50 protein-coding genes and 6 pseudogenes (2 of these 56 cut by a window edge) are annotated in these 56,798 nt (G+C 72.6%); 21 read left to right on the plus strand and 35 right to left on the minus strand.

The window, feature by feature from the left end; genetic code table 11:
• Positions 1-218, plus strand: partial view of a PfkB family carbohydrate kinase gene (locus tag O7602_RS20710; protein ID WP_281584279.1) — the 3' end only. 724 nt of this gene lie to the left of the window's left edge; only the last 218 of its 942 coding nucleotides appear in the window; its start codon lies beyond the left edge, outside the window; the stop codon is at positions 216-218.
• Between the two features lie 39 nt (positions 219-257).
• Here O7602_RS20710 and O7602_RS20715 read toward each other — a convergent pair whose 3' ends face one another.
• Positions 258-614 (minus strand): DUF3099 domain-containing protein, encoded by a 357-nt coding sequence (locus O7602_RS20715; protein ID WP_281584280.1) that lies wholly within the window; start codon positions 612-614, stop codon positions 258-260.
• Positions 615-713: 99 nt separating this feature from the next.
• On the opposite strand from O7602_RS20715, the gene O7602_RS20720 reads away from it, so the two are divergent.
• Both O7602_RS20720 and O7602_RS20725 read left to right on the plus strand, forming a co-directional pair.
• Complete coding sequence (locus tag O7602_RS20720) at positions 714-1,025, plus strand: hypothetical protein (RefSeq protein ID WP_281584281.1); 312 nt, start codon at positions 714-716, stop codon at positions 1,023-1,025.
• Positions 1,015-1,326, plus strand: coding sequence for a hypothetical protein (locus O7602_RS20725; protein WP_281584282.1), 312 nt, complete (start codon positions 1,015-1,017; stop codon positions 1,324-1,326). Before O7602_RS20720 ends, O7602_RS20725 begins: the two co-directional genes overlap by 11 nt.
• Before the next feature lie 56 nt (positions 1,327-1,382).
• On the opposite strand, the gene O7602_RS20730 is transcribed toward O7602_RS20725, so the two are convergent.
• Together O7602_RS20730 and O7602_RS20735 are read right to left on the minus strand one after the other, a co-directional pair.
• Entirely contained in the window at positions 1,383-2,609 is a 1,227-nt protein-coding gene (locus O7602_RS20730; protein WP_281584283.1) for a low temperature requirement protein A, read from the minus strand.
• A gap of 3 nt (positions 2,610-2,612) precedes the next feature.
• Positions 2,613-3,197 (minus strand): HhH-GPD-type base excision DNA repair protein, encoded by a 585-nt coding sequence (locus tag O7602_RS20735; protein ID WP_281584284.1) that lies wholly within the window; start codon positions 3,195-3,197, stop codon positions 2,613-2,615.
• A 144-nt stretch (positions 3,198-3,341) separates the two neighbouring features.
• On the opposite strand from O7602_RS20735, the gene O7602_RS20740 reads away from it, so the two are divergent.
• Positions 3,342-4,928 carry a DUF262 domain-containing protein gene (locus tag O7602_RS20740; RefSeq protein ID WP_281584285.1) on the plus strand — a complete coding sequence of 529 codons (1,587 nt, stop codon included), beginning with the start codon at positions 3,342-3,344 and terminating at the stop codon, positions 4,926-4,928.
• 1 nt (position 4,929) lies between these two features.
• Positions 4,930-6,126, plus strand: coding sequence for a HipA domain-containing protein (locus O7602_RS20745; protein WP_281584286.1), 1,197 nt, complete (start codon positions 4,930-4,932; stop codon positions 6,124-6,126).
• Positions 6,127-6,191: 65 nt separating this feature from the next.
• Here the strand turns inward: O7602_RS20745 and O7602_RS20750 are convergent, their stop codons facing one another.
• A complete protein-coding gene (locus O7602_RS20750; RefSeq protein WP_281584287.1) occupies positions 6,192-7,412 on the minus strand; it encodes a S8 family peptidase in 1,221 nt (406 codons plus the stop codon).
• Positions 7,413-7,594: 182 nt separating this feature from the next.
• Between O7602_RS20750 and O7602_RS20755 the strand changes: the two genes are divergently transcribed.
• Both O7602_RS20755 and dtd read left to right on the plus strand, forming a co-directional pair.
• Positions 7,595-9,079: a methyltransferase gene (locus O7602_RS20755; RefSeq protein ID WP_281584288.1), complete on the plus strand. Its 1,485-nt coding sequence runs from the start codon at positions 7,595-7,597 to the stop codon at positions 9,077-9,079.
• Positions 9,079-9,501: a D-aminoacyl-tRNA deacylase gene (gene dtd / locus O7602_RS20760; RefSeq protein ID WP_281584289.1), complete on the plus strand. Its 423-nt coding sequence runs from the start codon at positions 9,079-9,081 to the stop codon at positions 9,499-9,501. The genes O7602_RS20755 and dtd overlap by 1 nt, the downstream gene beginning before the upstream one ends.
• On the opposite strand, the gene O7602_RS20765 is transcribed toward dtd, so the two are convergent.
• Complete coding sequence (locus O7602_RS20765) at positions 9,498-10,286, minus strand: sporulation protein (RefSeq protein ID WP_281584290.1); 789 nt, start codon at positions 10,284-10,286, stop codon at positions 9,498-9,500. The two genes, dtd and O7602_RS20765, sit on opposite strands and share 4 nt — an antisense overlap.
• 222 nt (positions 10,287-10,508) lie before the next feature.
• Here O7602_RS20765 and sigB point away from each other — a divergent pair, with 222 nt between their 5' ends.
• Complete coding sequence (gene sigB, locus O7602_RS20770; RefSeq protein WP_281584291.1) at positions 10,509-11,495, plus strand: RNA polymerase sigma factor SigB; 987 nt, start codon at positions 10,509-10,511, stop codon at positions 11,493-11,495.
• Positions 11,496-11,592: 97 nt separating this feature from the next.
• Here the strand turns inward: sigB and O7602_RS20775 are convergent, their stop codons facing one another.
• The 3 genes from O7602_RS20775 to O7602_RS20785 are packed head-to-tail and all read right to left on the minus strand — an operon-like array spanning position 11,593 to position 16,257.
• The gene (locus O7602_RS20775) at positions 11,593-14,127 is read right to left on the minus strand and encodes a bifunctional GNAT family N-acetyltransferase/acetate--CoA ligase family protein (protein WP_281584292.1); all 2,535 of its coding nucleotides are present in this window, start codon (positions 14,125-14,127) and stop codon (positions 11,593-11,595) included.
• A 25-nt stretch (positions 14,128-14,152) separates the two neighbouring features.
• Complete coding sequence (locus tag O7602_RS20780; protein ID WP_281584293.1) at positions 14,153-15,334, minus strand: acetoin utilization protein AcuC; 1,182 nt, start codon at positions 15,332-15,334, stop codon at positions 14,153-14,155.
• Between the two features lie 47 nt (positions 15,335-15,381).
• Positions 15,382-16,257, minus strand: coding sequence for a sulfurtransferase (locus O7602_RS20785; RefSeq protein WP_281584294.1), 876 nt, complete (start codon positions 16,255-16,257; stop codon positions 15,382-15,384).
• Between the two features lie 82 nt (positions 16,258-16,339).
• Here O7602_RS20785 and O7602_RS20790 point away from each other — a divergent pair, with 82 nt between their 5' ends.
• Entirely contained in the window at positions 16,340-17,038 is a 699-nt protein-coding gene (locus O7602_RS20790) for a metal-dependent transcriptional regulator (RefSeq protein WP_281584295.1), read from the plus strand.
• Between the two features lie 34 nt (positions 17,039-17,072).
• Here the strand turns inward: O7602_RS20790 and O7602_RS20795 are convergent, their stop codons facing one another.
• Both O7602_RS20795 and O7602_RS20800 read right to left on the minus strand, forming a co-directional pair.
• Positions 17,073-17,621, minus strand: coding sequence for a hypothetical protein (locus O7602_RS20795; RefSeq protein ID WP_281584296.1), 549 nt, complete (start codon positions 17,619-17,621; stop codon positions 17,073-17,075).
• An 86-nt stretch (positions 17,622-17,707) separates the two neighbouring features.
• Positions 17,708-18,196, minus strand: a complete 489-nt coding sequence (locus O7602_RS20800; RefSeq protein WP_281584297.1) for a helix-turn-helix domain-containing protein — start codon at positions 18,194-18,196, stop codon at positions 17,708-17,710.
• A 75-nt stretch (positions 18,197-18,271) separates the two neighbouring features.
• Between O7602_RS20800 and O7602_RS20805 the strand changes: the two genes are divergently transcribed.
• Both O7602_RS20805 and O7602_RS20810 read left to right on the plus strand, forming a co-directional pair.
• The gene (locus tag O7602_RS20805; RefSeq protein ID WP_281584298.1) at positions 18,272-18,859 is read left to right on the plus strand and encodes a dihydrofolate reductase family protein; all 588 of its coding nucleotides are present in this window, start codon (positions 18,272-18,274) and stop codon (positions 18,857-18,859) included.
• Complete coding sequence (locus O7602_RS20810) at positions 18,853-19,665, plus strand: MBL fold metallo-hydrolase (RefSeq protein WP_281584299.1); 813 nt, start codon at positions 18,853-18,855, stop codon at positions 19,663-19,665. The genes O7602_RS20805 and O7602_RS20810 overlap by 7 nt, the downstream gene beginning before the upstream one ends.
• Here the strand turns inward: O7602_RS20810 and O7602_RS20815 are convergent.
• From O7602_RS20815 to O7602_RS20825, 3 genes are all read right to left on the minus strand, one after another.
• Complete coding sequence (locus O7602_RS20815; protein ID WP_281584300.1) at positions 19,662-19,892, minus strand: DUF5522 domain-containing protein; 231 nt, start codon at positions 19,890-19,892, stop codon at positions 19,662-19,664. The two genes, O7602_RS20810 and O7602_RS20815, sit on opposite strands and share 4 nt — an antisense overlap.
• 120 nt (positions 19,893-20,012) lie before the next feature.
• Positions 20,013-20,654 (minus strand): class I SAM-dependent methyltransferase, encoded by a 642-nt coding sequence (locus O7602_RS20820; RefSeq protein WP_281584301.1) that lies wholly within the window; start codon positions 20,652-20,654, stop codon positions 20,013-20,015.
• 11 nt (positions 20,655-20,665) lie between these two features.
• Positions 20,666-22,102: an alpha/beta hydrolase gene (locus tag O7602_RS20825; RefSeq protein ID WP_281584302.1), complete on the minus strand. Its 1,437-nt coding sequence runs from the start codon at positions 22,100-22,102 to the stop codon at positions 20,666-20,668.
• Between the two features lie 167 nt (positions 22,103-22,269).
• Between O7602_RS20825 and O7602_RS20830 the strand changes: the two genes are divergently transcribed.
• A complete protein-coding gene (locus O7602_RS20830; protein ID WP_281584303.1) occupies positions 22,270-22,803 on the plus strand; it encodes a hypothetical protein in 534 nt (177 codons plus the stop codon).
• A 4-nt stretch (positions 22,804-22,807) separates the two neighbouring features.
• Here O7602_RS20830 and O7602_RS20835 read toward each other — a convergent pair whose 3' ends face one another.
• From O7602_RS20835 to nrdR, 5 genes and pseudogenes are all read right to left on the minus strand, one after another.
• A complete protein-coding gene (locus O7602_RS20835; protein WP_281584304.1) occupies positions 22,808-23,743 on the minus strand; it encodes a DUF2332 domain-containing protein in 936 nt (311 codons plus the stop codon).
• 186 nt (positions 23,744-23,929) lie between these two features.
• Positions 23,930-26,356 (minus strand): annotated as a pseudogene (locus O7602_RS31015) (vitamin B12-dependent ribonucleotide reductase); the annotation flags it as partial.
• Between the two features lie 237 nt (positions 26,357-26,593).
• A pseudogene (locus O7602_RS31020) lies at positions 26,594-27,439 on the minus strand (LAGLIDADG family homing endonuclease); the annotation flags it as partial.
• Positions 27,428-27,912: pseudogene (locus tag O7602_RS31025) on the minus strand (vitamin B12-dependent ribonucleotide reductase); the annotation flags it as partial. The pseudogenes O7602_RS31025 and O7602_RS31020, both read right to left, overlap by 12 nt.
• 33 nt (positions 27,913-27,945) lie before the next feature.
• Positions 27,946-28,446, minus strand: a complete 501-nt coding sequence (nrdR, locus tag O7602_RS20845) for a transcriptional regulator NrdR (protein ID WP_281584306.1) — start codon at positions 28,444-28,446, stop codon at positions 27,946-27,948.
• A 344-nt stretch (positions 28,447-28,790) separates the two neighbouring features.
• Here nrdR and O7602_RS20850 point away from each other — a divergent pair, with 344 nt between their 5' ends.
• A complete protein-coding gene (locus O7602_RS20850; RefSeq protein ID WP_281584307.1) occupies positions 28,791-29,786 on the plus strand; it encodes an aminoglycoside phosphotransferase family protein in 996 nt (331 codons plus the stop codon).
• A gap of 142 nt (positions 29,787-29,928) precedes the next feature.
• The gene (gene lexA, locus O7602_RS20855; RefSeq protein ID WP_281584308.1) at positions 29,929-30,711 is read left to right on the plus strand and encodes a transcriptional repressor LexA; all 783 of its coding nucleotides are present in this window, start codon (positions 29,929-29,931) and stop codon (positions 30,709-30,711) included.
• Positions 30,712-30,765: 54 nt separating this feature from the next.
• Here the strand turns inward: lexA and O7602_RS20860 are convergent, their stop codons facing one another.
• Entirely contained in the window at positions 30,766-32,496 is a 1,731-nt protein-coding gene (locus O7602_RS20860) for a hypothetical protein (RefSeq protein WP_281584309.1), read from the minus strand.
• Positions 32,497-32,546: 50 nt separating this feature from the next.
• Positions 32,547-34,037, minus strand: coding sequence for a GTPase HflX (gene hflX / locus O7602_RS20865; RefSeq protein WP_281584310.1), 1,491 nt, complete (start codon positions 34,035-34,037; stop codon positions 32,547-32,549).
• A gap of 171 nt (positions 34,038-34,208) precedes the next feature.
• On the opposite strand from hflX, the gene O7602_RS20870 reads away from it, so the two are divergent.
• On the plus strand, positions 34,209-35,681 hold the full coding sequence (locus O7602_RS20870; RefSeq protein ID WP_281584311.1) for an NAD-dependent malic enzyme: 1,473 nt from the start codon (positions 34,209-34,211) through the stop codon (positions 35,679-35,681).
• 145 nt (positions 35,682-35,826) lie between these two features.
• On the opposite strand, the gene dapF is transcribed toward O7602_RS20870, so the two are convergent.
• The 3 genes from dapF to O7602_RS20885 are packed head-to-tail and all read right to left on the minus strand — an operon-like array spanning position 35,827 to position 38,301.
• A complete protein-coding gene (dapF, locus tag O7602_RS20875; protein WP_281584312.1) occupies positions 35,827-36,672 on the minus strand; it encodes a diaminopimelate epimerase in 846 nt (281 codons plus the stop codon).
• A gap of 7 nt (positions 36,673-36,679) precedes the next feature.
• The gene (miaA, locus tag O7602_RS20880; RefSeq protein WP_281584313.1) at positions 36,680-37,585 is read right to left on the minus strand and encodes a tRNA (adenosine(37)-N6)-dimethylallyltransferase MiaA; all 906 of its coding nucleotides are present in this window, start codon (positions 37,583-37,585) and stop codon (positions 36,680-36,682) included.
• On the minus strand, positions 37,582-38,301 hold the full coding sequence (locus O7602_RS20885) for a hypothetical protein (RefSeq protein ID WP_281584314.1): 720 nt from the start codon (positions 38,299-38,301) through the stop codon (positions 37,582-37,584). Before O7602_RS20885 ends, miaA begins: the two co-directional genes overlap by 4 nt.
• 200 nt (positions 38,302-38,501) lie before the next feature.
• On the opposite strand from O7602_RS20885, the gene O7602_RS20890 reads away from it, so the two are divergent.
• Together O7602_RS20890 and O7602_RS20895 are read left to right on the plus strand one after the other, a co-directional pair.
• Entirely contained in the window at positions 38,502-39,710 is a 1,209-nt protein-coding gene (locus O7602_RS20890) for a DUF349 domain-containing protein (RefSeq protein ID WP_281584315.1), read from the plus strand.
• A gap of 341 nt (positions 39,711-40,051) precedes the next feature.
• Positions 40,052-41,689 carry a cellulase family glycosylhydrolase gene (locus O7602_RS20895; protein WP_281584316.1) on the plus strand — a complete coding sequence of 546 codons (1,638 nt, stop codon included), beginning with the start codon at positions 40,052-40,054 and terminating at the stop codon, positions 41,687-41,689.
• 101 nt (positions 41,690-41,790) lie between these two features.
• On the opposite strand, the gene miaB is transcribed toward O7602_RS20895, so the two are convergent.
• The 3 genes from miaB to selD all read right to left on the minus strand — a co-directional run bounded on the left by miaB (position 41,791) and on the right by selD (position 45,074).
• Positions 41,791-43,290 carry a tRNA (N6-isopentenyl adenosine(37)-C2)-methylthiotransferase MiaB gene (gene miaB / locus O7602_RS20900; protein WP_281584317.1) on the minus strand — a complete coding sequence of 500 codons (1,500 nt, stop codon included), beginning with the start codon at positions 43,288-43,290 and terminating at the stop codon, positions 41,791-41,793.
• A 112-nt stretch (positions 43,291-43,402) separates the two neighbouring features.
• A complete protein-coding gene (locus tag O7602_RS20905; protein WP_281584318.1) occupies positions 43,403-43,882 on the minus strand; it encodes a hypothetical protein in 480 nt (159 codons plus the stop codon).
• 202 nt (positions 43,883-44,084) lie between these two features.
• Positions 44,085-45,074: a selenide, water dikinase SelD gene (gene selD, locus O7602_RS20910; protein ID WP_281584319.1), complete on the minus strand. Its 990-nt coding sequence runs from the start codon at positions 45,072-45,074 to the stop codon at positions 44,085-44,087.
• 206 nt (positions 45,075-45,280) lie between these two features.
• Here selD and O7602_RS20915 point away from each other — a divergent pair, with 206 nt between their 5' ends.
• From O7602_RS20915 to O7602_RS20930, 4 genes are all read left to right on the plus strand, one after another.
• Positions 45,281-46,036 (plus strand): amino acid ABC transporter ATP-binding protein, encoded by a 756-nt coding sequence (locus O7602_RS20915; protein ID WP_281584320.1) that lies wholly within the window; start codon positions 45,281-45,283, stop codon positions 46,034-46,036.
• Positions 46,037-46,086: 50 nt separating this feature from the next.
• Positions 46,087-47,019, plus strand: a complete 933-nt coding sequence (locus tag O7602_RS20920; RefSeq protein WP_281584321.1) for a glutamate ABC transporter substrate-binding protein — start codon at positions 46,087-46,089, stop codon at positions 47,017-47,019.
• Positions 47,020-47,098: 79 nt separating this feature from the next.
• Positions 47,099-47,755, plus strand: a complete 657-nt coding sequence (locus O7602_RS20925) for an amino acid ABC transporter permease (RefSeq protein WP_281584322.1) — start codon at positions 47,099-47,101, stop codon at positions 47,753-47,755.
• Complete coding sequence (locus tag O7602_RS20930; protein WP_281584323.1) at positions 47,752-48,630, plus strand: amino acid ABC transporter permease; 879 nt, start codon at positions 47,752-47,754, stop codon at positions 48,628-48,630. Before O7602_RS20925 ends, O7602_RS20930 begins: the two co-directional genes overlap by 4 nt.
• Positions 48,631-48,728: 98 nt before the next feature.
• Here O7602_RS20930 and O7602_RS20935 read toward each other — a convergent pair whose 3' ends face one another.
• The 9 genes and pseudogenes from O7602_RS20935 to O7602_RS20975 form a co-directional block, all read right to left on the minus strand.
• Positions 48,729-49,064 carry a hypothetical protein gene (locus O7602_RS20935; RefSeq protein ID WP_281584324.1) on the minus strand — a complete coding sequence of 112 codons (336 nt, stop codon included), beginning with the start codon at positions 49,062-49,064 and terminating at the stop codon, positions 48,729-48,731.
• Positions 49,065-49,185: 121 nt separating this feature from the next.
• A complete protein-coding gene (rny, locus tag O7602_RS20940) occupies positions 49,186-50,952 on the minus strand; it encodes a ribonuclease Y (protein WP_281584325.1) in 1,767 nt (588 codons plus the stop codon).
• A gap of 1,077 nt (positions 50,953-52,029) precedes the next feature.
• A complete protein-coding gene (locus O7602_RS20945; RefSeq protein WP_281584326.1) occupies positions 52,030-52,743 on the minus strand; it encodes a 3-keto-5-aminohexanoate cleavage protein in 714 nt (237 codons plus the stop codon).
• Between the two features lie 163 nt (positions 52,744-52,906).
• Positions 52,907-53,599 carry a regulatory protein RecX gene (locus O7602_RS20950; RefSeq protein ID WP_281584327.1) on the minus strand — a complete coding sequence of 231 codons (693 nt, stop codon included), beginning with the start codon at positions 53,597-53,599 and terminating at the stop codon, positions 52,907-52,909.
• Positions 53,600-53,610: 11 nt separating this feature from the next.
• Positions 53,611-54,045, minus strand: a pseudogene (locus O7602_RS20955) (DNA recombination/repair protein RecA); the annotation flags it as partial.
• Positions 54,046-54,333: 288 nt separating this feature from the next.
• Positions 54,334-55,146 (minus strand): annotated as a pseudogene (locus tag O7602_RS20960) (recombinase RecA); the annotation flags it as partial.
• Positions 55,138-55,752, minus strand: a pseudogene (recA, locus tag O7602_RS20965) (recombinase RecA); the annotation flags it as partial. The pseudogenes O7602_RS20960 and recA, both read right to left, overlap by 9 nt.
• 185 nt (positions 55,753-55,937) lie before the next feature.
• Positions 55,938-56,138, minus strand: coding sequence for a DUF3046 domain-containing protein (locus O7602_RS20970; RefSeq protein ID WP_091072521.1), 201 nt, complete (start codon positions 56,136-56,138; stop codon positions 55,938-55,940).
• 4 nt (positions 56,139-56,142) lie between these two features.
• Positions 56,143-56,798, minus strand: the final stretch of a protein-coding gene (locus O7602_RS20975; RefSeq protein ID WP_281584328.1) for an MFS transporter. Its footprint extends 685 nt past the window's final position; 656 of the gene's 1,341 nt are visible here — the last part of the coding sequence; the start codon falls outside the window, past its right edge; its stop codon occupies positions 56,143-56,145.

The raw sequence follows: 56,798 nt of genomic DNA on the forward strand, positions 1-56,798 counted from the left end.
GCGCGGCCGGGGCGGTCTGGGTGGAGCGCGGCGGTCGGGTGGAGGCGGCCCCGGCGCCCGGGGTGGCCGTGGTGGACGTGACCGGCGCGGGGGACGCGTTCGCCGCCGGGCTGCTCACCGCCTGGCTGGCCGGCGCCGGTCCGCGTGCCGCCCTGGCCCGCGCCGGCGACCTCGGCGCCCTGGCCGTGACCACGGTGGGCGCCCGACCCACGCCCTGAGCCGGCGGACCGGTCCGGGCGTCGACGCGGCCGGACCGGTCAGGGCTCGGCGTCGATGACCTTGTGCGCGCGTTCCTCGGTGGGCAGTGCCATCGGCGGGGTCTCGTCCCGGCCCCGGTGCTGGAAGCGGGTGGCCAGCCGGTGCTCCTCCTTGGGCGGGCGGTCGTTCGCGAGCAGCACCGCGAGCCACGGGATGAGCACCATGCCGAGGGCGCAGAGCGGCAGCCAGAGCCAGAGCAGCGGGGCCTTGACGCCGACCAGGATCGCGCCCGCCACCAGGCAGGCGACCCGGACGGCCATCATCAGCACGTAGCGCTTCTGCCGGCTGTTGAGCTGGTCGTCCTGGCTGCGCCGGGCGTCGGTGATCAGGATCGGCTGGTAGGCCTGACGCTTCACCACTGACCTCCTACGAGGGGATACGCCCCATCCTGTCACTACCCGCGGGCGATCGACCAAGATCCGGCCACGTGTTACGCCCGTGGTACGCTGCGCCCTGTGGCCAACCGGTTCAGCTTCACCGACGAGGCGCTGGCGAACCTGCGGGTCTACGACGTCACACCCGGGGAAGTCTGGGAGGCCCTGCACAGCCACCGCCGGGTCATCCGGCACCTCGGCGACGACGTCATGGTGGTCTACGCCACCGACCACCGCGGCCGGCGTCTCGCCGTGCTGCTGGCCGAGGCCGACGGCACCGACAACGACTGGGACATCCTCTCCGCCCGCGAACTGAGCGACGTCGAGGCCAAGCGCTACGACGACGCGGTGCGGAGGTCACGCCGACGAGGAGGCGGTCACCATGCACCGTGACGAGGCGACCAAGCGGTTCCACGCCGGTGGCGACGGGTTCGCCGACCTGATCGACGAGACGTCGCCGGCGCAGCTGCCCACCCCCGACACCGACGTGCCGATGGTCAGCCGGTCGGTACGCCTTCCGCTGGAGACGTACGACCGGGTCCGGGCCGCCGCCGACGCGCGCGGCATCGGCGTGACCACACTGATGCGGCAGTGGATCGAAGCCGGTCTGGCCGACCTGGACGACTCGGCCACCGTCTCGCTCGCGGACGTGCGCCGCGCGCTGGCCTCGCTGTCCCGCCCCAACGCCGCCTGAGCGCTCACGCCTCGCGCCCGGCCTGAACGCTCACGCCTCGGGCCCGGCCTGAGCGCTCACGCCTCGGGCCCGGCCTCGTCGATGGCCTCCCGCCCCACCGGCGAGGCGGAGGACTCCGGCGGCCGTCCCCGGGCGCGCCGCGCGTCCGCGAGGACGACGAGCGCCAGCACGCCGGCCACCATGCCGAGCGCCAGCAGGGCCGGCCCGACGGTCAGCACGGGCGCGAGCAGCAGCAGCGCCACCAGCGCGACCACTCGGGAGCGGGAGACCCGGCCGAAGATCTCGTACTCGAAGCGGGAGCGGGCGACCAGGAACACCGCCGGGCCGCCCACCACGAAGACCAGCCGGCCCGGATCGGCCGCCACGAACGGGTGGGCGATGACCAACTCGTAGCCGACCGCGGCGCTCAGCACGCCGAGCACCATGAACAGGTGGGTCTGTGCGGCCGACTCGGCCAGCCGCCCCGGCGCGCCGGCCAGCCGCAACGCCTCCGCGAGCAGGTATCCGGCCCGGTGGAAGTAGAGCCGCCAGAGCAACGCGGTGACACCGAACGCGAGCGCGAACGCGGCGGCCGACCGGGCGGAGAACCGCTCCCCGCTGTAGGACACGCCGATCACCAGGATCGACTCGCCGAGCGCGATGAGGAAGATCTGCTGGTAACGCTCGGCCAGGTGCTCCCCGGCAAGCAGCCAGCTCCGGATGCGGGACGCCCCGAGCCGGGGCAGCGGCCAGCCCAGGAACGCGCCCAGATAGTCCACCGCCAGCGCGACCACCCACAGCGGCAGGCGCAGGTCGGGCACCAGCGCGCCGGCCAGCCAGAGCGGTGTGGTCGCCACCGCCCAGCCGACCAGCCGCACCGGCACCGTCCACCGCGGGTGCCCACGCAACGCCGCCGCCAACACCAGCGGACGCCCGACCATCATCACCACGTACGCGAGCGCGAACGCCAGCGCCCGTTCCTCAAGCGCGCGGGGAAGCGTCACCCCGAGCACCAGGCTGCCGAACATGACGCCGACCACGACCGCCTGGATGATCACGCGCTCCGGCTCGTACCGGCTGGTCACCCAGGTGGTGATGGTCCAGACGTGCCAGAGCACCAGGAAGAGCAGCAGAGTCCGCCCGACGTCGGCCGCCATGTGCCCACCGTCGACGTCGGCCACCATGCGCTGCGACACCCGGGTCAGCGCGAAGACGAAGACCAGGTCGAAGAAGAGCTCCAGGAAGGTGGCCCGGTTGGGGCTGGACATGGTGCGCAGCAGCCCCCCGCCCCGCTGCTCGCTCACGCCTCAGCCCTTCGCGGCCTTCGCCTCCGCCTTCGCCCGCTGCTTGAACTCGCGTACCCGGCGCAGCGACTCCGGGTCGGTCACGTCCGCCACCGACCGGTACGCCTCCGCGTCGCCGTAGTCGCCGGCCGCCTCGCGCCAGCCCGCCGGGGTGACCCCGAACCGCTTGCCGAGCAACGCGACGAAGATCTGCGCCTTCTGCCGACCGAAGCCCGGCAGCTCGGCGACCCGGCGCAACAGCTCCCGGCCGTCGGTCACGTCCGACCAGAGCCGGGCCGGGTCGCCGTCGTAGCGTTCCACGAGCGCCCGGCAGACCTCCTGCGTCCGGGCCGCCATCGCCTTGGGGAAGCGGTGCAGCGCCGGCGGCCCGGCGAACAGCTCCACAAGCGCCTCCGGGTCGTACCCGGCCAGTTCCCGGGCGTCCGGCTCGTGGCCGAGCCGCTGCGCCAGCACGTACGGCGAGGAGAACGCCTTCTCCATCGGCACCTGCTGGTCCAGCACCATGCCGAGGAGCAGCGCCAGCGTGTTCCGGTGGAGGAAGTCATTCGCGGCGGGATCGATAGGCAAGGACAACGTCATGACAGACATGGTCCCGCAACAGACCCCGCCGACCATGCGGGTTCGACGAGACACGCACTCGCCCCTGCCCGCGCCGCGGCGACACCGAGCGCATGGACGGGTCGGAAGGACCGGAACGGTTACCCTCGGTGCGTCGTCCCAACGGAGGTTGCCGTGCCGAGTCTGGAGAGACCCCGCGTCGAGTACCGCACACCGGAAGACCTGGTCCGGGACGTCAGGGCGGGACTGGTGCGGATCCCACCCTTCCAGCGCTCGTTCAAGTGGGAGGGCACGGACATCGTCCGGCTCTTCGACAGCCTGCTGCGCGGTTTCCCGATCGGTAATCTGCTCCTCTGGCAACGTCCGGCACCGGCCCAACGGCTTCAGGTCGGGCCGCTGGACGTCCAGGCGCCAGAAACCGCCTCGGCGCTCTGGGTCGTTGACGGCCAGCAGCGCATCGTGTCTCTTGTCGGAGCGCTGACCAGGGCGGATAGCGCTGTCGACCCCCGCTTCCGAGTGCATCTCGACCTCGACACCGGCGAATTCCACACCGCGGGCGCACGTCAGCGCACGCCACGGCCCTGGATCCCGGTGAGTTTCCTGCTGGACACTGCGGTCCTGCTGCGCTGGATGCGGGACAACTCCGGCTGGCTCTCCGAGGCTCAGCTCGCGCTGGCCGACCAGGCCGCCAAGGCGATCCGCGAATATCAGATCCCGACCTATGTCGTGCATTCGGCAGATGAGAACGCCCTGCTCGAGATCTTCACGCGCATGAACACCACCGGCAAACGATTGACCAAGTCCGAGGTGTTCCAGGCGTTGCACGCCGGTGCCGTTGGCGGCGAGTTGAGCACCCTGCACGATCTCGGCCGGGTGCCCGCCACTCAGGGTTTCGGCGCGCTCGACGATCGGCTGACCCTGCGCTGTGTCCTCGCCTACCGGGGTGGAGACATCTTCCGCGAGGACTTCCGCCAGGAGTTCGGGCCGCAGGACGACCCGGCCGAGACGCTGCGGGACGTGGCCGCGCGGCTGCGTGAGGCGGTCGACTTCCTTCGCGGCCCCTGCGGCATCCCGCACATCAGGCTGCTGCCCTACTCCCACGTGCTGCCGATCCTGGTTCGCTTCATCCGTCTGCACGGGGTGCCGACCGGCCGACCGGCGACCCTGCTCCGCAGGTGGGTGTGGCGCAGCGCGGTCGCCGGCAGCCGGGCCCGCGGTGTGGGCGTCGCCGACGTACGCAACCAGGTGGAGGCGGTCGACGCGGCCGACCCGCAGACCGCGGCGATGAGCGTGCTCCGGCAGGTGCAGCAGTTCCCGGACTTCGTCGCGGAGCTGGACAAGGTCCACTTCAATCACGCGATGACGAAGCTCAACACGTTGGGGCTTCTCTCCGCCGAGCCGCGCGACCCGGCGAGCGGAGAAATTCTCAACGTGACCCGCCTGCTCGATCACGGAAGCCCGCTGCGTCCGTTTCTCCCCGACGACGGACCTGCCAGGCAGACGATCGCCAACCGACTCGTCCTGCCAGCCGGGGAGCGTCTGACGGCGGACCTCATGGCGACCGTCTCACCGACGGTCGCGGCCAGTCATCTGATCGACGAGGCCGCGCAGGAGCGCCTGGCGCGCGCGGACTGGGATGGCTTCCTCCACCTTCGGGGAGGCGTGTGCGAGCGGACCATCACCGACCACGTCAACCGGATGGCCGAGTGGGGCGCGCGGGACGGGCGGGCCACGGCCGACATCCTCCGGCAGGTCGCCTGAGATGGCCGAGGTCACCGCGCAGGTGCGGCTGCACGGCCGTCGGGTCGGCGAGCTGAGTTTCCGACAGGGAGGCTCGGAGTTCAGCTACGACGACGACCTCGCCTCGCCTCGCCATCAGGTGCTGGGGCAGATCTTCGAGGACGATCCGCGGGCGATCCGACGGGCCCGCGTCGGCCTGCCCGCCTGGTTCGCGAACCTGCTACCGGAAGGGGCGCTCCGCCGCCAGATCGTCCGGGAGCTGGGAGGTGGGAACGTCGGCGACTTCACCCTGCTGCTGCGCGTGGGCGGCGACCTACCGGGCGCGGTGACGGTGCACGCCGACACCGAGCCCGAGGATGATGTCCTCCCGGACACGCCAGGGGAGGCCGATCATCCGCTCCGGCACTCCCTGGCGGGCGTGCAGCTGAAGTATTCGATCTCCGCGGAGCGATTGGCCGTTCCGGTCAGCGGGCAGGGCGGGTGGTGGATCGTGAAACTGCCCGACCACGGGCTGCGGGACCTGCCGGTCAACGAATACCTCACCATGAGCTGGCTACGGTCGGCTGATTTCCCGGTGCCACCGGTGCGCCTGATCCGCGCCGACGAGGTCAAGGGCCTCTCCGACGGCATGGTGGATCCGAACGATCTCGTCTACCTCATCCAGCGGTTCGACCGGTCCTCCGCCGGACGGATCCACGCCGAGGACTTCGCCCAGGTCGCCGACATCGAACCGATGTTCAAGTACAGCGAGTCGGGCACCTCGTACGACACCCTGGCCGCGGTCATCCTTCAACTGACCGGCGAGGAGGGCTATCTCGACTTCGTCCGCCGGCTCGCCGCGATGCTTGTGGTCGGGAACACCGACGGGCACCTGAAGAACTGGGGACTGGTCTATCCGGACGGCCGGACGCCACGGCTCGCCCCGGTCTACGACTTCCACTCACTCTCGGTGTATTCGCGCTACCGGTGGTCGCCCTTGGCGCTCAGTCTCGGCAGCGAGACGGTTCCGGCGCTGATCGACCACGAGCACTTCCGCCGGTTGGCGGAGATCGTCGGCGGAGATCCGGAAGCCACGTCGGAGGCGATCTCCCAGACGGTCAGCCAACTGCGGGACGCCTGGCACGGTGGGCTGGCGGACGAGGCTCGGAGCCGATTTCCCGCCCTGGCCGACCACTACTCCCAACGGCTTGAGACGTTGCCGATCTGCCGTTCCCGGTAGCGGGTTCGGCGCGGCCCGGTGGACTCCGCTGGGGGTCCACCGGGCCGCGCGGCCTGCGGAAAGCGTCAGTTCACCACGAAGAGCAGCCGGTTCGGCGAGCCGGAGCCCGGGTTGGTCACCTTGCCGGTGGTGGCGTTGCTGGTCAGGTAGCTGGCGACCTGCGCCGGGGAGTAGGACGGGTTCGCGGACAGCACCAGCGCCGCCGCGCCGGCCACGTGCGGCGAGGCCATCGAGGTCCCGCTGATCGTGTTGGTCGCGCTGTCGCTGGTCCGCCAAGCCGAGGTGATCGACGAGCCCGGGGCGAAGATGTCCACGCAGGAGCCGTAGTTCGAGTACGAGGCACGCGCGTCGGTGCTGGTGGTGGCGCCCACCGTGATCGCCGAGGCGACCCGCGACGGCGAGGAGTTGCAGGCGTTGGCGCTGGAGTTGCCGGCCGCCAGCGCGTAGGTGATGCCGGAGCTGATCGAGTTGGCCACCGCGTTGTCGAGCGAGGTGCTGACACCGCCACCGAGGCTCATGTTGGCCACGGCCGGCTTGACCGCGTTCGAGGTGACCCAGTTGACGCCGTTGACCACGCCGGCGGTGGTGCCGCTGCCGGAGCAGTTGAGCACCTTCACCGCGATCAGGCGTACGCCCTTGGCCACGCCGTACGTGCTGCCGCCGACAGTGCCGGCGACGTGCGTGCCGTGGCCGTTGCAGTCGGTGTTGTTGCTGTCCACCGTGTTGGTGCCCCAGGTGGCCCGGCCGCCGAACTGGCTGTGCGTGGTCCGGATGCCGGTGTCGATGATGTAGGCCCGCACGTTGGTGGCGGTGTTCGGGTAGGTGTAGGTGCTGTTGAGCGGCAGGTTGCGCTGGTCGATCCGGTCCAGCCCCCAGGTGGCGCCGGTCTGGGTGCCCTGCACTGTCATCCGCCGGTCCTGCTCGACGTACGCGACGGCCGGGTCGGCGGCGAGCCGACGTGCCTGTCCGGCGCTCATCTTTGCGCTGTAGCCGGTGAGCGCGGCGCTCCACACCGCGCCGACGCTGCCGCCGTACCGCTTGGTCAGGCCGGCCGCCCGGTCCGGCACGGCGGTGCGGGCGGTACGGCTGTTCGCGGCGCCGACCGCGTCGCCCTTGAGCACGACCAGGTAGCTGCCGCTGACGGCGTCGGCCGCGCCGGCGTACCGGATCTGGCCGGTCGGCGCGGCGAGGGCCGGGGTGGATGCGGCGGCGGTGAGGGCCGCGGCGGCGGCCGTGACGGCGAGCGCGCGCAGCGCACGACGCCGGGGAACGGACACGTCGGGCATGTTCTGGCTCCCTACCGGGCGGGCCGGTTCGTGGCCGGCGGTCCACCCATCGACAGATGTTGACGGGAATGCTAACCACACATCGATGTCCGTGAAAGAGATAGTTGCCGGGTAATACCGTCCGTGCACCGGATCCGGCGGGTGCGCGCCGCATCGGGACGCGGGCGGGGCAGGATGGCCCCGTGGACCGTCACGACATGCTGCTCTCCCCCGCCGGGGTCAACGCGCTGCGCACCGCGCTGACGCAGGCCCGCTTCACCGCCAACGGCATCGCCGGGCGGCTCGGCTCGCAGGCCACCGGTGGGGTCGCCCGCAACGACCACCGCGCCGCCCTGCGCGCCACCGAGGACCGCGACCGGCTGGCCACGCTGATCCGGGTGTTCATTTGCGACCAGACCGAGCCCGAGCCGGTGGTGGCCGCGGCGCTGGCCCCGCTGACCGTGGCGGAGGCGCTCGCCGGGGGCATCGTCGAGCGGCACGGCGACGGCCTGCGGGCCGGCGTGGACCTGGAGCCGTACGGCGACGACTGGTGGGTGCTCGCCGACGTCCCGGCCAGCGCCCGCCCCGGCCGACCGTTGCACGCCGAGCACGTGCTCGGCATCGGCGGGGCCACCCAGACGCTGATCGGCGCCGCCGTGCGCCGCCCGGTGGAGACCGCGCTCGACCTCGGCACCGGCTCCGGCGTGCAGGCGCTGCACCTGGGCACCCACGCCCGCCGGGTCACCGCCACCGACGTCTCCGAGCGGGCGCTGCGCTTCGCCGCCACCACCGCCGCGCTCAACGGGCAGGACTGGGAACTGCTCCGCGGCGACCTGGTCGCCCCGGTGGCCGGGCGCCGCTTCGACCTGGTGGTCAGCAACCCGCCGTTCGTGGTCGGCCCCGGCACCACCACGCACGTCTACCGGGACTCCGGGCGGGTCGGCGACGCGATCGGCGCCGAGTTGGCCGCCGCCGCCCCGCACCTGCTCACCGACGGCGGCACCATGCAGTACCTGGCGAACTGGGTGCACGTCACAGGCGAGGACTGGGGCGAGCGGGTCGCCGGCTGGTTCGCCGGCACCGGCCTAGACGCCTGGGTCATCCAGCGCGAGGTGGCCGACCCGATGGCGTACGTGAACCTGTGGCTGACCGACGTCGGGGAGAGCGCCGACCCGCAGCGGATGGAGGCGTGGCTGGACTGGTTCGACGCGCACAAGGTGGAGGCGATCGGGTTCGGCATCGTGTCGCTGCGCCGGGCCGGCCACGAACAGCCGATCATCCGGGTCGAGGACCTGCGCCAGCGGGTGGAACCGCCGCTCGGCGACCGGATCGGCGAATGGTTCGACAGGCAGGACTGGCTGCGCGCCCGGGACACCGACGGGCTGCTCGCCGCCCGCTACCGCGCCGCCGACGGGCTCCAGCTACGCCAGGAGGCCACCATGGGCGACGACGGCTGGGCGGTGGACCGGCAGGTCCTCGCCATGCCCCGCGGGCTGCGCTGGTCCGAGGAGATCGACCCGCTGGTGCTCGCCCTGGTCGGTGGCGCCGACGGCCGGCTGCCGCTGCGCGACCAGCTCGCCCTGCTCGCCGCCGCGCACGACGTGACCCCGGACGAGCTGGCCGAGGCGGCCGGCCCGATCGTGGCCCACCTGGTCGAACGCGGCCTCGTCGAGCCGGTGGTCGACTGATGCGGGCGCTTGTGCAGACCGTCGGCCGGGCCGCCGTCACGGTCGACGGGGCGGTGGTCGGCGAGATCGCCGACGGGCTGCTGGTGCTGCTCGGCGTCACCCACACCGACACCCCGCAGGTGGCCGCCACCATGGCCCGCAAGCTGCACGAACTGCGCATCCTCGACGACGAGCGCAGCGCCGCCGACACCGGCGCGCCGCTGCTGGTGGTCAGCCAGTTCACGCTCTACGGCGACGCCCGTAAGGGCCGGCGACCGAGCTGGACCGCCGCCGCTCCCGCGCCGGTCGCCGAACCCCTGGTGGAGGCCGTGGTGCAGGAGCTGCGCGCCCGCGGCGCGAAGGTGGAGACCGGCCGTTTCCGCACCCACATGCTCGTGGAGAGCGTCAACGTCGGCCCCCGTACCCTCCTGCTGGATCTCTAGAAGAACACGCCGCGGCGGGACAGCGACTGGCGCAGCCAACCGTCGAGCTGGGCGGCCCAGTCGGTACGGTCCGCCGTGGCGTGGTCCACCGTGAACCGGCCGAACGCGTCCCGGCCCTCGGTGAACAGGCCACCCCGCTTGTCCAGCTCCAGCACCACGTGCACCTGCCGCGGGTCGGTGACGAAGGTGACCTCCAACTGGTTCATGGCGCCGGCGTACTGCGGCGCCGGATAGAACTCGATCTCCTGGTAGAACGGCAACTGCTGGTGTACGCCGTGGATGTGACCCCGCTCGACATCCGCGCGCGCGAAGCGGAAGCCCAGCCGCAGCAGCGCCTCCAGCAACCGCTCGTGGGCCGGCAGCGGGTGCACCGCCACCGCATCCAGGTCACCGGAGTCCACCGCCCGGGCCACCTCCAGCTCGGTGCGCAGGCCCATCGTCATGCCGTGCAGGTGCTGGCCGTACAGGTCGGTGAGCGGGGTCTCCCAGGGCACCTGGAAGCGGAACGGCACGTCGTACCGCTGCCCCTGCGCCAGCCGGAACGCGCCGGTCACCTGGACCCGGCCGAACTCCTGGTTGGTGTGGTACTCCGAGTCGCCGCTCTCCACCTCGACCCGGGTCATCAGGCCGAGCGAGACCCAGCTCACATCCACCGGGTGGTCGCCGCCGACCACCTGGATCCGGCCCTCCAGCTGCCCACCGGGGCGGCAGTTCGGGTTGGCCAGCACCGTCTCCACCGACGGTCCGCCCACACCCATCGCCTGCATCAACCGCTTGAGGACCACCACGTTCTCCGATCGCCGTTTCCGTCCGCGGCCCCACCGGGCCGGTCGCTGGCACGGTAAGCGGGCCGGACAAACGACAACGGGAAATCCGCGCGGATTCGTGTCGGGTCCCCGATCGCCTCACCCCCGTCTCACGCCCCGACCGCCAAGCTGTTTGTCACCGGCCCACCGCGTCGTCGACACGGGGCCGGGACGGCACGTAGGACACGGGGAGAGACAGAGATGACGCAGCAGATGATCGAGCACCAGGACTTGGACGTCACCCTCACCGACCTCGACGCCACCGACGAGCGCGGCGTCTCCACCGACCTGGTCCGGGCGTACCTCAACGGCATCGGCCGCACCAAGCTGCTCACCGCGGCGCAGGAGGTCGAGCTGAGCAAGCGGATCGAGGCCGGCCTCTTCGCCGAGGAGAAGCTCTCCGCCTGCACCCCGGTCTCCGCCGAGTTGCGCGCCGACCTGACGCTGATCGCGGCCGAGGGACGCGCCGCCAAGGACCACCTGCTGGAGGCGAACCTGCGGCTCGTGGTGAGCATCGCCAAGCGCTACACCGGGCGGGGCATGGCCTTCCTCGACCTGATCCAGGAGGGCAACCTCGGCCTGATCCGCGCCGTCGAGAAGTTCGACTACACCAAGGGCTACAAGTTCTCCACGTACGCCACCTGGTGGATCCGCCAGGCCATCACCCGCGCCATGGCCGACCAGGCCCGCACCATCCGCATCCCGGTGCACATGGTCGAGCAGGTCAACCGGATGGTCCGGGTCCGCCGCGAGCTGTCGGTGACGCTGGGCCGCGAGCCCACCGTCGGCGAGGTCGCCCGGGCGCTTGAGATCCCCGAATACCAGGTGATCGAGCTGATCTCGTACGACCGGGAGCCGGTCAGCCTCGACCAGGCGGTCGGCGAGGACGGGGAGAGCGCGCTCGGGGACTTCGTCGCCGCGGTGGACCCGCGTACCGAGCCCGGCGACGCCGCCACCAACGGCGAGCTGCGCAACGAGGTGCGCATCGTGCTGGCCACCCTCTCCCAGCGGGAGCAGGCGGTGATCCGGCTGCGTTTCGGCCTCGACGACGGCCGTCAGCGCACCCTCGACGAGGTGGGCCGCGAGTTCGGGCTGTCCCGTGAGCGGATCCGGCAGATCGAGAAGATCACGCTGCTCAAGCTGCGCGACCCGGAGCGGGCCAACCGCCTGGAGGCGTACGCCTGCTGACCCGCTGCCCCCGATCCGGCCCCGGCGTCTCGCCGGGGCCGGATCGTGTTAAGCGGGGGCCCTTCCTATACCGGAGGCGTTAAAAGGGGCCCCCGCCTTACAAGCGGCGGGGGCCGGTGTCGGGGCGTGGGGAAGCCGCGCCGGCGCCGACGGTGGCGTGCAGCACCGAGACGCCGTCCGGGCGGGCCAGCACCGGGTTGAGCGTCAGCGACCGCACCCGGGGCTGCTCGTCGGCCAACCGACCCACCCGCATCAACAGGTCGACGAGCGCCGCCCGATCGACCGGCGCGGCGCCCCGGTGTCCCCGCAGCAGCGGCGCGGCGCGCGGCTCGTCGACCAGCTCGGCCGCGTCCCGGTCGGTCAACGGCACCGCCCGCCACGCCCGGTCGCCGAGCAGCTCGGTCGCCACCCCACCCAGCCCGAACCCGACCACCGGCCCGAACGCCGGATCCTCCACCAGCTCCACCACGCACGCCACCCCGGGCGCGACCATCGGCTGCACCAACACCTCCGCCCCGAACACCGGGGCCACCTCCTGGTACGCGCGGCGCAGCGCGGCGGCGTCGGCCAGGTCGAGCCGGACCGCGCCCAGATCGAGCCGGTGCCGCAGCCCCGGGGCCGCCGCCTTGAGCGCCACCGGCCAGCCGAGCCGCTCCCCCGCCGCCACCGCCTCGTCGGCCGAGCCGGCCGGCACCGACTCCACCACGTCGATCCCGTACGCGCCCAGCAGCGCCGCCGGATCCGCCCCGTCCGGGCCGAGCGCCGCCTGCCCCGCCGACCGGTCCACGCCGGCCAGCTCGGGCAGCGCCCCTGGCGGCCGGCGCAGCCAGTCCGCGTACCGGGTGACCCGGGCCAGCGCCCGCACCGCCTCCTCCACGCTCGGATACGCCGGCACCCCGGCCGGCACCCGACCGGCGAGGAACGTCGCCACCACTGGCTTGCCGGCGGCCGGCAGCGCCGCCGCGAAATCCGCCTCCGGGTCGGTGAGCTGGCCGGGCAGCGGCGGGGCGAAGACCGCCACCACGGCGTCCACCCGCTCGTCGGCCGCCGCGGCGGCAAGCGCGGCGGCGTACGCGGCGGCCCCGGCGCTCGGCCCCACGTCGTGCGGGTAGCCGTCCGCCACCACCAGCCCCTGGGCGGCGCACGCGGTCGCGGCCAGCCCGGTCAACGCCGACGAGTTGCCCACCACGGCGGCCCGCCGCCCCGCCGGCAGCGGCTGGTGCGCCAGCAGCACCCCCACGTCGAGCAGCTCGGCCACGGTGTCCACCCGGATCACCCCGGACTGGGCGAACAACGCGCTGACCGCGGCGGCGTCGAGCGCCGGCGCGTCGCCCACGCCCGGTGGCCGGGCCAGCGACGCCAGCGCCACCACCGGCTTGTCCCGGCCGATCCGGCGGGCCAACCGGGCGAACTTGCGCGGGTTGCCGAACGTCTCCAGATAGAGCGTGATCACGTCGGTGCCCGGGTCGTCCTGCCAGTACTGCAACAGGTCGTTGCCGGACACGTCGGCCCGGTTGCCGGCCGACACGAAGCTGGACAGCCCGAGCCCGCGCCGGGACGCCTCGGCCAGCAACGCCACCCCGAACGCGCCGGACTGGCTGAACACGCCGACCCGGCCCGCCGCCGGCAGCACCGGGGCGAGCGTGGCGTTGAGGCGTACCGCCGGGTCGGTGTTGGCGACGCCGAGGCAGTTGGGGCCGACCACCCGCATGCCGGCCAGGTGCGCGGCCCGCACCAGCGCCCGCTGCGCCGCCGCGCCGGCCGGACCGGACTCGGCGAACCCGGCCGACACCACCACCAGCCCGTGCGCGCCGGCCCGGGCCGCGTCCTGGACCACCTCGGTCACCGCCTCCGGCGCGACCGCCACCACGGCCAGGTCCACGTCCTGGCCGGCGTCGACCGCCGACGGGTACGCCGGCAGCCCGGCCACGGTCGCCGCGCTCGGATGCACCGGCACGACCGCGCCGCCGAACCCGCCGTCGCGCAGGTGCCCGAGCAGCGCCGCGCCGACGCCCTGGCCGGTGGTGCTGGCCCCGTAGACGGCGACGCCGCGCGGCGCGAGCAGCCGGGCGATCGACCGCGCCTCGGTGCGGTGCTCCCGGCCCCGCTGCACCTCGAGCGTCGCCTCGGTCGCCGCGATCGGGAAGCTCAGGTGCACCACACCGTCGGCGTACTGGCGCTGGACCTGGTAACCGAAGTCGGCGAAGACCCGCAGCATCGTCCCGTTGGCCGGCAACACCTCGGCGACGAAGTGCGCGATCCCGTGCCGGCCGGCCGCGTCCGCCAGGTGCTCCAGCAGCACCGAGCCGATGCCCCGGCCCTGGTAGGCGTCCTCCACCACGAACGCCACCTCGGCCTCCGGCGAGGCCGGACCGAGCCGCTCGTACCGGCCGACGGCCACGATCCGCTCGCCGGCCAGCACCACGAACGCCTCCCGGTCGCGGTGGTCCACGGTGACGAACCGCTTCAGGTCCCGCTCCGGGATCCGCGGGTACGGCGAGAAGTAGCGCAGGTAACGGGTGCGCTCGGAGAACCGGGCGTGCATCGCCACGATCGCCGTCGCGTCGTCGGCGCGGATCTGCCGCAACTGCACCGTCGTGCCGTCGCTGAGCAGCACGTCCACCGTCGTCACCGGTCGGTCCTCCCCCACCGCCGGCTCAGTCGCGCGGATCGTGCGGGTCGAGCCCGAGCAGCGGGAAGACGGCCCGGCGGGTCGCCGCGACCGCCCGGTCCACCGCGTTCGGCTCGCCGCTGGGCTGCCACGGCTGAAATTCCGGGTCCACGTCGTCGGTCATCCGCAGCGGAACCTGGTGCCCCGGCCGCCGCCGCCCGGCCAGCTCCCGCCAGCCCGGCGGGGTGAGCGCGGCCGGGTCGAGCGGCTCGCCGGTGGCCACCGCCAGCAGATGCGTCCACGCCCGGGGCACCACCTCGACGAGCGCGTACCCGCCGCCACCGGTGGCCACCCAGCGGCCGTCGCACAACTCGTCGGCGAGCGCCCGCAACGCCCGGTAGGTGGCCCGCTGCCCGTCCACCGACAGGTGCAGGTCGGCCAGCGGGTCGGCGCGGTGCCCGTCCGCCCCGCACTGGGTGACGAGCACCTGCGGCCGGAAGGCGCGCAGCACCGACGGCACCACCGCGTGGAACGCCCGCTGCCAGCCGGCGTCACCGACCCCCGGCGGCAGTGGCAGGTTCACCGCGGTGCCCTCCGCGCCCGGCCCGCCGGTCTCGTCCGGGAACCCGGTGCCGGGGAAGAGCGCCAGCGGGGTCTCGTGCAGGCTGACCGTGAGCACCCGTGGATCCCGGTAGAAGACCTCCTGCACCCCGTCGCCGTGGTGCACGTCCACGTCCACGTACGCGATCCGCTCCGCGCCCAGGTCGAGCAGGCGGGCGATGGCCACCGCCGGGTCGTTGTAGACGCAGAAACCGGACGCCCGGGCCGGCATGGCGTGGTGCAGGCCGCCGGCCACGTTCACCGCGCGCCGGGCCTCGCCCCGCCACACCGCCTCGGCGGCGGCCACGCTCGCGCCGACGATCAACGCGCTGGACTCGTGCATCCCGTCGAAGACCGGATTGTCCGAGGTGCCCAGCCCGAAGCCGGCGAAGAGCGGGTCACGCGGCGCGGTCCGGACCGCGGCCAGGTAGGCCGGGTCGTGCACCCGGGTCAGCAGCGCGTCGTCGGCCGGCTCCGGCTTGACCAGGCGCACCCCGGGCCGGTCGAACACGCCCAGCTCCCGGGCCAGCGCCATGGTCAGCTCGACCCGGACCGGGTCGAGGGGATGGTCGCCCATGTCGTAGGCGAGGAGAGACTCGTCCCACACCACCACCGTGTCGTCGGCCATGCGGCCATCGTCGCACGTGAGCCGGGAGGCGCCGATGAGCCGCGCGCTCACTGTCCGGCGGCGCCACCGGTCGCCACCGGACGGTCCGGGTCGGCCACCCACTCGCTCCACGAGCCGACGTACAGGGCGGCGTCCGGGCGGCCGGCCAGGTGCAGCGCCAGGACCGCCTGCGCCGCGGTCACCCCGGAGCCGCAGTACGCCCCGACCGGCGCGTCCCCGGCCACCCCGGCCGCGCCGAAGCGCTCCCGCAGCGCCTCGGCGGCGGGGAACCGCCCCTGCGTCACGTACCCCGGGGCGGGCAGGTTGACCGCGCCCGGGACGTGCCCGGCGACCGGGTCGACCGGCTCGGTCTCGCCCCGGTAGCGCGGGGCGGCCCGCACGTCCAGCAGCACCCCGGCGTCGGCGGCGGCGAGCCGGGCGGCCCCGGCGGCGTCGAGCACCGGAAGCGCGCCCGGCGTGACCGTCACGTCGCCGGGCACGGGCTCGGGCGTCGCGGTGTCCACCGGCAGGCCGGCGGCCGTCCACGCCGGCCACCCGCCGTGCAGCACCCGCACCGCCCGGTGACCGGCCCAGCGCAGCGTCCACCAGGCCCGCGCGGCGGACATGCCGTCGCCGCCGTCGTACATCACCACGGGGTGACCGGCGCGGACGCCGGCGGCCCGCAGCGCGGCCTGCAACGACGCCGGGTCGGGCAGCGGGTGCCGACCGGCGGCGCCGGGCGGGCCGCACAGCTCGGTGTCCAGGTCGACGAAGACCGCGCCGGGCAGGTGGCCGGCGGCGTAGTCGTCGCGGCCGGGCGGCCCGGCGAGCCGCCAGCGGACGTCGAGCAGCACGGGCGGGTCGGCCCGGTCCAACTCGGCGGCGAGCCGGTCCGGCTCGACAAGCAGCTCTACGGTTGCGGACGTCGGTACAGGCTCGGCCACCCTGCCCCTCCCCGTCGTGGTGTTGGCAGCTCACGGCAACTTCGTGAGACACTGGAGATTCCGGTTCGTTCCTCGCTTACGGGTGATAAAGATAAACGCTCACTCACTGGTCGATACGACCGAGATGTACCTGCGCACCATCCTCGAGTTGGAGGAGGAGGGTGTGCCGCCGCTGCGTGCCCGCATCGCCGAGCGGCTGCGGCAGAGCGGGCCCACCGTCAGTCAGACCGTCGCCCGGATGGAGCGGGACGGCCTGCTCACCGTCGAGGGCGACCGGCACCTGACCCTCACCCCGCTGGGCCGCAACTCCGCGGTGTCGGTGATGCGCAAGCACCGGCTGGCCGAGCTGCTGCTGGTCAACGTGATCGGGATGCCCTACGAGGAGGCCCACGAGGAGGCCTGCCGCTGGGAGCACGTGATGAGCGACGCGGTGGAGAAGCGGGTCTACGACCTGCTCAACCGCCCGTCCCGCTCGCCGTACGGCAACCCGATCCCGGGCCTGGAGGAGCTGGGCGACCCGGGTCAGCCCGCGGCCGAGACGGTCGAGGGCGAGCGCAACCTGGCCTTCCCCGGCCTGTCCGGGCCGGTGGTGGTGCGGCGGATCTGTGAGAGCGTGCAGACCGACTCGGACGTGCTCCGGCAGCTGCACGCGGCGGGCGTCGACCCGGGCGCGACGGTCACCGTGGCGCAGGAGCGCGACGGGGTGTCCATCGACCGCTCCGGCGACCGGGTGCGGCTGCCCCGCGAGGTGGCCTCCCGGGTCTTCGTCGCGGCTCGCTGACGTCGCGGCCCGCTGATCGGGCCCACCGGCCGCCTCAGAGCTGGCCGGTGTCGATCACCTGGGCCAGCGCGACAAGCTTTCCGGTCGCCTTCTCGACCTCGGCCGTGGCGGTGCCCTCCGGGCTGGTCCAGCGGAGGCTGGCGAGCCGATCCCCGGCGGCCAGCCAACCCACCTCGGCGACCGGACCGGCCGTCTTGGTCTTCGGCGCCGTCCGCCGGTAGGCGATCCTGCCGAGCTTGGCCACCTTCACCGCCCCGCGCGGCTGCACGTCGGCGGTGAACGTCGCCGCGTCGATCGAGGTGTCGGTCACGGCGAGTGTCAGTTCCGGCAGCGCCGCGTCCCGGGCGCGGACCACGCAGGTGTGCGTGTCGCCGCGTTCGGTGGCGGCGGCCACGTCGAACGCGCCGCCGGTGTGCTCGGCGATCACCGCGAAGTCGAGCAGCCGGCACGCACCACCGGAGGAGGCGGCGACGGCCGGGGCGGCCGGCGGCGGGGGCGCCGGCACGGCCACCGGGGAGGCGTCGTCGGCGCAGCCGGTGGCGAGCAGGACGGCCGAGGTGGCCAGCCAGGTTCGGGCGCGCACGGGGAGACCTCCGCGATCGGCGGCGGGGCCGGCCCGCCGGAGTTCCGTCGGACACCGTACGGCCCGTCCGGCGGGGACGGAAGCCCTCAGGTCCCCTCCCGCGCGGCTTCATGGGCGGCGGTCAGGCGTTCGAGCGGGCTCGGGCCGTCGTGGTGCCGCGGTGGGGCGTCGAGGTGGCGTACCCGGAGTTCGTCCATGAGTTCCGCGACGAACGCCGGGCCGGCGTCCCGCATGAGCCGCTGCCGGGTCCGGAGTTCCTCGGTGCCGGGGCACCAGTCGAGGCCCCAGTTGCCGAGCGCGTAGAGGACGGGCACGGTCTGGATGCCGGCTTCGGTGAGGCTGTAACGGGCGCGTTGCCCCCGCGCCGCGGTGCCACGGGTGAGGATGCCCGCCTCGACGAGTCGGACGAGACGGTCGGCGAGGATGTTCGACGCGATGCCCTCGATCGACCCGGTGAGCAGGGCCCGGAAGTAGCGGCGGTCGCCGAAGATGACGTCGCGGAGCACGAGCAGCGCCCATCGGTCTCCGAGCACCTCGACGGCCGCGTTGATCGGACACCCGGACCGTGGTTTCACGACGCCTCCTTGACAGCGACCCTCACCCCCACAATAGTGATTGCAGATTGCAATCACTAGAGGGAGGAGGGGTTGATGGGCCGCTTCCTGTACTGGATGAACGTGTCCCTCGACCTGCGGATCGAGCAGGTCCCCGGCGACGACGGCGCGGGCGAGTGGCTGCGCATCGACGAGGAGCTGCACCGGGAGTTCAACGCGCGGGCGGGCAAGCTCGCCGGCATGGTCCAGGGCCGGGTGATCTACGAGACGATGGAGGAATACTGGCCACGGGCGCGCGCGGACACGTCGCTGCCGGACGTCATGCGCGAGTACGGCGAGATCTGGACCTCCGCCCCCAAGGTGCTCGTCTCCCGCACCCGCGCGACCGCCGACCACGGCACCCGGGTCATCGGCGGGGACGACGCGATCGAGCAGTTGGCCGCGCTGCGGGCGGAGACCGACGGCACCCTCGGGGTGGGCGGCGCGACGCTCGCCACGCAACTGCTCCGGGCCGGCCTGCTCGACGAGTTGCTGCTCTTCACCCACCCGGCGATCCTGGGCTTCGGCCGTCCGCTGTTCGACGACTGGGACCGGCCGGTCGACCTCGACCTGATCGAGCAGCGTTCCTTCCCGCAGGGCGTCACCATGCACCACTACGCCATCCGCGGCGCGAACCCGTGCTGAGCGAGGTCGCCGACGGCGTGCTGGTGCACCGGAGCGAATTCCTCCAGACCAACACCACAGTCGTGCGGGGCCGCGCCGGCGTGCTGCTCGTCGACCCCGGGTTGCAGGACCACGAACTGGCCTGCCTCGCGGACGACCTGTCCGCCTCGGGCCGGACCGTCGTGGCGGGCTTCTCCACGCATCCGGACTGGGACCACCTGCTCTGGCACGCGCGCCTCGGCGACGCGCCCCGGTACGGCACGGCCCGCTGCGTGGCCACGGTCCGGGAGCAGCTGTCCGAACCGGACATCAAGGCGCAGATCACCGAGCACCTGGCCGAGACGGAGATCGCCGGGCGCGTCCCGCTGGACGGGTACGGCCTGCTCACCGCCCTGCCCGCCGGGGCGACGCGGATTCCGTGGGACGGCCCCGAGGCCCGGATCATCGAGCACCGGGCGCATGCGCCCGGCCACGCGGCGCTGTTCGTCGCGGAGTGCGGGGTCCTCGTCGCCGGCGACATGCTCTCCGACGTCCTGGTCCCGATGCTCGACCCGGACGCCGCCGACCCGATCGGGGACTACCTTGCGGCGTTGCGGCTGCTGGAGGGCGTGGCGGTCGACGTCGACGTGGTCGTCCCCGGCCACGGGTCGGTCGGCGATGCCGGTCAGGCGTACGAACGGATCGAGCGGGACCGGGCGTACGTGCTCGCCCTGCGCGACGGCCGCGAGCCCGACGACAGGCGGATCGGCCCGTCGGCCGCGCCCGGCTGGGAGTGGGTGGACGACCTGCACCGCGGGCAGGTCCAGCGCCTGGCCGCCGCACGTTAGGCCACGTACGGGCAGTGCCGGCAGCCGCGCCCGCAGCACGTGCCACGCCGGGCCAGGAACCCGGCGCTGAGCACGAACAGCCCGGTCTCCGGGTCGAGGTAGCCGGCCTCCCCGGCGGCCAGCGCGGCGGCGTGCGCGGCCAGGATCCGGGCCCGCCCCTGATGCTCCGGCGGCAGCCGCGACGGGTGCGGCTCGGTCAGCGGCCGGTCCGCCAGCTCATCCCCCACCGCTGAAGTGTAAGGAGGGGCCCCCGCTTAACGTTTTCTGCATGGGCGGGGCCCCCGCTTAACAGCGGCGAACGCCGGTCTCCGGGCGTCGGCGCGGGGCCCGGGCACGGACGGGAAGGGTCAGCCGGTCGGGCGCTCGGCCAGCAGGAACGCCTGGGGCTGACGCTCGGCGCCGACCGGCTCGCGGACCAGCGTGGCCCGCACCGGCAACCCGGCGGCGGCGAGCTGCGCGGCGAGTCGCTCCGGCGGCAGCCAGTGCACGTCGAAGGCGACGCAGTGCCCGTACGCCTGCTCCCGCCGGTCGAGCCGGTCACCGGCCTTTACGGCGAGCAGCAGGTGGCCGCCCGGCGCGAGCACCCGGCGGAAGCCGGCGAACACCTCGGGCAGCAGCTCCGGCGGCAGGTGGATGACCGAGTACCAGGAGACCAGCCCGGCCAGCGACGCGTCCGGCGCGGTCAGCTCCGACATCGAGCCGACGTCGAAGCGCAGCTCCGGATGGGCTCGGCGGGCCACCGCCACCATGCCCGGCGAGAGGTCCACGCCGGCGATGTCGAGGCCGAGGCGACGCAGGTGGGCGGTGACGCGACCGGTGCCGGAACCGACCTCCAACACCGGCCGGCCCGGCCCGACCGTCTCGGCGAACGCGGTGAGCACGGCCCGGTCCAGCGGTGGCTCCACCACCTCCGGCAACAGCCGCGCGTAGTCGACAGCCACGGTGTCGTAGGCGGTGCGGGTCTCGGTGAGCCAGCTCGGTTCGGTCACGCCGGACCACTCTAGGGTGGGCCCCCGTCGGAGCGGATCCGCTCCAGGTACGTCACGAACTCGGCGGGCCGCTCGAACAGCGACCGGTGCCCGGCGCGCGGGATCACCAGGTGGTCCTTGCGCGGGGCCTGAAGTTGGGCGTACCACTGGTCGAACAGGCGCAGCCGGCCCGGCACCTCCTGCGCGCCGTCGACGAACCGGGCCGGCACGGCGAGCTGTCGCACGTCGCGCCGGAAGTCGAGATCCTGCAACCGGGGGTAGAGCACGTCCCAGCCGTCGAGGAAGCCGAACACGTGCACCTTCTCCAGTGGACTGTATTCCGGCACGCCCAGGTTGCCGACGGTCCCGGTCTCGTCCTCGCCCGCGCCGGCCCGGTCGACCGGGAACGCACCGGCCTCGTTGGTGAGCAACGCCTCGTACGCCCACACGTCGCGGTAGGGCGGCGGGCCCTGGGCGGCCATCCGGTCGGCGAGCGCCGTCCGGCCGGTGCGGCGGGCCCAGGCGACGGTGTCGGCGTACTGGCTGCGGTCGGCCTCACGCAGGCTGACCACCTGCCCGACGCCCACGTAGGAGGCGAACAGCTCGGGGTGCCGTTGCACGGCGAGCAGGCCCACGGTGGTGCCGCCGGAATGGGCGACCAGGTGGATCCGATCGCGGCCGAACCGCTCCCGCAGGTGGCGGGCGACCGCGACCAGGTCGTCGACCTCGTCGTCGAGCCGCCAGTCGGCGGGGGCGCGGAACGCCGACCAGGAGTGCGGGGCGCCGGCCCGGTCCCAGACCGCGACCACGAAGTGCCGTTCCAGGGCGGACAGGTGACGGCGGACCGCGCCGATCTCCGAACCGCCGGGCGGTCCGGGCACCACCAGCAGCACGGGCGCGCTCATGTCCGTACCCCGGATCAGCAGGCCCAGCTCGCGCCCACCGGAGTCGACGGTGTCGAACCGGGCGATCCCGCCGGGGATCGGGTCGGTGCGGCCCGGCACCGCCGCACCCACGCTGACCAGCACGAGCAGCGCGGCGAGCAGGCCGATGCCCACCCGGCCCGACCACCGGGGCACCGGCCGGCGCGGGGGCACGCCGTCGAGGCGGCGGGCAAGGCCGGCGCCGTAAGCGGCGCCGACGAGCATCGGCAGCAACGCGAGCAGCCCGTGTACGCCCCGGCCGGCGAGCAGCGCCGCGACGCCGAGACCGGTGAGGTGGGGACGGTCGACGGTGGGCCCGCGCAGGCGGAGCCGGACCAGCTCGACGGCGAGCGCGAAGAACACCGGCCCGACGAGCATGGCCCAGCGGGAGCGGCTCGACCAGCCGGCGACCAGCCCGACGGCGAGGCTCACCGCGACGGAGGCGAGCGCCGTGCCGACCGTGCCGGGGCCGCGCGGGGTCCACCAGCCGGCCAGCACGCCCCAGAGCAGCGGCAGCGCCGCCGCGAGGAGACTCCGAACCCGCATCTCGACCTCCTTCCACCGAGACCGTCCACCTTATCCGCGACAGCCACGCGGGGTGGTCCCCCCGGCACGAAGAGTGCGGACGTCTACGGGTCGGGACACGTCCCCCCATGAGATCCGGGGGTAGCGACGCGTTGCTACGGTCCCCCGCGACCGTCCAAGGAGGACAGATGACGAGATCGGCCGCAATGCTCGTGGTCACCGGTGCGCTCCTGGCCACCGCCGGCTGTGCCGCGGACGAGACAGCGCAGCCGGATGAGCTTCGCGACCCCTGCGCGTTGCTCCCGACCGACCTGCTGGCCCGCCTCGCGCCCGGCGCGCAGCCCAGCGCCGCGGCGAACCTCGGTGACCGCAGCGGCTCGCGGGAGTGCGCGGTCGACCTGACCAGCGGCACCTCGATGCGCGGCGACCTCGCCGTCACCGTGGCCGTCGACGCCGGCGGCATGTACGACGACAGGTGGCGACGGGACCGGTGCGCGCGGATCGCCACCGACCTGACCGACGCCGGGCCGGGGGACGCCTCCTGCGTGGCGGTGAAGGCGTGGGACGGCGGGGAAACCCGGTTCGACGGCTGGGCCTGGCGGGGCGACCACTACGAGGTACGCGTGGCGTACCAGGTGGTCAAGCCGCAGACGCTGCCCGCCGGTGCGGAGGCCGACCTGCGCGGGGTGCTCGCCTCGGCGGTCGACTCGCTGCCGGCCTGAACCGTCAGCCGAACCAGGTGACCGCCTGCCCGTGGCCCCGGGTCCAGGCGAGGGGACGGCCGTCCAGCGCGAGCACGTTGTGGAACCCGCCGCCCGGCGGCGCGGGCAGCTCCGCGTGCGGCAGGACGGCCGGATCCTCGTTGGCGAGCCAGTGCCCGGGCAGCGTCCGCACCAGCTCGGTGAAGGCCGCCCGGCGCTCCACCGGCACCTGGTAGAGCACCGAGCTGTGGAACACCACGAGCGTCGCGCCGGCCGGGGCGCGCGCCGCCAGCGCCGGCAGGTCGTCGACCAGGTCGCCCCGGACCAGCAGCGGCGGGTCGGCCGCCGCGACCGCCGCGGCGGCCCGCAGCCGGTCCCGGCGGTGCGTGTGCTCCGGCCAGATCAGCGCGTCCAGCCAGGCCAGGTCGGCCGGGTCGGTGACGTCGAGCGGGTGCACGTCCAGCCCGGCCCGCCACACCACCTCCGGCCGCCGGTCCGGCGGGGCGGCGCCGCTCAGCGCGCAGTCGAGCACCGGCTCGCCGTCTCCGACCCGCCGGTCGCCGTAGCGGTAGGCGTACCGGTCGGGATAGAGACACAGGCCGGCTGACGCGCCCACCTCCAGCAACGCCAGCGGTTGCGGCAACGCGGCCAGCGCCGGGAGCAGCGCCGCGCAGCGCCCGGCCTCGTTCGTCTGCGTCGCTCGGACCCGCATCTGCGCCGCGACGTCCGGCCAGTGCGCCACCACGTGCGCACGGAATGCCGCCGGGTCGTCCACCGGGCCGCCGCGCAGCCGGACCACCCCGAAGAGCAGGTTCGGCTGGCGTTTGGCCGCCGGCAGCGTGTCGAGCAACGCGAGCAGCTCCGGGTCGCGCGCCACCACCTGCGACAACCTGTCGTACGCCGGGGAGACGTCGCGCGCCTCGCGGTCGGCGAACGCCTGATAGATGTCGGCCGTGCTCATCCCCCGAGCATCGCAGCCCGCGCCGGCCCGCGCTGGCCCGCGCGGTGGGCTTCGCCGCCAGGTCCGGGAAATCGCCGGGTCGAGGGCGGGTGGATGCCGCCGTTTCCCCGAGATGGAGTGGATCACGAAACGCCGCGAGCGCGGCAGGGGGACCCTGCCGCGCTCGCGGGACGTGCGGTGGAACTGTCAGCTACAGCCGCTTGTGGAGCCGCAGCCCTCGCAGACGTAGCAGCTGCCGGCCGGCCGCATCTTGGTGCCGCAGGTGAAGCAGAGCGGCGCGTCGGCGGCCTTGCCGATCACCGCCTCCAGCAGCTCGGTGCTGGAGCCCACCGTCGGTGCGGGCTTCACGGCGGCGACGTCGGCCAGCTCCTGCGCCGGCTGGGCCACCGGGCCGGTCGTCGGCTCGGGCGCCTCGACCGGGGCGGAGGCGGCCATCGCGGTGAGGTCCGCACCGCTCGCCTCCGCCTCCGCCTCGGCCCGGAGCTGGGCGGCCCGCTCCTTGGCGGTGAAGATGCCCAGTTCCGCGCGGCGCTCGTACGGCAGGAAGTCAAGCGCCAGGCGACGGAAGATGTAGTCCATCACCGAGGCGGCCATCCGCACGTCCGGGTCGTCGGTCATGCCGGCCGGCTCGAAGCGCATGTTGGTGAACTTGCTGACGTACGTCTCCAGCGGGACGCCGTACTGGAGACCGATGGAGATGGCCACCGAGAAGGCGTCCATCACGCCGGCCAGGGTCGAGCCCTGCTTCGACATCTTCAGGAAGACCTCGCCGAGGCCGTCGTCCGGGTAGGACGAGGCGGTGAGGTAACCCTCCGCGCCGCCGACCGAGAAGGAGACCGTCTGCGACGGGCGCTTCTTCGGCAACCGCTTGCGCACCGGGCGGTACTCGACGACCTTCTCCACGACCTTCTCGGCGACGGCGGCCTCGACCGCGGCCTCGACGGCCGCCTCGACGACTGCCTTGTTCGGCTTCGCCACCGACAGCGGCTGGCCCACCTTGCAGTTGTCCCGGTAGATCGCCAGCGCCTTCAGGCCGAGCTTCCAGCCCTCGAAGTAGATCTTCTCGACGTCCTCGACGGTCGCCTGCTCCGGCATGTTGACCGTCTTGGAGATGGCGCCGGAGATGAACGGCTGGACCGCCGCCATCATCCGCACGTGCCCCATCGGCGCGATGGACCGCTCACCCATGGCGCAGTCGAAGACCGGGTAGTGCTCCGGCTTCAGGCCGGGGGCGTCCACCACGTGCCCGTGGTCGGCGATGTGCTCGACGATCGCCTCGACCTGCTCCTCGGGGTAGCCGAGGCTGCGCAGGGCGCGCGGCACGGTCTGGTTGACGATCTGCATCGAGCCGCCGCCGACGAGCTTCTTGAACTTCACCAGCGCCAGGTCCGGCTCGACACCGGTGGTGTCGCAGTCCATCATCAGGCCGATGGTGCCGGTCGGGGCGAGCACGCTCGCCTGCGAGTTGCGCCAGCCGTTCTTGTCGCCGAGCTTGTTGCCCAGGGTCCACTGCTTGGTCGCCTCGCGCTGCACGGCGGTGCCCACGGTGCCGGTCGGCCGGATGCTGTCGTTGGCGGCGGCGTGCTTGCGCATGACCCGCTTGTGCGGCTCGGCGTTGCGGGCGTAGCCGTCGTACGGGCCGACAATGCCGGCCAGCTCCGCGGAGCGGCGGTAGGCGGTGCCGGTCATCAGCGAGGTGATCGCCGCCGACACCTCCCGCCCCTGCTCCGAGTCGTACGGCAGGCCGGAGGCCATCAGCAGGGCGCCCAGGTTGGCGTACCCGATGCCGAGCTGCCGGTAGGCGCGGCTGGTCTCGCCGATCTTCTCGGTCGGGAAGTCGGCGAAGCAGATCGAGATGTCCATCGCGGTGATGACGAGCTCGACCGACCGGACGAACTTCTCCACCTCGAAGCCGCCGTCGGCGCGGAGGAACTTCATCAGGTTCAGCGACGCCAGGTTGCACGAGGAGTTGTCCAGGTGCAGGTATTCCGAGCACGGGTTCGACGCGGTGATCCGCCCGGTCTCCGGGCAGGTGTGCCAGTCGTTGATCGTGTCGTCGTACTGGAGGCCCGGGTCGGCGCACTCCCAGGCGGCCGTCGAGATGCTCCGGAACAGGTTCTTGGCGTCGACCGTCTCGATGACCTGGCCGTCGAGCCGGCCGCGCAGGTCGAAGCCGCCGCCGTTCTCCACCGCGGTCATGAACTCGTCGGAGACGCGGACCGAGTTGTTGGCGTTCTGGTACTGCACGCTGACGATGTCGGCGCCGCCCAGGTCCATGTCGAAGCCGGCGTCCCGCAGCGCGCGGATCTTGTCCTCCTCGCGCGCCTTGGTGACCACGAACTCCTGGATGTCCGGGTGGTCCACGTCGAGGATGACCATCTTCGCCGCGCGCCGGGTGGCGCCGCCGGACTTGATGGTGCCGGCGGAGGCGTCCGCGCCGCGCATGAAGCTGACCGGGCCGGAGGCATTGCCGCCGGAGGAGAGCAGCTCCCGGGAGGAGCGGATCCGGGACAGGTTGACGCCGGAGCCGGAGCCGCCCTTGAAGATCAGCCCCTCCTCCTTGTACCAGTCGAGGATCGAGTCCATCGAGTCGTCGACGGCCAGGATGAAACAGTTGTGCACCCGGAGGTTGCCGGCCAGGAACTCGCCGCTCTCCGTCTGGATGTCGTAGACCTCCATCGCGCCGATCGGCTCGATGCGGTCGATCTCCAACCGCTTGACGCCATTGGCCGGCCGGCCCGCCTTCGCGAAGCTCTGTTCGAGCTTGGCCATCTTCTCCGCGCCGATGAACCCGATGTGGGTGGCGAACAGGTCCCGGTCGCCGTCGTTCTGGATCCGGACCGTCCAGCAGTCGTTGCGGTCCGGACGCGGGTCCCGCTTGCGCGAGACGCGGGAGAAGATCCCAAACCGCAACAGCAGGCTCTGTACGCCACGGATCAGCTTCTCCGAGACCATGTCCACCGCGACGAGCGTCGAACTCTCCCGGGCCGACACGTAACCCTCGGCCTGGAAGATGCTGCGCAGGTAACCGGCGACGACCGGCAGCGGCGCGGTGAACAGCCGCTCCGGCACGCTCATGTCGACGCCGCGGGTGAGCAGGTCCCACTTGTCCACGAACGGGCGCAGGTGCTCGCCGTAGAGGCGGGTACGCCGGCAGTCCAGCTGGTCGCTCTGCGTCTGCACGGTGCGCTCGTGCCGGTGGGCGTCGGCGAAGACCTCGTCGAGGGTGCCGGTGACCCAGTCCAGCTCGTCGTCGTTGACGGTCATCGCCTCAATGGTCAGCGACCGGTTCGTGCCCTTGTCGTACTGGCCGACGAACCCGTCCGACTGTAGCCAGCCGGCCAGCGCGGCCTCGCGGATCTCCAGTAGGTCGATCTCGCTCTCGCCGTAGGCGTACGTGCGGTGCCACTCGAGCTGATCGCCAGGGTTGAGGGTGCCGGCCTCCACCCAGGCGCCGGTGCCGGCGCCGGTGCTCTTCCAGACCACGTGGTCCGGGGTGACGTCGAGGGTGTAACCCGCCTTGGTGTGCAGTCGGAGAACCTCGCGCACCCCGTTGGCCTTGACGGCGACGATGCTGGTCAGACCGTTCGCGTCGTACACCTTGGTGCCGACGGCCCCGTCCTCGACAAGCTTCCCGATCGGGACCAGCCCGGCCGGCGTGCTGACCAGCGAGTCGTACGGGAGGCAGGCGCTCACCTGCTGCGGCGACGGCGTGCCGACGTTGAACCAGACCGGCGAGTTGAAGCTGAACACCTGGTGCAGCAGCATCCAGGTCAGCTCGTGCGCGAACACCTCGGCGTCGGCCGGGGAGGCGAAGTAGCCGTACTCCTCACCGGCGGTGCGGTAGGTGTCGACCACCCGGTCGATGAGCTGCTTGAGCGACCACTCCCGTTCCGGGGTCCCCACCGCGCCCCGGAAGTACTTGGTGGTCACGATGTTGGCCGCGTTGACCGACCAGGACTCGGGGAACTCCACCCCGCGCTGCTCGAAGTTGATCGAGCCGTCCCGCCAGTTCGTCATCACGACGTCGCGGCGCTCCCAGGCGACCTCGTCGTAGGGGTGCACCCCCTCGGTCGTCCAGACGCGCTCGATCTTCAGCCCCGCCCCGGCCTTGTTCCGTGACTTGCTTGTCGTCACGCCCTCGCCCCCTCGTCGGCACGGTCACCCACCGTGCCTGCTCACACTGTCGGAAATCAGAAATGTCAGCTGATCGCGCCGGCGGCGTCGGCCGCCGGCGCGTCGGCGCCGTCCCGGGCGCGCGCGGCGGCCCGCAGCGTCTCGATCTCGTGCTCGAAGTCGGCGAGCGAGTCGAAGGACCGGTAGACGCTGGCGAACCGCAGGTAGGCCACCTCGTCGAGATCACGCAACGGGCCGAGGATGGCCAGCCCCACGTCGTGGCTGGGGATCTCGGCCGCCCCCTTGGCGCGTACGGTCTCCTCGACCTTCTGTGCCAGCAGCGCGATCGAGTCGTCGTCGACCGGTCGGCCCTGACACGCCTTGCGCACCCCGCCGATGATCTTCGTGCGGCTGAACGGCTCGGTCACCCCGCTGCGCTTGACCACCGCGAGCACCGCCTCCTCGACGGTGGTGAACCGCTTGCCGCACTCCGGGCAGGATCGCCGTCGTCGGATGAGCTGGCCGTCGTCGGCCTCCCGCGAGTCGACCACCCGGGAGTCGGCGTGCCGGCAGTACGGACATCGCATCGCCCGACCTCCTTTGATCGACCACGGGCACCACCACCGGCTCCCGGGCACGCGTCGACACGGCGGAGCCATCCTTCGATGGCTGTCGCCGGGTGCGCGAGATGGGAGTGCGTTCGGTAGTCGAACCCAACCTGTAGGCAACTTACGCCCGTGTCACTACTACATCTAGGGGTTGACCGTATGCCGTCCCCCAAGCGAGGTCAAGTTGGCCGGAGTGTCCGGCGCGTCACCCGTCGACGATCCCAACGCGCCCCGACCACCCCCGGTCACGGCACATCGGGATGGAACACCCGTTCGACCGAAATCGCCTCGCCCGACGGCGTCCACCGGGCTAGGTTGCCGGCGTGAGCGCAGACGTGATCGACATCAAGTGGGACGCGCCGGGGTGGCGCGAGTCCGCCTCGCACTGGGTGGCGGAGCAGCTCGGCCGGCACGGCCGGCGGGTCACCGGGCCGGTGCAGGAGCGCGTACGCCCGTGGTCCCTGGTGTGGCGCGTGCCCACCGGCGACGGCGACGCCTGGTTCAAGGCCAACAGCGACGGCACCCGCTACGAGGCGGGCGTGCTGGCCGCGCTGTCCCGGCTGGCGCCCGGCCGGGTGCCGGACCCGCTGGCGGTGGACGCGGGCCGGGGCTGGTCCCTGCTGCCGGACGGCGGCCCCACCCTCCGCGACGTGCTGGCCGTCGAGCCCGATCCGGGCCGCTGGGAGCGGATCCTCCCGGTCTACGCCGACCTGCAGCGGGCGAGCGCCGCGCACGCCGGTGAGCTGCTCGCCCTCGGCCTGCCCGACCACCGGCCGGAGGCACTGCCGGGGCTCTTCACCGGCCTGCTGGGCGACTCCGACGCGCTGCTGCTCGGCCGGGACGGCGGGCTCACGCCGGAGTTCCTCGCCCGGCTGCGCGCCCACGCCGACCGGTACGCGCGGGACTGCCGGCGGCTCGCCGACCTCGGGGTCGAGCCCACCGTGCAGCACGACGACCTGCACGACGGCAACGTCTTCGTCGCCGCCGACGGCCCACGCTTCTTCGACTGGGGGGACGCCTCCCTCGCCCACCCGTTCGGCACCCTGCTGGTGACACTGCGCTCGGTCGCGCACGCCTTCGAGCTGCCCGCCGGTGACCCGGTGCTGCTCCGCGTGCGGGACGCGTACCTGGAGGCGTGGACCGACAGGCACGACCGGGCCGTCCTGCGGGAGGCGGCGGCCCTGGCGACGACCGTGACCACGGTCAGCCGTTCGCTGTCCTGGCGACGGGCCCTGCCGCCGGCCGACCCGGCCCGCGCCGAGTACGCCGCCGCCGTCCCGGGCTGGCTGGAGGAGCTGTTCGCACCGGCTCCGCTCTGACTCTCGCCGCGCCCGACTCGCGGGGCGACACGCCGACGTCAGGTCGTACAGATGTTTGAAAAAGGCCGATCTTACCGTTACGGTCGGACCATATGCACCACGAGCCGACGAGGCACCCAGCGCCGACCAGGGAGGGACGGACGTGACCGAGGACCGGGCCAGCCGGCAGAAGAACCCGCAGCCGATCGACGGGGCGGGTCCGCCGGCGTCCCGTCGCCCCCGCACCGCCCGTAGCCGCGCCGTCCAGCCCGCGGTGCGCCCGGTCACCCCGGTGGTCAGCAGCTTCCCCGACCCGGCGACGGTCGATCTCACCGCCCGGCAGCGCCGGATCCTGGATTTCATCCGCACCTGGGTCGAGCGCCACGGCTACCCGCCGAGCGTGCGCGAGATCGGCGAGGCCGTCGGCCTGGTCTCCCCGTCCAGCGTCGCCTACCAACTCAAGGAGCTGGAGAAGAAGGGCTTCCTGCGCCGCGACCCGAACCGACCGCGCGCGGTCGATGTCCGGGCCCCGAGCGACGTCGACGACGAGGCCGCCCGGGCGCAGCGTCCCGCCCCGGCCTACGTGCCGATGCTGGGCCGGATCGCCGCCGGCGGGCCGATCCTCGCCGAGCAGGCCGTGGAGGACATCTTCCCCCTCCCCCGCGAGCTGGTCGGCGAGGGCGAGGTCTTCATGCTCCAGGTCAAGGGCGACTCGATGCTCGACGCGGCGATCTGCGACGGCGACTGGGTGGTCGTGCGGCAGCAGCCCAATGCCGAGGTCGGCGACATCGTGGCGGCCATGCTCGACGGCGAGGCGACCGTGAAGACCTACCGGCGCCGCGACGGGCACGTCTGGCTGATGCCGCAGAACCCGGCCTTCGACCCGATCCCCGGCGACGACGCCACCATCATGGGCCGCGTGGTCGCGGTGCTGCGCCGGATCTGACCCACCGACTTTCGTGAGGGGTGACCGCGGCGGCCACCCCTCACGAAAGTCGTCTCAGTAGCGGTCGCCCCGGTGCTCCCGGCCGCCGGAGACCGGACCGTACCCTCCGTGGCCGTCGTCGCGGCGGGCGCCGCGCGGGTCCCGTGGGCCCGGCTCCCGGCGCGGCGGCTCGGCCCGGCCGCCGTCACTCCGCCGGCCCCCGCCGCCGGGCTGCCCGTGGCCGGCGCTCCCCGGGCCGCCGCCACGGCCGCCCGGACGGGCACCGCCCGGACCGCCGCCTCCGTAGACACCGCCCTGACCGGCCCGCTCCCCGGCGCCACCGCCCGGACCGGCGCCACCGCCGTAGACCCCGCCGCCCTGGGGGCGCCCGCTCTGGGGGGCGCCACCACCATGGGGGCGCCCACCGCCCTGGGGGCGCCCACCCTGGGCGCCGCCGCCGCCCTGCGGACGGCTGCCGCCCTGCGCCCCACCGTGGGGCGCGCCGCCATAGACCGCGCCTCCCTGGGGCCGGCCACCGCCGTAGACCCCGCCGGCCGCCGGCCGGTTGCCGTTCGCGGCGCCACCGTAGACGCCGCCGCGCGGCGGTGCGCCTGGCCGGTTGCCGGGCGCGGGGCCGCCGCCCACCGGGAATTCACCGCTCCGCTCGGGCGCGTCGGCCGCGGCGACGGGCGCCGGCTTGCGCCGGGCCCGCAGGATGCCGAACACGCCGGCGCCGACCAGGAGCGCGCCGAGCACCCCGACCGCGGCGATCAGGTACGTGATCTCGTCGAGCGAGAGCCCTTCCAGCCAGGACTTCTGTGCGGCCGGCTTGGTGTCGGGGTTGCCGCCGTTGGGCAACGCCTCCGCCCCGGTGGTCGACGGCGTGTAGCCGAGGATGTCGATCGGGTCCGCGTCGTCGAGCGAGCCGCCGTCGGAGACGGTGACGAACGACTTGCCGTCCGGGGTGTAGGAGATGGCCTCGCCGAACGGGTCGGCGAGCGGGGTGATCCGGGGCTTGCCGCCGGTCAGCGCCTTGACGATGTCGCCGCCGGCCACGTCGAACTCGAACGCGTCCGCGTACGTGCGGATCACGACCTTGCCGCCGTCGGGTGCGCGACCGGCGCCGGTGACGAGCGCCCGGCCGGGCGAGCCGAGCTTGTTCTCCGTGTTGGTCCTGGGCAGCGTGAACTCGCCGACCTTCTTCATCGGAACCGGCTCGAGGTCGGCGCCGGCCTTCAGCTTCACCGTCGGCGTGAAGATCTCCGACGTGCCGGAGAGGTCCTTGGTGATCACCAGCGGCATGCCGTCGTCGCCGACGAGCAGCGCCTCGGCGTCGTGCGGCTCCTTGCCCGGATAGCTGAGCCGGTGCAGGACCGGCTCCTTCGACCCGCTCAGCGGCATCGTCCAGACCGCGACGCGCTCCCGCCGGGTCTTCTTCTCGATGTTGTCGCCGGTGTCGGCGATCCAGAGCGTCTTGCCGTCCGGCCCGAGCGCCAGGTCCTCGGTGTCGAGGGGTCCGTCACCGGAGTATCGGACCTCCTTGTCGACCTTGCACTTGGTGGTCAGGTAGAAGACCCGCTTGCGGCTGGGATCGTCGGAGCCGTCGTTGATGACGACGTAGCCGTCGCTGGTGGCGACCAGGCCGGACAGCTCGCGAAGGCGGTCGTCGGAGACCGTGCACTTCTTCTTGGGAGCCGCAGCCAGGACCGGGGCCGCGCCGGGCGCCGCCAGTGCCGGCCCGGCCGGCGCCACGACCGCGCCGACCAGGCCGAGCGCGAGCGTGACCGAGGAGACAACGTGCCGCATGGGGCTCAGTGTCGCACGACCCCAGTTTCCGGCGGGTGACGCCGGACGGCTCACCGCCCGACGCCCACCCGTTCCTCGCTCGTGAGGCGGTCCCCGGCGCGGTAGGGGGCCAGCTCGGCGGCGAGCGCCTGGCTCACCCGCACGTGCAGCAGCGTGCCCTCGGGCAGGTGTGCGGTGCTGAGCACCTCACCCTGTCGGTGCGCCCGGGCCACCAGGTCACCCCGGTCGTACGGGAGCACCGCGCGGACCTCGACGGCGGGCCGCGGCAGCAGCCGTTCGATCGCCGCGCGCAGCTCGTCGATCCCGCGCCCGCGGTGCGCGGAGACGAACACCGCCTCCGGCCAGAGCCGCTTGAGCCGCAGCATCGTCTCCTCGTCGGTGGCGTCGGTCTTGTTGACCACGAGCAACTCCGGCAGCCGGTCGGCGCTCACCTCGGCGAGCACCTCGCGGACCGCGCGGACCTGTTCCTCCGGGTCCGGGTGGGTGCCGTCGACCACGTGCACCACCAGGTCGGCGTCGCCGACCTCCTCCAGCGTCGAGCGGAACGCCTCGACGATCTGGTGCGGCAGGTGCCGGACGAACCCGACCGTGTCGGAGAGCGTGTAGAGCCGACCGTCCGAGGTGGTGGCCCGACGGGTGGTCGGGTCCAGCGTGGCGAACAGCGCGTCCTCCACCAGCACGCCCGCCCCGGTGAGACGGTTGAGCAGGCTGGACTTGCCGGCGTTGGTGTAGCCGGCGATGGCCACCGCGGGCACCGCGTTGCGGGAGCGCCGGGCGCGCTTCGTCTGTCGTACCGTGGTCATGCCCTTGATCTCGCGGCGCAGCCGCGCGATGCGGTGCCGGATCCGGCGCCTGTCGGTCTCCAGCTTGGTCTCACCGGGACCACGCACGCCCACGCCGCCGCCGGCGCCGCCACCGCGACCGCTGCCACCGGTCTGCCGGGAGAGCGTCTCGCCCCACCCGCGCAGGCGCGGCAGCAGGTATTCGAGCTGGGCCAGCTCGACCTGCGCCCGGCCCTCCTTGCTCTTGGCGTGCTGGGCGAAGATGTCGAGGATCAGGGCGGTGCGGTCGACCACCTTGACCTTGGTGCGCTGTTCGAGGTTGCGTAGTTGCGACGGGGAGAGCTCACCGTCGCAGATCACCGTGTCGGCGCCGGTGGAGAGCACCACTGCGCCCAGGTCGTCGACCTTGCCGCGACCGATGTAGGTGGCCGGGTCCGGCCGGTTGCGGCGCTGGATCAGCCCTTCGAGCACCTGCGAGCCGGCCGTCTCGGCCAGTGCCGCGAGCTCGGTCAGGCTGTTTTCCGCGTCCGACTGGTCACCCTCGGTCCAGACGCCCACCAGGACCACCCGCTCCAGCCGGAGCTGGCGGTATTCGACCTCGGTGACGTCTGTCAGCTCGGTGGAGAGGCCGGGGACCCGCCGCAGCGCCTGCCGCTCCGACAGCTCGTAGTCACCGGTGGTGGTGTCGAGCTCGTCGTCCTCGAAGGGTTGGAAGGTCTCCTGCTCGCGCAAACTGCGTCTCCTGTCCGTTATGTGCATCGCCGGGAATTTTCGGCGCGTGACAGCAATCCTGACATGTGGCAACGCCTGGCGCACCCGGGTTATGCCCGTGGCGCTACCCACCGGTAGCGGGCCCGGATGCCGGTCGGGCCGGCCGGGCGGGTAGAAATGCCAGTCGAGCCGCTCAGCGTCGACGGAGGAGTAATTTTCGTGGCCATCACCCGACTGCCGAGTGCCGGATTCTCGATCACGATCCGGATCGCGGTGCCCGCAGACGCCTCCTCCATCGGCCGGCTCACCACCGCGGCGGGCGAGGCCGGCGCCATCGTGACCGCGCTGGACGTGGTCGACTCCGACCCGACGAACGTGATCGTCGACCTCACCTGCGACACCGCCGACGCCACCCACGCCGACCAGGTCGTCGACGCGCTCACCGGGCTCGACGGGGTGGACGTGCGCAAGGTCTCCGACCGCACGTTCCTACTGCACCTCGGCGGCAAGATCGAGGTGAGTTCCAAGGTCGCGCTCCGCAACCGTGACGAGCTGTCGCGGGCGTACACCCCGGGGGTGGCCCGGGTCTGCATGGCGATCGCGGAGAACCCGGCGGACGCCCGCCGGCTCACCATCAAGCGCAACACGGTGGCCGTGGTCAGCGACGGCTCGGCCGTGCTCGGCCTGGGCAACCTCGGGCCGGCCGCCTCGCTGCCGGTGATGGAGGGCAAGGCGGCGCTGTTCAAGCGCTTCGGCGGGGTGGACGCCTGGCCGGTGGTGCTTGACACCCAGGACACCGACGAGATCGTGGCGATCGTCAAGGCCATCGCGCCCGCGTACGGCGGGATCAACCTGGAGGACATCGCCGCGCCGCGCTGCTTCGAGATCGAGGCCCGGCTGCGCGAGGCGCTGAACATCCCGGTCTTCCACGACGACCAGCACGGCACCGCGATCTGCGTGCTCGCCGCGCTGACCAACGCGCTGCGCGTGGTGGGCAAGCAGCTCGCGGACGTCCGGGTCGTGGTCTCCGGCGCCGGCGCCGCCGGCACCGCGATCATGAAGCTGCTGCTGCGCCAGGGCGTGGGCGACATCATCGCGTACGACCGGCAGGGGGCCCTGCACCGCGGCCTGCCCGACCTCAACCCGGCCTGGCAGTGGCTGGCGGAGAACACCAACAAGGAGAGCTACGCCGGTGACCTGGCCGGGGCGGTACGCGGCGCGGACGTGTTCATCGGGGTGAGCGCCCCGAACCTGCTCACCGGTGACGACGTGGCCGCGATGGCGAAGGACGCGATCGTCTTCGCGCTCGCCAACCCGGACCCGGAGGTGGACCCGCGGGAGGCGCGCAAGCACGCCGCCGTGGTGGCCACCGGCCGCTCGGACCAGCCGAACCAGATCAACAACGTGCTCGCCTTCCCGGGCGTGTTCCGCGGCATGCTCGACGCGCACGCCGAGGAGTTCACCGAGGAGATGGCGATCGCGGCGGCCCGGGCGATCGCCGACGTGGTCGGCGAGGAGAAGATCAACCCGACGGTGATCGTGCCCAGCGTCTTCGACGCGCGGGTGGCCCCCGCGGTGGCCGCCGCGGTGCGCGCCGCCGCCCAGAACCCGGCCGTGACGCCGCCGCCGGCCGCCGACCCGGGCCCGTCCGACCTCCCCGAGATCGCTGCCAACGCCAGCGCCACCCCCTGACACCGACCGCCGCGCTGTCCGCTGCGAGATCTTGGATGGAAACGGCCCTCATGGGGGCCCGAACCTTCCAAGATCTCCAGCAGCGACCCTCCGGAGGTCGGCAAGGCGGACGGAAGGCCGCCCACCGCGGCGGGGCGGGCGAGGGCTACGGGTGCATGGCTGTGGGGATCAGGGTGCCGGTCGCCACCAGGACGGCGGGGCCGGCGAGCCAGCAGGAGTCGGTGGTCACCGTGACCATGAGTCGGCCGCCCGGGACGTCCACCGCCACGATGCCGGTTTCCCGACCGGCGTCGCGCAACGCCACCGCGCCGACCGCGCACGCGCCGGTGCCGCAGGAGAGCGTCTCGGCCGAGCCGCGCTCGTAGACCCGCATCAGCACGTGCCCGTCGGTGCCGTCGACCGGCCCCCCGGGCGTGGTGAACTCGACGTTCACCCCGGTCGGGAACGCCGCCGCCTCCACCTCCGGGGCCCGGGTGAGGTCCAGACCGGCCAGGTCCAGCGCGGCGGGCAGCGCGCACACCAGGTGCGGGTTGCCCACGTCCACCGCCGTGCCGGTCAGGGTCAGGCCACCCAGGGTGGCGGTGGCCGCCTCGTGGAGGCGGGGGCGGCGCATCTCGACCGCCACGTCCGGCCCCTCGACGCGGGCCCGCACCAGGCCGGCGCGGGTCGCGATCGGCAGCGTCCCGTCCGTGGGGGCGACCAGGCCGGTCTCCAGGAGGTAACGCACGAACACCCGGGCCCCGTTTCCGCACATCTCGGCGAACGAGCCGTCGGAGTTCCAGTAGTCCATGAACCACTCGGCCTCGCCCGCCAGCGCGACGCCGTCGGGGTGCTTCGCGGCGCGTACCACCCGCAGCACGCCGTCGCCGCCGAGCCCGCGCCGCCGGTCGCAGAGCGCGGCGACGAGGTCGGACGTCAGGTCGAGCGCGCCGTCCGGGTCGGGCAGGATGACGAAGTCGTTGCCGGTGCCGTGCCCCTTGGTGAACTCCACGCCCCCATCATTCCCGATCCCCGGCGGCGATCCGCAGCGCCGTGTCGACGAACCCGGGGGCGGCCGAGTCGAGCCAGCGCACCCGCGGGTCGCGCCGGAACCACGAGCGCTGCCGGCGGACGAAACGCCGGGTGGCCCGGATCGTCTCCTCGTGCGCCTGCGCCTCCGTCAGCTCACCGGCAAGGAAGCGCAGCACCTGCTGGTAGCCGAGCGCGCGGCTGGCCGTCCGCCCCGCCGGCAGCCCCTGCCCGACGAGCGAGCGCACCTCGTCGACCAGGCCGTCGGCCCACATCCGGTCCACCCGCAGCGCGATCCGCTCGTCCAACGCGGCGGTGTCCAGGTCGACCCCGAGCTGAACGGACGGGTAGTACGGCGTGGGCGCGGGCAGCGACGCGGTGAACGGCGCGCCGGTCAGCTCGATCACCTCGAGCGCCCGGACGATCCGCCGGCCGTTGCCGGGCAGGATGCCGGCCGCCGCCTCCGGGTCCGCCTCGGCCAGGCGGGCGTGCAGCGGACCCGGGCCGACCGCCGCCAGCTCCGCCTCCAGCCGGGCCCGCAGCGCCGGGTCGGTGCCGGGGAACTCGAACCGCTCCAGCACCGCCCGCACGTAGAGCCCGGAGCCGCCGACCAGCAGCGGCACCCGGCCCCGGGCCAGGATGTCGTCGACCGCCGCGCGGGCCAGCGCCTGGTATTCGGCGACGCTCGCCGGCTCCGTCACCGGCCAGATGTCCAGCAGGTGGTGCGGCACCCCCTCCCGCTCGGCCGGCGTCAGCTTCGCGGTGCCGACGTCCATGCCCCGGTAGAGCTGCATCGAGTCGGCGTTGACCACCTCGCCGTCGAGCGCGTGCGCCAGCGCGATGCTCAGCGCCGACTTGCCGGCCGCGGTCGGCCCGACCACCGCGACGACTGTCATGACCGCTCCCAGTTCGCCACGAAGTAGGCAACGCCGTAGGGCGCGGCGTGGTAGCTCAACCCGCCCCGCCAACGGCCGCCCGCCGCGCCGACCGCGCCGGCGAGCACCTGCCACGCGGCCCGCCCGGCGGCCCGCAGCTCGCCGGAGAGCACCGGGTCCAGGCCGCGCAGGGCGTCGGCGTCCGCGCCGGCCAGGGCCGCGGCGACCCCCTCGTCGTACGCCTGCGCGCGCGGGTCGTCGTACCCCGGCGCCGTGACGCCCCGGCAGGCGGACCCGTCGCCGAGCACGAGCAGCGCGACCCGCGGATCGTCGTCGAGGACCAGGCTCGCGCCGAACGCCGCGCACTCCGCCGGGGTGGCGTCGTGCGCCACCGACCGGGCCAGTCGGGGCAGCCCGGTGCCGGCGCGGCCGAGCAGCCACGCGCCGATGGTCAGGCTCAACGGCAGGCGGTCCCCGCCGGCGCAGTTGACCTTCCACAGCCGCACGTGGCGGTCCAGCCCGTACGGACGCAGCGAGCCGTGCTCGGCGGCGTTGAACCGGACGGTCTCCGGGCCACCACCGACCAGCAGGATCGCCTCGGGCCCGGCGGCGAGCAACCGGGCCACCGCCGCGTCGGCGGCGGCGCGCAGGTCGTCCAGCTCCGGCGCGGCGGCGCCGGCCAGCTCGGGTACGAGCAGGGGCGGATGGGGGCAGACGGCGGCGGCGACCAGGGGCACGACCCCAACCTATCGGGGCGTCCCGGTGCGTCCCCGCGCCGATCCGGCCATCGAGGGCGTACGACACCGTATGGTCACGGTCGACGACAGGCGCTCGACACGGACGGGGGCGGACCTGTGACAATGCCGGGAGAAAGTTTGCTGCGCCGTGGCGGCGCCGAGGGCTGTCCCCTCGACGCCGGGAGAACGAGGATGGGCACATGAGCGACTGGACTGCCTTCGGACGGGTGGACGAGGACGGCACCGTCTACGTCAAGACCGGCGACGGCGAGCGGGTGGTCGGATCCTGGCAGGCGGGGGCCCCGGAGGAAGGGCTCGCCCACTTCGCCCGGCGCTTCGCCGACCTGGTGACCGAGGTCGACCTGACCGAGGCCCGGCTCAACTCGGGCGCGGCGGACGCCGGCCACTCGCTGACCACGATCCGCCGGATCCGGGCGTCGCTGCCCGAGGCGCACGTCGTCGGGGACATCGACGCCCTGGCCGCCCGGTTGGACAAGCTGGCCACGGTCGCCGAGGAGAAGGCCGGCGAGGCCAAGGCGGCCCGTGAGGCCGCCCGGGGCGAGGCGCTCGCCCGCAAGACGGCCCTGGTCGAGGAGGCCGAGAAGCTCGCCGCCGAGTCGACCGGCTGGAAGACCGCAGGCGACCGGCTCAAGGAGATCCTCGACGAGTGGAAGACGATCCGCGGCGTCGACAAGAAGGCCGACGGCGAGCTGTGGAAGCGGTTCGCCGCGGCCCGGGACGGCTTCACCCGCCGTCGGGGCGCCCACTTCGCCTCCCTCGACCAGCAGCGCAAGCAGGCGCAGACGGTCAAGGAGGAGCTGGTCGCCGAGGCGGAGAAGCTCAAGGAGTCGACCGACTGGGGCGTCACCGCCGGCCAGCTCAAGGACCTGATGGCCCAGTGGAAGGCCGCGCCGCGTGCCGCCAAGGAGGCCGAGCAGAAGCTCTGGGAACGGTTCCGGGCGGCGCAGGACGAATTCTTCACCCGGCGCAGTGAGGTCTTCTCCGCCCGCGACAACGAGCAGCGGGCCAACCTGGAGCGTAAGCAGGCGCTGCTGGCCGAGGCCGAGGCGCTCGACGTGGACGGCGACCCGAAGGGCGCCCAGGCGAAGCTGCGCGAGATCCAGGCGCAGTGGCACGAGGCCGGCCGGGTGCCCCGCGAGGCGGCGGCCGGCCTGGAGCGCCGGCTGCGGGCCGTGGACGACAAGGTCCGCGAGGTGATGGACTCGGCGTGGCGGCGCACCTCCAAGGAGGACAACCCGCTGCTGGCGCAGATGCGCGCCCAGGTGGCCGAGGCCGAGGACCGCCTGACCCGGGCCCAGGCCGCCGGCGACACCCGCCGCATCAGGGAGGCCGAGCAGGCCCTCACCTCGAAGCGCCAGTTCCTCCAGCTGGCCGAACAGGCGGGCTGACCCACACCCCGCTTCGACCCCCGCTGATTCACCGAAAGAGTGCCTGTTCCGCGCCGGATAGGCACTCTTTCCGTGAATCAGCGCGTCCAGGGGGCGGGAGGGGGTGCGTGTTGACGGGTGGGGGTGGGCTGATCAGAATGGGCGTCGGAGCTAGGGGTTCCGGCGCGAGGGTGTCGACGGCTGCACTTCGCCGTCGAGGTCGCCGGGTGAACGTCGCGAGTGGCCGTCCACGTGACCGGCCCGGCGCGCGCTGTGCGCGTACTCGATGACGAGCGGGTCGGGCCTCCTGGTCCTGCCGCCCGCGGCGCCTGAGCGGCGCGGGCATCCGAAGTGGAGCACCCATGCACCGACGCACCGCCCTCGGCGGCGCCCTGACGGCGCTCGCCACCGCCGCGGCCGGCATCCTCGTCGCCGCGACCGTCAGCACCACCCCGGCCGTCGCCGCGGCCAGCGGCACCGGCACCGGCTACCTGCACACCAGCGGCAACAAGATCGTCGACAGCACGGGCGCGACCGTCCGGCTGACCGGCATCAACTGGTTCGGCATGGAGACCGACAACAAGACGTTCCACGGCCTGTGGTCGAGCAACACGTGGCGCGGCCAGCTCGACACCATGGCCCGGCTCGGCTACAACACGCTGCGCATCCCGTACTCGAACGACTCCATCAAGCCCGGCGCGACGGCGACCGGGATCAACGACTTCGTCAACCCGGACCTGATCGGGCTCTCCCCGTTGCAGATCCTGGACAAGGTCATCGACTACGCGGGCAGCAAGGGGATGCGGGTCATCCTGGACCGGCACCGGCCGACCTCGGCCGGGCAGTCGCCGCTCTGGTACACCTCGGGCGTCTCCGAGGCGACCTGGATCGCCGACTGGAAGACGATGGCCCAGCGGTACGCGAACAACCCGACGGTGATCGGCGCGGACCTGCACAACGAGCCGCACGCCGAGGGCACCAACCCGGCCGCCACCGGCGCCTGCTGGGGCTGCGGCGACACCGCCCGCGACTGGCGGCTCGCCGCCGAGCGGGCCGGTAACGCCATCCTCGGCGTGCAGCCGAACTGGCTGATCTTCGTGGAGGGCGTGAGCTGCCCGAGCGGCGGGCTGTCGAACGTCTGGGACAACGACCCCAGCAACGACGAGGACTGCGGCTGGTGGGGCGGCAACCTCTCCAAGGCCGGGCAGTTCCCGGTCCGGCTGAACGTGGCCAACCGGCTGGTCTACTCCCCGCACGAGTACGCCACCTCGGTCTACCGGCAGGCCTGGTTCGACGACCCCAGCTACCCGGCGAACATGCCGGCCATCTGGGACCACTACTGGGGTTACCTCTACAAGCAGAACATCGCGCCGATCATGATGGGCGAGTTCGGCACCACGCTCCAGGACCCGAAGGACAAGATCTGGCTGGAGAACCTGATGGCCTACACCGGCACCGGGGTCAACGGGATGTCCTTCACCTACTGGTCGTGGAACCCGAACTCGGGTGACACCGGCGGCATCGCCAACGACGACTGGACCACCGTCAACCAGGCCAAGCAGTCCATCCTCCAGCCGTACCTGATCCCGCCGTCCGGCAGCGGGAACCCGAACCCGACGCCGACCGGGACCGGCTCGCCGACGGCGACGCCGACCAGCTCCCCGACCGCGACGCCGACCACGCCGGCGCCGAGCGGCGGCTGCACCGCCAGCTACAAGCAGATCAACGCCTGGGCCGGCGGCTTCCAGGGCGAACTGACCGTGAAGAACACCGGCACCGGCGCGGTGAACCCGTGGTCGGTCACCTGGGCCTGGCCGTCCGGGGTCACGCTCCAGAGTGGCTGGAACGCCACCGTCACGCAGTCCGGCACCACTGTCACGGCCGCCGCGCCGGGCTGGTCGCCGTCGCTGGCGGCGGGGGCCTCGGTCACCGTCGGCTTCACCGCCAACGGCACCGCCGCCTCCCCCGCCACCGTAAAGCTCAACAGCGCCACCTGCTGAGGTTGTAAGGAGGGGGCCCCGCTTAACGCATTCGGTAGAGGAGGGGCCCCCGCTTAACACGAGGTGTTAAGCGGGGGCCCCTCCTAACCGTCAGGGCGGGGTCAGCGGGCGGCGCAACCGCCGGTGGCGGCGGGCGGCGCGGCCGGCGCGCCGACCGTCGGCAACCCGAGCAGCACCCCGGGGGTACGCGGGGCCCGCCCCGCCTCGGCCGCGTCGCCGGCCCGGGTACGCCGGTGCGCGAGCGGCGCACCGTCGGCGTTGAGGTGGTGCGGCGCCGCGTACGTGACGGCGGTGTGCACGATGTCGCCGGGGCGGATCCGCCCGGCCAGCTCGCCGGTGGCGAAGTGCACCAGGCGGCCGTCGCGGGCGCGGCCGGACATCCGGCCGGTGCGCTCGTCCTTGCGCCCCTCGCCGACGGCGACGAGCACCTCGACGGTCTCCCCCACCAGCTTCCGGTTCTCCGCCCAGGTGATCTCCTCGACGCACGCGACCAGACGCTCGTACCGCTCCTGCACGACCGGCTTGGGCAGTTGGTCGTCCATGATGGCGGCCGGGGTGCCGGGGCGCTTGGAGTACTGGAACGTGAACGCCGAGGAGAACCGGGCCTCCCGGACCACGTCGAGGGTGCGGGCGAAGTCCGCCTCGGTCTCGCCGGGGAAGCCGACGATGATGTCCGTGGTGATCGCCGCGTCCGGCATCGCCGCCCGGACCTTCTCGATGATCCCGAGGTAGCGCTCCGAGCGGTACGAGCGGCGCATGGCCCGCAGCACGTCGTCGGAGCCGGACTGCAACGGCATGTGCAGCGAGTGGCAGACGTTCGGCGTCTCGGCCATGGCCGCGATCACGTCGTCGGTGAAGTCCTTCGGGTGCGGGCTGGTGAACCGGACCCGCTCCAGCCCGTCGATGTCGCCGCAGGCCCGCAGCAGCTTGCCGAAGGCGTACCGGTCGCCGAACTCGACGCCGTAGGAGTTGACGTTCTGCCCGAGCAGGGTCACCTCCAGCACGCCTTCGTCGACGAGCGCGCGCACCTCGGAGAGGACGTCGCCGGGACGGCGGTCCTTCTCCCGGCCGCGCAGGGCGGGCACGATGCAGAACGTGCAGGTGTTGTTGCAGCCGACGGAGATGGAGACCCAACCGGCGTACGTCGACTCGCGCCGCGTCGGCAGCGTGGACGGGAAGACCTCGAGCGACTCGAGGATCTCCACCTCGGCGGCGGCGTTGTGCCGGGCCCGGTCCAGCAGCACCGGCAGCGAGCCGATGTTGTGCGTGCCGAAGACCACGTCCACCCAGGGCGCCTTGCGGACGATCTCGCCGCGGTCCTTCTGGGCCAGGCAGCCGCCGACCGCGATCTGCATCCCGGGGTGCTTCGCCTTGACCGGGCGCAGGTGACCCAGGTTGCCGTAGAGCCGGTTGTCGGCGTTCTCCCGGACCGCGCAGGTGTTGAACACCACCACGTCGGGCTGATCGTCGGCCTCGGCGGCGCGCACGTATCCGGCGTCCTCGAGGAGGCCGGAGATGCGCTCGGAGTCGTGCACGTTCATCTGGCAGCCGTACGTACGCACCTGGTAGGTGCGCGGGCTGCCCACGGCTGCGGTAGTCATGACCCGGACAGCGTATCCGGGTGGCGCCGGTACGCGCCGCCGGCGGTCAGCCGGCGACGGTCAGGCGGCGGTCAGCCGATAGCGGTCAGGCCCCGGCGGTCAGCGGCGACGGTCAGGCGGCGGCGAGCGCCGGTGCGACCGAGTCCGGCGCCCACCGGGAGCGGTGGCAGCGCGACCAGCCCCGGCAGCCGGGGTCGGCGAGCGTGCAGAGCCGCTGGTCGCTGAGGACCTCGCCGTCGTCGGTCTCGACCACGTCGAAGTGCACCGGGCGGATGGTGCCGTCCGGGGCGACAAGCAGGTGCCGGCCGGCGTCGAGCGTGTCGTCGCGCATCAGGCAGTTGCGGCCCAGCACCCGGGCCAGCGCCGCGATGGCGGGCAGCTCGGCCAGGCTTTCGGGTACGCCGTAGCAGTCGACCACCGTCCCGTACGCCCCGGGCGCCTCCCACACGTCGCAGACCACCGCGTACGCGGGCAGCCGGCCCGGGTCGGCGACGGCGAGGGGCATCACCACCCGGCCGAGCGCCTCGGCCATCGCCGGGTAGACCTCCACCGGCGCGCCGCCGTTGATTCTCCAGTTCCACAGCTCGGTCATGCTGCCTCCTCGCTGCGCTCGTCCCACCGGCCTCCGGATCGGGCCTTACTGACGATGGTGGGGGGCATTTAGCCTCAGCCGGGGGCAAGTTACCGGTCTGTGACCATTCCGGGCAAAATTTCCCTGGGCGACGTTGCCCGCAGTGGCGGGAAGGTGACAGTTTATCGAGTATGGTGCCCGGTTCCCCGGGCTGCCGCGCCGGTCACCGGAGCTGGATCAGGTGGTCCGAGGTGGGCCGCAGCTCCCCGATCACCGTGCCGCCCGGCACCTCGCCCGCGACGAGCAGCCCGCCCGAGGTCTGGGCGTCGGCCAGCAGCAGCCGCTCGGACTCGTCGGCGCCCCCGAAGTCGGTCCACGGCGTCACCCAGTCGAGGTTGCGGCGGGTGCCGCCACTGACGTACCCGTCGCGCAGCGCCTCCCGCGCGCCCGGCAGGTACGGCACCGCGGCGGTGTCGATCGCGACCGTGAGCCGGCTGGCCCGGGCCAGCTTCGAGGCGTGCCCGAGCAGCCCGAAGCCGGTCACGTCGGTGCCGCAGCGGATGCCGGCGGCCACCGCCGCCCGGGCGGCGTCCCGGTTGAGCCGGGCCATCGACTCGACCGCCTCGGGAAACCGCTTCCCGGTCTGCTTGTGCCGGGTGTTGAGCACGCCCACGCCGAGCGGCTTCGTCAGCGACAACGGCAGCCCGGCCCGCCCGGCGTCCAGGGTGATCAGCTCCTCCGGACGGACCACGCCGGTGACCGCCAGACCGTACTTCGGGCCGTCGTCGTCGACGCTGTGCCCGCCGGCCAGGTGACAGCCGGCCTCGTTCGCCACGTCCTGCCCGCCTCGCAGCACCTCGCGGGCCAACTCCAGCGGCAGCACCTCGCGCGGCCAGCAGAGCAGGTTGAGCGCGACGAGCGGGGTGCCGCCCATGGCGTACACGTCAGAAAGCGCGTTCGCGGCGGCGATGCGGCCCCAGTCGTAGGCGTCGTCGACGACCGGGGTGAAGAAGTCGGCGGTGGTCACCAGGCCGGTGCGCGCGTCCAGCCGGACCACCGCGGCGTCGTCGCCGTTCTCCAGGCCGACCAGGAGGTCAGCCGTGCCGGCGCTCGGGCCGAGGCCGGCGACCATCGCCTCCAGCTCGCCGGGCGGGATCTTGCAGGCGCAGCCGCCGCCGCGGGCATGATCGGTCAGCCGGAACGTGTCGGTCATCGCCTCATGATCTCCGCGATCCGGCGCCGCCGCCACTGGGACGCGCCTTCGGCGGAACGGAATTCGGACGCACCGGCACGCCGTCGACCGGTGTTACCGCTCCGTGACCATCTCGGTTGCGTTCTGCCACGTCACCCCGCCTACAGTTGCCCAACCGGGGGTCGACCGACCCCCTCACGGCACGGACGACAGGGACGACAGGGACGGTGGACGACGTGACGACGGGCGACCCGCTGATCGTGCTCGACGGGGTCAACAAGTGGTTCGGGCCGCTGCACGTGCTCGACGACGTGTCCCTCTCCGTCGGCCGGGGCGAGGTGGTCGTGGTGATCGGCCCGTCCGGCTCCGGCAAGTCGACGCTGTGCCGCACCATCAACCGGCTGGAGCCGATCGACAACGGCACCATCACGTTCGACGGGCAGCCGCTGCCGGCCGAGGGCAAGCCCCTGGCCAGGCTGCGCAGCGAGGTCGGCATGGTGTTCCAGTCGTTCAACCTCTTCGCGCACAAGAGCATCCTGGAGAACGTGACGCTCGGGCCGATCAAGGTACGCAAGGAGAAGCCGGCCGCCGCCCGCGAGCGCGGCCTGGCCCTGCTCGACCGCGTCGGCATCGCCAACCAGGCGGACAAGTACCCGGCGCAGCTCTCCGGCGGCCAGCAGCAGCGGGCGGCGATCGCCCGCGCGCTGGCCATGCAGCCCAAGGCGATGCTCTTCGACGAGCCGACCAGCGCGCTCGACCCGGAGATGGTCGGCGAGGTGCTCGACGTGATGACCTCGCTGGCCCGCGACGGCATGACCATGGTGGTGGTCACCCACGAGATGGGCTTCGCCCGGCACGCGGCCAACCGGGTCATCTTCATGGCCGACGGCAAGCTCGTCGAGGACGCGTCGCCGACCGAGTTCTTCGCGAATCCGCGCAGCGAGCGCGCGAAGGACTTCCTCTCCAAGATCCTCACGCACTGAGCGTCCGTAGTGGAGCCGTCCCGGCGGCTCCGTCGAAGAAGGAGATGAGTATGCGTTACAAGCGCGTGGCCGCGGTGGCCATGATGGCCTCGCTCGCCCTTTCCGCCGCCGCCTGCGGCAAGGAGGGGGACCCGGCCCCGAGCGGCGGCAACGCCAGCGGCGGGGCGCAGTCCGACAACTGCACCACCTCCGGCGTCACCTTCACTCCCAAGACGGATGCCAACGTCGCCGGAAGTCCCACCTTCGACAAGATCAAGTCGGCGGGCAAGGTGGTCGTCGGCGTGAAGTTCGACCAGCCCAACCTCGGCTACAAGGACGCGCAGGGCAAGCGCTGCGGCTTCGACATCGAGATCGCCCAGTACGTCGCCAGCACGCTCGGCGTCGACCCGGCGAAGATCGAGTACAAGGAGATCGCCTCGGCCAACCGGGAGACCGCGATCAAGGGTGGCGAGATCGACTACTACGTCGGCACCTACTCGATCACCGACAAGCGCAAGAACGACGTCGCCTTCGCCGGCCCGTACTTCGTCGCCGGCCAGGACCTGCTGGTCCGCAAGGACGACTCGTCGATCACCGGCAAGGACACGCTCAAGGGCAAGAAGGTCTGCTCGGCCACCGGCTCCACCCCGATCCAGAAGGTCCGGGACGAGGGCATGACCGAGCCGGAGAACATCGTCGAGTTCAAGACCTACTCCGAGTGCGTCTCCCAGCTCCTGGACAAGAAGGTCGACGCGGTCACCACCGACGACGCCATCCTCAAGGGCTACGCCGCGCAGAACCCCGACGAGCTCAAGGTCGTCGGCCAGCCGTTCAGCACCGAGAAGTACGGCATCGGCCTGCCCAAGGACGACAAGGCGCTGCGCGACTACGTCAACGACCAGATCGAGGCGTCGTTCGAGGACGGCACCTGGAAGAAGATCTACGACGGCACGCTCGGCAAGTCCGGCTCCCCGGCCACCCCGCCGCAGCTCGAGCGGTACTGACGGTCCGCCACCCGACGTCATGCCGGGCGGGGAGGTCCTCCTCCCCGCCCGGCACCGTCTGACAGTCTGAGAGCGAGGCATGGGCGAGTTCTTCCGCGTCCTGACGGACAACGCGGAGCTATTCCGCGATGGGTTCATCAACACCGTCAAGTTGTTCCTGATCGCCGGCGTCGGCAGCCTCGTCCTCGGCACGCTGCTCGGCGCCATGCGAGTGTCGCCGGTCCCCGCCCTGCGGGCGTTCGGCGCCACCTACGTCAACCTGGTCCGCAACACCCCGCTGACCCTCGTGTTCGCGTTCCTCGTCTTCGCGGTGCCGAAGCTGGACGTGAACATCGACTACTTCCCGAGCGCCTGCATCGCGCTGACCGTCTACACCTCGGCGTTCATCTGCGAGGTGATCCGCTCCGGCGTCAACACCGTCGCCACCGGCCAGGCCGAGGCTGCCCGGGCGCTCGGCATGACGTTCAGCCAGGTGCTCACGCTGATCGTGCTGCCGCAGGCGCTGCGGGCCATGGTCCCGCCACTGATGAGCGTGCTCATCGCCATGCTGAAGAACACCACGATCGCCGCCGGTTTCTCCGTGCTGGAGGCCGGCGCCATCCCGGCGTACATGGCCGAACGGGGTGAGCCGCAGTTCGTCGTACTCACCTGGATCGTGATCGGCTTCCTCATCCTGATCATCCCGCTGGTGTTCCTCCAGCGGTTCCTCGAGCGCAAGTGGGCGGTGGCCCGATGAGTAGCGGCAGCGTCCTCTACGACCTTCCCGGCCCGAAGGCCAAACTCCGTAACCGGATCCTCGGCATCGTCGCGATCGTGGCGATCGTGGCTCTGGTCGCGTTCATCGTCTACAAGTTCGACCAGACCGGCCAGTTCGAGTCCCGCAAGTGGGAGCAGTTCCAGTACGCCGCGGTGCAGCGGGAGGTCCTCTCCGGACTCTGGGCGACGCTGAAGGCCGCCGCTGTCGCGACCGTGCTGGCGCTGCTGTTCGGTGCGGTCTTCGCCAGCGCCCGACTCAGCGACAGATGGTTGCTCCGGAACCCGGCCACCTTCGTGGTGGAGCTGTTCCGGGCCATCCCGCTGCTGATCCTGATCTTCTTCGGCTACTACGTGCCGCTGCAGTACGGCTGGCCGATCGACAAGTTCTGGGCGCTCGTCATCGGGCTGACGCTCTACAACGGCTCGGTGCTCGCGGAGATCTTCCGCGCCGGCATCAACGCCGTGCCGTACGGGCAGACCGAGGGCGCGTACGCGGTGGGCCTGCGCAAGAACCAGGTGCTGCGGCTGATCCTGCTGCCGCAGGCGTTCCGGGCCATGCTCCCGGCGATCGTCAGCCAACTCGTCGTGCTGCTCAAGGACACCGCGCTCGGCTTCATCATCACGTACCCGGAACTGCTCTTCGCCGGCAAGCAGATCGGCGGCCGGCTCGCGTTCGGCCTGCCGTACGTCCCGACGTACCTGATCATCGCGGCCATCTACATCAGCATCTGCGGCCTGCTGTCGGTGCTGGCCTGGTGGTTGCAGAAACGGCTGACCCGGCTGCCGCGCAGCGCGGCCAAGCCGGTGCCGTCGACCCAGACCGACGGGGGCACCGGCGCCACCCAGCTGATCTGATCGGGGCCGGCGCCTTCGAGGCGTGGACAATCGACGTGGGGCAGGTGACGGAACATTCCGTCACCTGCCCCACTCGGTTCACCTGTCAGCGACGAGGATCAGTCGTCCTGCCCCTGCTCGACGCCGTAGCTGGAAATGCTCTTCGTCGCCCCCGACCCACACTGCACCTTCGACACCGACAGGCCGCCGGCGTAGTTGCCGTAGTAGGTGTGGATCGTGTTGTTCGGTCCCTCGACACACTTGACCCATGCCCGGTGCCACCACCGATAGGTCTGCGGGGCGCACGACGACTTGACGCCCCACGTGTAGGTGTAGTCCCGCGAGGCACTGCAGGGGGCAGCCTGAGCCGGCGAACCGGCGACAACGACGCTGGTGGCGACGCCCGCCACGACAAGTGCGGCACCAGCCAGACCGCGTCCGAGCCTTCTACGCATGTGTTCCTCCCCGTTTCCGTTACGAGGTGTTCGTAACGAATAGAAGGATATAAGAACATCTACGTCGTGGCTACCCGAGGTCAGGATCTTACTAGGCGTGATCGATGCCGTGGTGCCGCTTTCAGCGGGCGATCTCGGTGACCCGGGACTCGCGCACCACAGTCACCCGGATCTGCCCCGGATAGGTCAGCTCCTCCTCGATCTGCTTCGCCACGTCCCGGGCCAGCACCGCCGCGCCGATGTCGTCCACGTCGTCCGGCTTGACCATCACCCGGATCTCCCGGCCCGCCTGCATGGCGAAGACCTTCTCCACGCCGAGCTTGCCGGCCGCGATCTCCTCGATCCGCTCCAGCCGCTTGACGTACGCCTCAAGGCTCTCCCGCCGCGCCCCCGGCCGCCCGCCCGAACAGGCGTCCGACGCCTGGGTCAGGACCGCCTCGATGGTCTGCGGCGGCACCTCGTTGTGGTGCGCCTCGATGGCGTGCACCACGTCCTCGGCCTCGCCGTACTTGCGGGCCAGGTCGGCGCCGATGATGGCGTGGCTGCCCTCCACCTCGTGGGTGAGCGCCTTGCCGATGTCGTGCAGGAACGCGCAGCGCTTGATGGTCGGCACGTCCAGTCGCAGCTCGGCCGCCATGGTGCCGGCGATGTGCGCGGTCTCGACCAGGTGCTTGAGCACGTTCTGCCCGTACGACGTCCGGTAGCGCAACCGGCCCAGCAGGGTGACCAGCTCCGGGTGGATCTCGGTGATGCCCACCTCGACCAGGGCGTCCTCCGCGGCCCGGTGGCACAGCTCCTCCACCTCCTGCCGGGCCAGGTCGTAGACCTCCTCGATCCGGTGCGGGTGGATCCGGCCGTCCAGCACCAACTTCTCCAGCGTGAGCCGGCCGACCTCCCGCCGGACCGGGTCGAAGCAGGAGAGCAGCACCGCCTCGGGCGTGTCGTCGATGATCAGGTTGACGCCGGTGACCGACTCGAAGGCGCGGATGTTGCGCCCCTCCCGGCCGATGATCCGGCCCTTCATCTCGTCGCCGGGCAGGTGCAGCACGCTGACCACGCTCTCCGCGGTCTGCTCGCTCGCGACCCGCTGGATGGCGTCCACCACGATGTGCCGGGCCCGCTGCTCGGCGGTGCCCCGCGCCTCGGACTCGATCTCCCGGACCAGCAGCGCGGCCTCCCGCTTCGCCTGTCCCTCGATCGACTCGACCAGCTCGGCGCGAGCCGTGTCGGCGGTCAGCCCGGCCACCCGTTCCAGCTCGCGGCGGCGCTGCTCCTCCACCTCGGTCAGCGCGCGCTCCCGTTCGGCAAGCGCGGCCTCCCGGGCGGCGAGCGCGGCCGTGGCGGCGGTGAGCTGCCGTTCCCGCTCGGCCAGCCGCTCCACCTCCTCGGTGTGCATCCGCTCCCGCTCGTCCATCCGGGCTGCCCGTCGCTCCACCTCGGCGGCCTGCTCCCGGGTGGTGGCGGCGAGCACCGCCACCTCCCGTTCGCCGCTGCGCCGCGCGGTGGTGCGCAGTTGGTCGGCGTCCGCCTCGGCCTGCTTGTGCGCCCGTTCCAGCACGGTGTCGGCCTCGGCCCGGGCATCGTCGAGCACCCGCCGGGCCTCCGCCCGGGCAGCCTTCGCCTCGGCCTTCGCGGCAGCCGCCTCGGCGCGGGCGGCAGACGCGGCCGACTTCGCCACGTCGATGGTGCTGTTCGCCTCGTCGGCGGCGCTGCGGAGCGCGGCCAGGGACTGCTCCTGCCGGTCCTTCTCCGCGATGAAGGCCGGGTCCTCCGGCGCGGGGGCCAGGCTGAGCCGCTTGAGCGTACGCACGCCGAACAGCACCGCGCCGACCACCAACGCGACAAGCAGCAGGACCACCACGAGGAGGACCACGTCGAAGGCGCTCATCGCCCGACCCCGCACCGGTGCGCCGCTCCGTCGAACCGCTTCGCCACACCGGCCCCCGTGGCCCGGTCGAATCGCGCCGCGCCGACCCCCGCCGCCCCGTCGAACCGCTCCGCGCCGGCGCCCGTCGCCCGGTCGAACCGCTCCGCCGCGCCGGCCACTGCCGTCCCACCGAACCGTCCCGTCGTGCCGGCCAACGCCGCCCCCGCGGTCCGCGCTGCCGTGCCGGTTCGGTTCGCGCCGGGTGTCCGCCGTGACGTGGCGGGCCGCGGCTCCGCGTGCCGCGACCGGGGTCGCTGCGTCGGTCGAGACCCGCCTGTCGGCCGGCATCGGACGACCGGCGAGGACCGGCCGGGACCGTGTGGCAGACCGCCGGTGAACCTGTGCCGCCGCGCCATGGCCGCCTCCCCTGAACGTCGACCGCAGGACACGCACGAAGACGCGCCTGCGGCTCTGGACGCCCGACCCGAGCGGCTGGCTCTGGGCAGCTTTCCGTCGGCGGTGCCCCTCGTTGGGCACCGCCAGCGGCCGGTTGCAGTTGTCGGATGCTCCGGACGAATCCGGAGCTGCCGTCAAAGGCCGGTGAAGCTGGCCAAAGTGATGCTGTCTTGTTACGCGTTCTATGTTGTGCGCTTAGCCTGCGCTGGTCGGGCAAAGTGAGCCTGTATGGCGAGGCTAGGTCGCTAGGGGCCGTTCGGTCAAGGAGTCATGATCAAACCACCCGGACGGAGAGAAGTTGACCCGTCACGGATTGCTGAGAATATGCCGGACAGCGCCGGACAAACCTCGCCGCCCGTCACCTCCCCGTGACCTTTTCCGCCTGCTCAGACGCCACGCCCTCCCTCCAGAGCCCACCCTCGCCCTCTCCCGTCCTCCAACCCGCGCTGATCAAGGAGTTGACGTCAAGAACGATCACCCACCAGACACAAAACCCTTGATCACCGACCCACGATGGCCTCTCCGTCCCCGGCGATCATGAAGTTGACGGCCGTTTTGGAGATCAACTACGCCGCCAACTTCATGATCGCCGGGGCAGAGGGCGGGGTGGGTGGGTGGTGGGTGGGTGGGTGGGTGAACGGGTCAGGGGGTGAGCTGGGCTTGGGCGGCTTGCACCAGGGTGCGGTTGTCCGCTGCGATGCTGCCGTCGGGTAGCAGCAGCGTGTCCTCCAAGCCGATCCGGGTGTGCAGGCCCCTTCGGACCGCCTCGGCGAACACCGGCCAGGTGGCCGGGCCTTCGCCGTGCAGCAGCACCGGCGGGCACCCGTCCGGCGGCCCGGCGTCGATCGCGGGCGTGTCGGCGCGCCGAGCCAGGATCCCGGTCGCGTCGGCGAGCGCGGCGAGGATCGCGGTCGCGTCGGCGAGCGCCGCCTCCACCGGTTCGGCCATGCACTCGACGAGCAGCCGCCCGGTCGGTGTCGGCCAGCGGCGCCAGGCGTCCACCGCCGCCTCCGTCCAGAGGCCGGCCTCGACCATGACGCCACGCTCGTGCAGGGCCGCGGCGACCTCCGCCGCCCCGGGCTCGTGGGCGTTGACGGACGCGAAGTCGGGCAGCACCGTCCAGGCGCGGACGGCGGCGACGCGCGCGGCCGGGTCGGGCACGATCCAGGCGCCGGTGCTCACCCCGACCGGCAGGCCGGGGCGGACCGCCCGGACGGCGGTGAGCGCCGCGGCGACCACCGCCGGGTCGAGCGACTCGACGCCACCGTCGTCACGGGGATGGACGTGCACGGCCGCCACCCCGGCCTCCGCGCAGCGCACGGCGTCGGCCGCCAACTCGGCCGGGGTGAGCGGCACGGCGGGATGCTCGTCCCGCCGTCGCCCCCCGTTCAGGCACGCCTTCAGCACGGGCGCACACCCCTCCCACACGCCGGCAGCACGGGCGTACACCCTTCACACGCCGTCAGCACGGACACGACCTCTTCCCCACGGTCCACACGACGTCGACGCGCCGGGCCGGTCAGTCGTGCCGGCGGGCGTCGAGGTCGTTCTCGGCGTCGGCCAACGCGTCGGCGTCGATGTGCTCGGCGAACTCGGCCGCCTCGGCGCTCTGCGCGGCGAGGGCGTCCTTCACCGCGCGGATCGCCACGCCGGCCGGGTAGCCCTTACGCGCCAGCATGCCGACCAGGCGCCGGAACACCGCGTCGGGCTCGCCCCGGGCGGTGCGCAGCTTCCGCTCCACCAGCGCCCGTGCCGTCTCCGCCTCGGTCTCCTGGTCGAGGTCCTCCAGGGCCGCGCCAGCGACCTCGCCGTCGACGCCCTTCTGGCGCAGCTCGTTGGCGAGCGCCCGGCGGGCCAGCCCACGGCCGGTGTGCCGGCTGCTCACCCAGGCCCGCGCGAAGGCGGCGTCGTCGACGATGCCGACCTCGTCGTAACGGTCGAGGACCTGCTCGGCCACCTCTTCGGAGATGCCTCGCCGGGCCAGCGCGCCGGCCAGCTCGGCCCGGGTGCGCGGCCGGGTCGCGAGCTGCCGCAGACAGATCTCCCGGGCCACCTCGGCCTCGTCGCGGGGCGGAGCCGGAGCCTCCCCTGGTTCGGGCTCCGCCCCGCGACCGCGGCGCCCACGGCGGGGCTGGGGCGTGCCGGTGGCGTCACCCGCACGGGGCGGGCTGGCATCCCAGCCCCGCCCCGTGCGGGCGCGTCGTCCTGCCACGGATCAGCGGATCAGAAGTCGACCGGCGGCAGCTCCGGGCCGCCGGTGGCGTCGCCCGCACCACCGGTGCCGACGCCGAGCTTCTCCAGGATCTTCTTCTCGACCTCGGCCGCCACGTCCGGGTTCTCGCGGAGGAACTCGCGGGCCTTCTCCTTGCCCTGGCCGAGCTGGTCGCCGTCGTAGGTGTACCAGGCGCCGGACTTGCGGATGATCGCCTGCTCCACGCCCACGTCGATCAGGGAACCCTCGCGGGAGATGCCCTTGCCGTACATGATGTCGAACTCGGCCTGCTTGAACGGCGCGGCGACCTTGTTCTTCACGACCTTGACCCGGGTGCGGTTGCCGACCACGTCGGTGCCGTCCTTGAGGCTCTCGATGCGGCGCACGTCGAGCCGGACCGAGGCGTAGAACTTCAGCGCCCGACCACCGGTGGTGGTCTCCGGGCTGTTGTGCACCATGACGCCGTCGACGAAGTAGTTGTGGTTGCCCTCCACCTCGATGTCGAACCGGTTCATCGACCGGGTACGGGGCTTGACCCGTACGTCGATGACCCGCGCCGGCACCGGGGTGAGCTCCTCCGGCACGAACTGCGGCTCCACCACGCACTGCCCGCGGAACCGGGGCAGGAGCTTCGACTCCATGGCGACCGGAACGTAGGGCGCGATCAGCTCTTGGAACTTCGCCGACGCGTCGGTGGTGAAGATGATCGACGCGGTCTGCCGGGCGCCTCGCGCAACCAGCTTCACGTCCAGCCCGTACGCGTCGCGCAGGTGGTCGACCAGGCGGGTCCTGGTCCCCTCCGCCATCGCCTCGACGCAGATCTCGATCCGACCCGAACCACCTGCCGTCCGCTCCTGCAAGCCCTTGGAGCGCAGCGTGAAGCAGCCGTCGTCCATGAACCACACGGCGAGCGCCAGCGGGGTCAACGCCTTGAGGTAGTCCCAGCTGAGATGCTTCTTACCGTCACCGAGATATACCGCGCGACGCAGCTCGTCCAGCTCGGGCAGCGGCGTGAAGTCGACGAAGCTCGCGCCACGGGCGTCGGTGCGGCGGGAATGACTGATGTTGCCCAGCAGGGAGACCTTCCAGTCGAGGTAGGCGACCTGCTGGGCACCGTGCCCCAGCCGGAAGCGGACACCGGAGCGGTCCCGCTGGTTCGGCGACAGCGCCCCGTCGCCCATCAGCGAACCGAGCACGACCTGCCACTGCTGCTCGCTGAGCCGACGCGACTCGGCAAGCATCACCCGGTCGCCGGCGATCAACTCGCCCGCCTCCCGCCAGCCTCCGGGCGTCCGGATCAGGTGATTGGCGGTCGCGGCGAATTGGGACCGGCCGTTGCCGCCGGACCTGGCAACGGTGAACTGGAGGAACTGCTCCGCCGGCCCGTTGTTGAACCAGTTGGTGATCCGCTTGGGCTCCACCCGGTCGGTGTCCGGGTTGTAGGAGAGAACCTCGACGTCCATCCGCTGGTTGACGATCTTGCCGATCTTCTCCTGCGTGCCGTCGGCCAGGGTGACCCTGGTCGAGTACGACATGCAGCCGAACATGACGCCGATCTTCTCGCGGAGCTGGTTGATGAAGATCGCGGTGGTGCCGGTGTTGTTGAGGATGCCGGTGATCTTCCGCAGCGCCTGGCTCATCAGCCGGGCCTGGAGGCCGACGTGGCTGTCGCCCATCTCGCCCTCGATCTCGGCGCGCGGCACCAGGGCGGCGACCGAGTCGATCACGATGATGTCGATCGCGCCGGAGCGCACCAGCATGTCGGTGATCTCCAGCGCCTGCTCGCCGGTGTCCGGCTGGGAGACCAGCAGCGCGTCGGTGTCGACACCGAGGGCCTTCGCGTATTCCGGGTCGAGCGCGTGCTCGGCGTCGATGAACGCGGCGATGCCGCCGGCCCGCTGGGCGTTGGCCACCGCGTGCAGGGCGACAGTGGTCTTACCGCTGGACTCCGGACCGTAGATCTCGACGACCCGGCCCCGGGGCAGACCGCCCACGCCGAGGGCCACGTCGAGCGCGATGGAGCCGGTCGGCGTGACCGCCGTCTGGATGACGGGCCGCTCCCCCAGCCGCATCACCGAACCCTTGCCGAATTGCTTGTCGATCTGAGCGAGAGCAAGGTCGAGTGCCTTCTCCCGGTCAGGACCTGCCGCCATCGTTGCCACCCCTGCCTTCGCCGGCGTCTTTCCTGAGCTTCGCGTCACGCGGGACACGCTAGGCGCTGGGTCCGACAGAAAACCAGCCGACGGGCCGCGAGCTGTGGACGAGCACCCCGCTGTGGACAATAGCCGAACAGGTGTACGACTGGGCAAGCGACACGCGGAACCGCCGAAAAGGCTGCTCAGCGTAGTCGCGCGGGCACCCGGTCGGGATACGCGGCCACCACCGCGCGCCACACCACATGCGTTTCCTCACCGGCGGCCAGGGCCTGCTCGACGGTCCGCCCGCCGAGTTGGGACAACACCTGGTCGCTGGCGATGCTGGCCGCGTAGCCCGGCCCGAACGCCTCCTCCAGCCGCGCCCAGAAGTCGGTCAGCCGCACGTGTTCAGTCCTCCTCTTGATGTCCGCCGGCGCCGGAAACGCCGGCCACGCCGGAAGCCCCGGCTGCGCCCGGAGTCCGCAACGCCAGCGCCACCAACGGCACCACCGCGATGGCCGCCAGCAGGGTCAGCGTCGGGTACCCCACGGCCCGCAGGACGAACCCGCTCACCGCCGCCGCACCCGCCCCGGCCAGCCCCATGAGCAGGTCGGACAGGCCCTGCACACCGGGCCGGTCGGCGGTCGGCACCGACTCCGACAGCAGCGTCGAGCCCGCCACCATGGTGCCCGACCAGCCCAGCCCGAGCAGCGCCAGCCCCACCGAGAGCGGCGCGGTGTGGTGGCCGGCGGTGCCGGCGACCGCGCACGCGGCCAGCAGCAGCCCCACGCCACCGAGGATCACCGGCCGCCGGCCCAGCCGGTCGGTCAGCCAACCCACCACCGGCGACAGCGCGTACATGCCGGCGATGTGCAGGCTGAGCACGATGCCGACCACCCGCAGCACGTCCGCGTCGGAGTGCCACTCGCCGAGGTGCACCGGGGTCATCGACATCACCGCGACCATCACCAGGTGCCCCACCGCGACCGCCGCGATGCCGAGGCGGGCGGCCGGCCGTCCGCGTACCGTCCGCCACGCGGCGACCATGCCACCGCGGCGGGTGA

The sequence above is a fragment of the Micromonospora sp. WMMD1128 genome (assembly GCF_027497235.1).
Taxonomy (GTDB): Bacteria; Actinomycetota; Actinomycetes; order Mycobacteriales; family Micromonosporaceae; genus Micromonospora.

What these genes read in the sequence shown, in the direction of transcription:
- O7602_RS20725 (WP_281584282.1), top strand. Translation starts at nt 1,015, where the DNA reads ATGCACCGTGACGAGGCGACCAAGCGGTTCCACGCCGGTGGCGACGGG.
- O7602_RS20735 (WP_281584284.1), bottom strand. Translation starts at nt 3,197, where the DNA reads ATGTCTGTCATGACGTTGTCCTTGCCTATCGATCCCGCCGCGAATGAC.
- O7602_RS20745 (WP_281584286.1), top strand. Translation starts at nt 4,930, where the DNA reads ATGGCCGAGGTCACCGCGCAGGTGCGGCTGCACGGCCGTCGGGTCGGC.
- O7602_RS20750 (WP_281584287.1), bottom strand. Translation starts at nt 7,412, where the DNA reads ATGCCCGACGTGTCCGTTCCCCGGCGTCGTGCGCTGCGCGCGCTCGCC.
- dtd (WP_281584289.1), top strand. Translation starts at nt 9,079, where the DNA reads ATGCGGGCGCTTGTGCAGACCGTCGGCCGGGCCGCCGTCACGGTCGAC.
- sigB (WP_281584291.1), top strand. Translation starts at nt 10,509, where the DNA reads ATGACGCAGCAGATGATCGAGCACCAGGACTTGGACGTCACCCTCACC.
- O7602_RS20780 (WP_281584293.1), bottom strand. Translation starts at nt 15,334, where the DNA reads ATGGCCGACGACACGGTGGTGGTGTGGGACGAGTCTCTCCTCGCCTAC.
- O7602_RS20805 (WP_281584298.1), top strand. Translation starts at nt 18,272, where the DNA reads ATGGGCCGCTTCCTGTACTGGATGAACGTGTCCCTCGACCTGCGGATC.
- O7602_RS20825 (WP_281584302.1), bottom strand. Translation starts at nt 22,102, where the DNA reads ATGCGGGTTCGGAGTCTCCTCGCGGCGGCGCTGCCGCTGCTCTGGGGC.
- O7602_RS20830 (WP_281584303.1), top strand. Translation starts at nt 22,270, where the DNA reads ATGACGAGATCGGCCGCAATGCTCGTGGTCACCGGTGCGCTCCTGGCC.
- O7602_RS20835 (WP_281584304.1), bottom strand. Translation starts at nt 23,743, where the DNA reads ATGAGCACGGCCGACATCTATCAGGCGTTCGCCGACCGCGAGGCGCGC.
- nrdR (WP_281584306.1), bottom strand. Translation starts at nt 28,446, where the DNA reads ATGCGATGTCCGTACTGCCGGCACGCCGACTCCCGGGTGGTCGACTCG.
- O7602_RS20860 (WP_281584309.1), bottom strand. Translation starts at nt 32,496, where the DNA reads ATGCGGCACGTTGTCTCCTCGGTCACGCTCGCGCTCGGCCTGGTCGGC.
- hflX (WP_281584310.1), bottom strand. Translation starts at nt 34,037, where the DNA reads ATGCACATAACGGACAGGAGACGCAGTTTGCGCGAGCAGGAGACCTTC.
- miaA (WP_281584313.1), bottom strand. Translation starts at nt 37,585, where the DNA reads ATGACAGTCGTCGCGGTGGTCGGGCCGACCGCGGCCGGCAAGTCGGCG.
- O7602_RS20890 (WP_281584315.1), top strand. Translation starts at nt 38,502, where the DNA reads ATGAGCGACTGGACTGCCTTCGGACGGGTGGACGAGGACGGCACCGTC.
- O7602_RS20895 (WP_281584316.1), top strand. Translation starts at nt 40,052, where the DNA reads ATGCACCGACGCACCGCCCTCGGCGGCGCCCTGACGGCGCTCGCCACC.
- miaB (WP_281584317.1), bottom strand. Translation starts at nt 43,290, where the DNA reads ATGACTACCGCAGCCGTGGGCAGCCCGCGCACCTACCAGGTGCGTACG.
- O7602_RS20905 (WP_281584318.1), bottom strand. Translation starts at nt 43,882, where the DNA reads ATGACCGAGCTGTGGAACTGGAGAATCAACGGCGGCGCGCCGGTGGAG.
- selD (WP_281584319.1), bottom strand. Translation starts at nt 45,074, where the DNA reads ATGACCGACACGTTCCGGCTGACCGATCATGCCCGCGGCGGCGGCTGC.
- O7602_RS20920 (WP_281584321.1), top strand. Translation starts at nt 46,087, where the DNA reads ATGCGTTACAAGCGCGTGGCCGCGGTGGCCATGATGGCCTCGCTCGCC.
- O7602_RS20925 (WP_281584322.1), top strand. Translation starts at nt 47,099, where the DNA reads ATGGGCGAGTTCTTCCGCGTCCTGACGGACAACGCGGAGCTATTCCGC.
- O7602_RS20930 (WP_281584323.1), top strand. Translation starts at nt 47,752, where the DNA reads ATGAGTAGCGGCAGCGTCCTCTACGACCTTCCCGGCCCGAAGGCCAAA.
- O7602_RS20935 (WP_281584324.1), bottom strand. Translation starts at nt 49,064, where the DNA reads ATGCGTAGAAGGCTCGGACGCGGTCTGGCTGGTGCCGCACTTGTCGTG.
- rny (WP_281584325.1), bottom strand. Translation starts at nt 50,952, where the DNA reads ATGAGCGCCTTCGACGTGGTCCTCCTCGTGGTGGTCCTGCTGCTTGTC.